The sequence below is a fragment of the Cohnella terricola genome (assembly GCF_007786475.1).
Lineage (GTDB): Bacteria > Bacillota > Bacilli > Paenibacillales > Paenibacillaceae > Cohnella > Cohnella terricola.
In genome coordinates, this window is the sequence record NZ_VNJJ01000023.1 from 1 (window position 1) to 56,058 (window position 56,058).

At 51.5% G+C, this 56,058-nt stretch carries 56 protein-coding genes and 1 pseudogene; 17 read left to right on the forward strand and 40 right to left on the reverse strand.

Annotated elements, in window-relative coordinates; translation table 11 throughout:
* Window positions 1–384 precede the first annotated feature (384 nt).
* A complete protein-coding gene (locus FPZ45_RS23565; protein WP_144707112.1) occupies window positions 385–1,026 on the forward strand; it encodes a metal-dependent hydrolase in 642 nt (213 codons plus the stop codon).
* 47 nt (window positions 1,027–1,073) lie between these two features.
* Here the strand turns inward: FPZ45_RS23565 and FPZ45_RS23570 are convergent, their stop codons facing one another.
* From FPZ45_RS23570 to FPZ45_RS23620, 10 genes are all read right to left on the reverse strand, one after another.
* Window positions 1,074–1,427, reverse strand: a complete 354-nt coding sequence (locus FPZ45_RS23570) for a PH domain-containing protein (protein ID WP_186438539.1) — start codon at window positions 1,425–1,427, stop codon at window positions 1,074–1,076.
* Between the two features lie 90 nt (window positions 1,428–1,517).
* Window positions 1,518–5,957 (reverse strand): DEAD/DEAH box helicase, encoded by a 4,440-nt coding sequence (locus FPZ45_RS23575; protein WP_144707114.1) that lies wholly within the window; start codon window positions 5,955–5,957, stop codon window positions 1,518–1,520.
* 98 nt (window positions 5,958–6,055) lie between these two features.
* Entirely contained in the window at window positions 6,056–6,574 is a 519-nt protein-coding gene (locus FPZ45_RS23580) for a GNAT family N-acetyltransferase (protein ID WP_144707115.1), read from the reverse strand.
* A gap of 73 nt (window positions 6,575–6,647) precedes the next feature.
* Window positions 6,648–7,511 (reverse strand): M15 family metallopeptidase, encoded by an 864-nt coding sequence (locus FPZ45_RS23585; RefSeq protein ID WP_222430808.1) that lies wholly within the window; start codon window positions 7,509–7,511, stop codon window positions 6,648–6,650.
* Window positions 7,512–7,797: 286 nt separating this feature from the next.
* Complete coding sequence (locus FPZ45_RS23595) at window positions 7,798–8,070, reverse strand: YqkE family protein (RefSeq protein WP_144707117.1); 273 nt, start codon at window positions 8,068–8,070, stop codon at window positions 7,798–7,800.
* 27 nt (window positions 8,071–8,097) lie between these two features.
* The gene (locus FPZ45_RS23600) at window positions 8,098–9,015 is read right to left on the reverse strand and encodes a glycerophosphodiester phosphodiesterase (RefSeq protein WP_246120564.1); all 918 of its coding nucleotides are present in this window, start codon (window positions 9,013–9,015) and stop codon (window positions 8,098–8,100) included.
* 184 nt (window positions 9,016–9,199) lie between these two features.
* A complete protein-coding gene (locus FPZ45_RS23605; RefSeq protein WP_246120565.1) occupies window positions 9,200–10,708 on the reverse strand; it encodes a DHA2 family efflux MFS transporter permease subunit in 1,509 nt (502 codons plus the stop codon).
* Window positions 10,701–11,090, reverse strand: a complete 390-nt coding sequence (locus FPZ45_RS23610; protein ID WP_144707118.1) for a MarR family winged helix-turn-helix transcriptional regulator — start codon at window positions 11,088–11,090, stop codon at window positions 10,701–10,703. The genes FPZ45_RS23605 and FPZ45_RS23610 overlap by 8 nt, the downstream gene beginning before the upstream one ends.
* A gap of 277 nt (window positions 11,091–11,367) precedes the next feature.
* Entirely contained in the window at window positions 11,368–11,913 is a 546-nt protein-coding gene (locus FPZ45_RS23615; RefSeq protein ID WP_144707119.1) for an NADPH-dependent FMN reductase, read from the reverse strand.
* 109 nt (window positions 11,914–12,022) lie between these two features.
* Complete coding sequence (locus tag FPZ45_RS23620; RefSeq protein WP_144707120.1) at window positions 12,023–13,969, reverse strand: ATP-dependent DNA helicase; 1,947 nt, start codon at window positions 13,967–13,969, stop codon at window positions 12,023–12,025.
* Window positions 13,970–14,162: 193 nt separating this feature from the next.
* On the opposite strand from FPZ45_RS23620, the gene FPZ45_RS23625 reads away from it, so the two are divergent.
* The 4 genes from FPZ45_RS23625 (at window position 14,163) to pdxR (ending at window position 18,885) form a co-directional block, all read left to right on the forward strand.
* Window positions 14,163–15,770, forward strand: a complete 1,608-nt coding sequence (locus tag FPZ45_RS23625; protein ID WP_246120566.1) for an S-layer homology domain-containing protein — start codon at window positions 14,163–14,165, stop codon at window positions 15,768–15,770.
* Between the two features lie 186 nt (window positions 15,771–15,956).
* On the forward strand, window positions 15,957–16,646 hold the full coding sequence (locus FPZ45_RS23630) for a C40 family peptidase (protein ID WP_144707121.1): 690 nt from the start codon (window positions 15,957–15,959) through the stop codon (window positions 16,644–16,646).
* Window positions 16,647–16,776: 130 nt separating this feature from the next.
* The gene (locus FPZ45_RS23635) at window positions 16,777–17,388 is read left to right on the forward strand and encodes a hypothetical protein (protein WP_144707122.1); all 612 of its coding nucleotides are present in this window, start codon (window positions 16,777–16,779) and stop codon (window positions 17,386–17,388) included.
* Between the two features lie 45 nt (window positions 17,389–17,433).
* The gene (pdxR, locus tag FPZ45_RS23640) at window positions 17,434–18,885 is read left to right on the forward strand and encodes a MocR-like pyridoxine biosynthesis transcription factor PdxR (protein ID WP_144707123.1); all 1,452 of its coding nucleotides are present in this window, start codon (window positions 17,434–17,436) and stop codon (window positions 18,883–18,885) included.
* Between the two features lie 7 nt (window positions 18,886–18,892).
* Here the strand turns inward: pdxR and FPZ45_RS23645 are convergent, their stop codons facing one another.
* A complete protein-coding gene (locus tag FPZ45_RS23645) occupies window positions 18,893–19,102 on the reverse strand; it encodes a hypothetical protein (RefSeq protein ID WP_144707124.1) in 210 nt (69 codons plus the stop codon).
* A 183-nt stretch (window positions 19,103–19,285) separates the two neighbouring features.
* On the opposite strand from FPZ45_RS23645, the gene FPZ45_RS23650 reads away from it, so the two are divergent.
* Complete coding sequence (locus FPZ45_RS23650; RefSeq protein WP_144707125.1) at window positions 19,286–20,197, forward strand: DMT family transporter; 912 nt, start codon at window positions 19,286–19,288, stop codon at window positions 20,195–20,197.
* A 419-nt stretch (window positions 20,198–20,616) separates the two neighbouring features.
* Here the strand turns inward: FPZ45_RS23650 and FPZ45_RS23655 are convergent, their stop codons facing one another.
* A complete protein-coding gene (locus tag FPZ45_RS23655; protein WP_144707126.1) occupies window positions 20,617–21,861 on the reverse strand; it encodes a DUF445 domain-containing protein in 1,245 nt (414 codons plus the stop codon).
* A gap of 99 nt (window positions 21,862–21,960) precedes the next feature.
* Here FPZ45_RS23655 and FPZ45_RS23660 point away from each other — a divergent pair, with 99 nt between their 5' ends.
* Window positions 21,961–22,155: a DUF6199 family natural product biosynthesis protein gene (locus tag FPZ45_RS23660; RefSeq protein ID WP_144707127.1), complete on the forward strand. Its 195-nt coding sequence runs from the start codon at window positions 21,961–21,963 to the stop codon at window positions 22,153–22,155.
* 64 nt (window positions 22,156–22,219) lie between these two features.
* Here the strand turns inward: FPZ45_RS23660 and FPZ45_RS23665 are convergent, their stop codons facing one another.
* On the reverse strand, window positions 22,220–23,671 hold the full coding sequence (locus tag FPZ45_RS23665) for an MDR family MFS transporter (RefSeq protein WP_144707128.1): 1,452 nt from the start codon (window positions 23,669–23,671) through the stop codon (window positions 22,220–22,222).
* 439 nt (window positions 23,672–24,110) lie between these two features.
* Between FPZ45_RS23665 and rsgA the strand changes: the two genes are divergently transcribed.
* The gene (gene rsgA, locus FPZ45_RS23670) at window positions 24,111–25,223 is read left to right on the forward strand and encodes a ribosome small subunit-dependent GTPase A (RefSeq protein WP_144707129.1); all 1,113 of its coding nucleotides are present in this window, start codon (window positions 24,111–24,113) and stop codon (window positions 25,221–25,223) included.
* Between the two features lies 1 nt (window position 25,224).
* Here rsgA and FPZ45_RS23675 read toward each other — a convergent pair whose 3' ends face one another.
* The 7 genes from FPZ45_RS23675 to FPZ45_RS23705 form a co-directional block, all read right to left on the reverse strand.
* Complete coding sequence (locus FPZ45_RS23675; protein WP_144707130.1) at window positions 25,225–25,740, reverse strand: DinB family protein; 516 nt, start codon at window positions 25,738–25,740, stop codon at window positions 25,225–25,227.
* On the reverse strand, window positions 25,737–26,810 hold the full coding sequence (locus FPZ45_RS23680; protein WP_186438540.1) for a M42 family metallopeptidase: 1,074 nt from the start codon (window positions 26,808–26,810) through the stop codon (window positions 25,737–25,739). Before FPZ45_RS23680 ends, FPZ45_RS23675 begins: the two co-directional genes overlap by 4 nt.
* Window positions 26,811–26,859: 49 nt before the next feature.
* The gene (locus FPZ45_RS23685) at window positions 26,860–27,735 is read right to left on the reverse strand and encodes a radical SAM/SPASM domain-containing protein (RefSeq protein WP_144707131.1); all 876 of its coding nucleotides are present in this window, start codon (window positions 27,733–27,735) and stop codon (window positions 26,860–26,862) included.
* A 70-nt stretch (window positions 27,736–27,805) separates the two neighbouring features.
* Window positions 27,806–28,312, reverse strand: a complete 507-nt coding sequence (locus tag FPZ45_RS23690) for a metallophosphoesterase family protein (RefSeq protein WP_144707132.1) — start codon at window positions 28,310–28,312, stop codon at window positions 27,806–27,808.
* 48 nt (window positions 28,313–28,360) lie between these two features.
* The gene (locus FPZ45_RS23695; protein WP_144707133.1) at window positions 28,361–29,152 is read right to left on the reverse strand and encodes a lipid II flippase Amj family protein; all 792 of its coding nucleotides are present in this window, start codon (window positions 29,150–29,152) and stop codon (window positions 28,361–28,363) included.
* A 198-nt stretch (window positions 29,153–29,350) separates the two neighbouring features.
* A complete protein-coding gene (locus FPZ45_RS23700) occupies window positions 29,351–30,346 on the reverse strand; it encodes an LLM class flavin-dependent oxidoreductase (protein ID WP_144707134.1) in 996 nt (331 codons plus the stop codon).
* Between the two features lie 100 nt (window positions 30,347–30,446).
* Window positions 30,447–31,379: a manganese-dependent inorganic pyrophosphatase gene (locus FPZ45_RS23705; protein WP_144707135.1), complete on the reverse strand. Its 933-nt coding sequence runs from the start codon at window positions 31,377–31,379 to the stop codon at window positions 30,447–30,449.
* 422 nt (window positions 31,380–31,801) lie between these two features.
* Here FPZ45_RS23705 and FPZ45_RS23710 point away from each other — a divergent pair, with 422 nt between their 5' ends.
* Complete coding sequence (locus tag FPZ45_RS23710) at window positions 31,802–32,698, forward strand: DNA-3-methyladenine glycosylase family protein (RefSeq protein ID WP_144707136.1); 897 nt, start codon at window positions 31,802–31,804, stop codon at window positions 32,696–32,698.
* A 3-nt stretch (window positions 32,699–32,701) separates the two neighbouring features.
* On the opposite strand, the gene msrB is transcribed toward FPZ45_RS23710, so the two are convergent.
* On the reverse strand, window positions 32,702–33,667 hold the full coding sequence (gene msrB / locus FPZ45_RS23715) for a peptide-methionine (R)-S-oxide reductase MsrB (RefSeq protein WP_144707137.1): 966 nt from the start codon (window positions 33,665–33,667) through the stop codon (window positions 32,702–32,704).
* Window positions 33,668–33,843: 176 nt separating this feature from the next.
* Between msrB and FPZ45_RS23720 the strand changes: the two genes are divergently transcribed.
* Complete coding sequence (locus tag FPZ45_RS23720) at window positions 33,844–34,686, forward strand: alpha/beta hydrolase (protein WP_246120567.1); 843 nt, start codon at window positions 33,844–33,846, stop codon at window positions 34,684–34,686.
* A 615-nt stretch (window positions 34,687–35,301) separates the two neighbouring features.
* Here FPZ45_RS23720 and FPZ45_RS23725 read toward each other — a convergent pair.
* The 3 genes from FPZ45_RS23725 to FPZ45_RS23735 all read right to left on the reverse strand — a co-directional run bounded on the left by FPZ45_RS23725 (window position 35,302) and on the right by FPZ45_RS23735 (window position 38,318).
* Window positions 35,302–36,930, reverse strand: coding sequence for a family 10 glycosylhydrolase (locus tag FPZ45_RS23725; protein WP_246120568.1), 1,629 nt, complete (start codon window positions 36,928–36,930; stop codon window positions 35,302–35,304).
* Between the two features lie 166 nt (window positions 36,931–37,096).
* Window positions 37,097–37,609: a hypothetical protein gene (locus FPZ45_RS23730; RefSeq protein WP_144707138.1), complete on the reverse strand. Its 513-nt coding sequence runs from the start codon at window positions 37,607–37,609 to the stop codon at window positions 37,097–37,099.
* Between the two features lie 217 nt (window positions 37,610–37,826).
* Entirely contained in the window at window positions 37,827–38,318 is a 492-nt protein-coding gene (locus FPZ45_RS23735) for a DinB family protein (RefSeq protein WP_144707139.1), read from the reverse strand.
* 154 nt (window positions 38,319–38,472) lie between these two features.
* On the opposite strand from FPZ45_RS23735, the gene FPZ45_RS23740 reads away from it, so the two are divergent.
* Entirely contained in the window at window positions 38,473–39,066 is a 594-nt protein-coding gene (locus FPZ45_RS23740) for a CGNR zinc finger domain-containing protein (protein ID WP_144707140.1), read from the forward strand.
* Here the strand turns inward: FPZ45_RS23740 and FPZ45_RS23745 are convergent, their stop codons facing one another.
* From FPZ45_RS23745 to FPZ45_RS23795, 12 genes are all read right to left on the reverse strand, one after another.
* Entirely contained in the window at window positions 39,067–39,609 is a 543-nt protein-coding gene (locus FPZ45_RS23745) for a DUF1697 domain-containing protein (protein WP_144707141.1), read from the reverse strand.
* Window positions 39,610–39,627: 18 nt separating this feature from the next.
* Window positions 39,628–40,443, reverse strand: coding sequence for a GNAT family N-acetyltransferase (locus tag FPZ45_RS23750; protein ID WP_144707142.1), 816 nt, complete (start codon window positions 40,441–40,443; stop codon window positions 39,628–39,630).
* 30 nt (window positions 40,444–40,473) lie between these two features.
* Window positions 40,474–40,872 (reverse strand): RDD family protein, encoded by a 399-nt coding sequence (locus FPZ45_RS23755; protein ID WP_144707143.1) that lies wholly within the window; start codon window positions 40,870–40,872, stop codon window positions 40,474–40,476.
* Between the two features lie 268 nt (window positions 40,873–41,140).
* Entirely contained in the window at window positions 41,141–41,452 is a 312-nt protein-coding gene (locus tag FPZ45_RS23760) for a DUF4870 domain-containing protein (RefSeq protein WP_144707144.1), read from the reverse strand.
* A 109-nt stretch (window positions 41,453–41,561) separates the two neighbouring features.
* Window positions 41,562–42,350 (reverse strand): ABC transporter ATP-binding protein, encoded by a 789-nt coding sequence (locus FPZ45_RS23765; protein ID WP_144707166.1) that lies wholly within the window; start codon window positions 42,348–42,350, stop codon window positions 41,562–41,564.
* A 543-nt stretch (window positions 42,351–42,893) separates the two neighbouring features.
* Complete coding sequence (locus FPZ45_RS25465) at window positions 42,894–43,070, reverse strand: hypothetical protein (RefSeq protein WP_186438541.1); 177 nt, start codon at window positions 43,068–43,070, stop codon at window positions 42,894–42,896.
* A gap of 382 nt (window positions 43,071–43,452) precedes the next feature.
* Window positions 43,453–45,402 (reverse strand): heavy metal translocating P-type ATPase, encoded by a 1,950-nt coding sequence (locus FPZ45_RS23770; RefSeq protein ID WP_144707145.1) that lies wholly within the window; start codon window positions 45,400–45,402, stop codon window positions 43,453–43,455.
* Between the two features lie 183 nt (window positions 45,403–45,585).
* Entirely contained in the window at window positions 45,586–46,014 is a 429-nt protein-coding gene (locus tag FPZ45_RS23775; protein WP_144707146.1) for a GNAT family N-acetyltransferase, read from the reverse strand.
* A gap of 28 nt (window positions 46,015–46,042) precedes the next feature.
* The gene (locus FPZ45_RS23780) at window positions 46,043–46,501 is read right to left on the reverse strand and encodes a GNAT family N-acetyltransferase (RefSeq protein WP_144707147.1); all 459 of its coding nucleotides are present in this window, start codon (window positions 46,499–46,501) and stop codon (window positions 46,043–46,045) included.
* A gap of 36 nt (window positions 46,502–46,537) precedes the next feature.
* A complete protein-coding gene (locus FPZ45_RS23785) occupies window positions 46,538–46,936 on the reverse strand; it encodes a hypothetical protein (RefSeq protein ID WP_144707148.1) in 399 nt (132 codons plus the stop codon).
* 55 nt (window positions 46,937–46,991) lie between these two features.
* The gene (locus tag FPZ45_RS23790) at window positions 46,992–47,447 is read right to left on the reverse strand and encodes an NUDIX domain-containing protein (RefSeq protein WP_144707149.1); all 456 of its coding nucleotides are present in this window, start codon (window positions 47,445–47,447) and stop codon (window positions 46,992–46,994) included.
* Window positions 47,448–47,479: 32 nt separating this feature from the next.
* Window positions 47,480–48,037 (reverse strand): GNAT family N-acetyltransferase, encoded by a 558-nt coding sequence (locus FPZ45_RS23795; RefSeq protein ID WP_222430809.1) that lies wholly within the window; start codon window positions 48,035–48,037, stop codon window positions 47,480–47,482.
* Window positions 48,038–48,153: 116 nt separating this feature from the next.
* Here FPZ45_RS23795 and FPZ45_RS23800 point away from each other — a divergent pair, with 116 nt between their 5' ends.
* Window positions 48,154–48,624 (forward strand): hypothetical protein, encoded by a 471-nt coding sequence (locus FPZ45_RS23800; protein WP_144707150.1) that lies wholly within the window; start codon window positions 48,154–48,156, stop codon window positions 48,622–48,624.
* Here FPZ45_RS23800 and FPZ45_RS23805 read toward each other — a convergent pair.
* From FPZ45_RS23805 to FPZ45_RS23815, 3 genes are all read right to left on the reverse strand, one after another.
* Window positions 48,616–48,873 (reverse strand): DUF2164 domain-containing protein, encoded by a 258-nt coding sequence (locus tag FPZ45_RS23805; RefSeq protein ID WP_144707151.1) that lies wholly within the window; start codon window positions 48,871–48,873, stop codon window positions 48,616–48,618. The genes FPZ45_RS23800 and FPZ45_RS23805 overlap by 9 nt on opposite strands.
* Before the next feature lie 21 nt (window positions 48,874–48,894).
* Window positions 48,895–49,746, reverse strand: coding sequence for an ornithine carbamoyltransferase (locus FPZ45_RS23810; RefSeq protein WP_144707152.1), 852 nt, complete (start codon window positions 49,744–49,746; stop codon window positions 48,895–48,897).
* Window positions 49,747–49,830: 84 nt separating this feature from the next.
* The gene (locus FPZ45_RS23815) at window positions 49,831–50,877 is read right to left on the reverse strand and encodes a YeiH family protein (RefSeq protein ID WP_144707153.1); all 1,047 of its coding nucleotides are present in this window, start codon (window positions 50,875–50,877) and stop codon (window positions 49,831–49,833) included.
* Window positions 50,878–51,034: 157 nt separating this feature from the next.
* Here FPZ45_RS23815 and FPZ45_RS23820 point away from each other — a divergent pair, with 157 nt between their 5' ends.
* Window positions 51,035–51,943, forward strand: a complete 909-nt coding sequence (locus FPZ45_RS23820; RefSeq protein ID WP_144707154.1) for a LysR family transcriptional regulator — start codon at window positions 51,035–51,037, stop codon at window positions 51,941–51,943.
* Here FPZ45_RS23820 and FPZ45_RS23825 read toward each other — a convergent pair.
* Window positions 51,943–52,119 (reverse strand): annotated as a pseudogene (locus FPZ45_RS23825) (NUDIX domain-containing protein); the annotation flags it as partial. The gene FPZ45_RS23820 and the pseudogene FPZ45_RS23825 sit on opposite strands and share 1 nt — an antisense overlap.
* Before the next feature lie 93 nt (window positions 52,120–52,212).
* Here FPZ45_RS23825 and FPZ45_RS23830 point away from each other — a divergent pair.
* From FPZ45_RS23830 to FPZ45_RS23845, 4 genes are all read left to right on the forward strand, one after another.
* Window positions 52,213–52,947: a ZIP family metal transporter gene (locus FPZ45_RS23830; protein WP_144707156.1), complete on the forward strand. Its 735-nt coding sequence runs from the start codon at window positions 52,213–52,215 to the stop codon at window positions 52,945–52,947.
* A gap of 128 nt (window positions 52,948–53,075) precedes the next feature.
* On the forward strand, window positions 53,076–53,735 hold the full coding sequence (locus tag FPZ45_RS23835; RefSeq protein ID WP_144707168.1) for a GntR family transcriptional regulator: 660 nt from the start codon (window positions 53,076–53,078) through the stop codon (window positions 53,733–53,735).
* 19 nt (window positions 53,736–53,754) lie between these two features.
* Window positions 53,755–54,822, forward strand: coding sequence for a mannonate dehydratase (gene uxuA, locus FPZ45_RS23840; protein WP_144707157.1), 1,068 nt, complete (start codon window positions 53,755–53,757; stop codon window positions 54,820–54,822).
* Between the two features lie 23 nt (window positions 54,823–54,845).
* Entirely contained in the window at window positions 54,846–55,700 is an 855-nt protein-coding gene (locus FPZ45_RS23845) for an SDR family oxidoreductase (protein ID WP_144707158.1), read from the forward strand.
* The last annotated feature ends 358 nt before the right edge of the window (window positions 55,701–56,058 follow it).

Genomic DNA, 56,058 nt, shown 5'->3' on the forward strand with positions numbered 1-56,058 from the left:
GAGTCATGTTGATATTCCTCCGATGAATGTTGTCTCGACAACCTCATTCTAAGAGAGAACTTTCAACATGGCTTTATTTAATGTTTACCAACAGCCATTTTACACAATTATATGGACTCTACTCGGATTGCCCCAGTACAGGCGCGAGTTGTTCGATTTTTTCGAGTAACTCTTCCGGATTGCCCCAGTGCAGGCGCGAGTTGTTCGTGTTTTCGAGCAAATCCTAGGGTTTTGTCGCGATCAGCAAACGTTTTTAGTCTCAAAGTCGGATGTTCCAAAGCTTGAGTAGCCTGTATAATGTCCTAGCAAACATATGTTTGCGTAACGGGGAGCTTATTGATCGCATAAGCTCATACATCATGGGAACTACAGCGGAGGAAACAAATGAAAGGAACGACTCATCTAGCCATCGGCTGCGCGATCGGCGCGTTGGCTTGCGCGTATTATCCGTTCAGCATGAACAGCGCCGCGCTGTACTTTACGGTCGCGGGCATGTCTGCCCTAAGCGCGGATTTGGACGGGCCAAGCATTCTCAGCGGGAAAATCACGAAGCTCTCGGGTATGCTGCGCAACCTCGCGCTATTAACGGGAATCTTCCTGATGGCAGGCTTGGCCTATCGATACTTTGTTCTAGGCGACTTTGACCGAACCTACGCGACTTGCACGACGGCCGTGCTATTGCTAGGTTTCGTTGCCAAACAGGGAATCATCCGTAATGCCATAGTCAGCTTGATCGGATGCGGCCTTCTTTATTTCGGCTGGACTTCCCAACAAGATTGGCTCATCGGTCTCGGCGCCTTCATCGTATGCGCACCTTGGCTGAAGCATCGCGGAATGACGCATACTGTCTGGGCTCTGATCTTCTGGGGAACGATCGGCTGGGGGCTGGAGCAACAATTGAAGGTTGACGGTATCGCCGCCGTCGCAACGGCCGGATACGCCTCTCACCTGCTCGCCGACACGATGACGCCGAACGGCGTGAAATGGCTGTACCCATTCTATAAGAAGGCGATTAAGCTTCATTAATGGGTAACAGCAAAGGACATCTCCTGATGATGGGAGATGTCCTTCTTTCATTGTACCTGAATTTCCGTCAATTCTTGCGCTCGGTATTTCAACCTGGCGTTCTCCGCCGCTTGGCTTAACAGATCCGATACCGTGATGCTGTCCCTAATATTTCGCAACGTATACGTAGGGGTCGTCGTATCGGTGGAAAAAATCGTAATGTCTCCGAACTTCAGCATTCGCTCGAGCAAATTTCGCTTAAGCGAGATGTCCCGGATTCGGTACAACTGAATTTCTTCGCGCCTTTTCGTTAAAATCCCCCGCTCTACAATCGCTCTGCGTTCCGTAATCTGGTAACGGGTAAAACTAGGGAAACCGTAATTAAAAGGTTTGCCCTCCCACAGCACGTTCTCGTTCAACATCGCAACCTCTCCCCGAAAATGGATGTTCGTTCCTCTATTGTACACGATTCGAAACGCACTGGCTCCCCAATGTTGTCGATCCATGAAAGCTTAGTTCGACCAGAACACGAGTGAATTCATGTCACGCTCCGCGCCCATCTGTAACAACAGCTTGCCGATATCCGTCCCGAATACGGGCTCACCGTTCCAACGGTCGATCTTAACCTTCACCAGCTTGCGGCTTTGAATGACCGCGCGGATCGTGCTTAACAGGAGATCGGCTTGCTCTTGAAGAGTGACAGCATTTGATTCGGATGGTCTCGAATCCATCGCCGACTCCGCGTTTTCTCCCGGAAAACTATACACCCTCTTGCAATTGTTTTCGATCCAGAATACCCAGCGGCTTCCCGTCAGTGCTAGGAAACTTCCCGGCTTGCGGGTGAAAGATTCGCCTCTTGACGGCTGCGGCCAATCGGATAACACGCCGAAGGGATTCGCCGGGTCGGCGGAAGAGAGCACCGTAATCGCGGAATCCGCGGCAAGCGGCGGCTGTCTGACTGCATCACCCAGCTCCCGGGTCGTGAACTGCAAGGACGCCATTCCCCTAATAAACGTACCCCTCGTCAGAACGCCCCACTCTTCCAGCCTTTTCAGCGCCGGATAGAACCGTTCCCACGAATAGGGAGCCGTATTCGCGACCAAATCCTTATTGATCAACCCGTAAACCTTCAACAGATGATGCGTCCATTCCAATACCGGAGATTCCGCGCGACTGTCCGGATCCGTCGATTGCCCGGACGAAACGTCAAGGTTATCCCCCTCACTCAGAAGCGCACCCGTCGCATACCAGCGTCCGAGCCCGGAGCCCGTTCTCGCCCACTGAGCCTGCTTACCGGCCACTTGAACGCGCAACGGGGCAAATTGATCATTGGAGATTGTTCCCTCCCATACGAGGTCCATCAAATCTCCAAGCAGTTCCGACGGAGCCTGTCCCGTTTCCCGGCTTAACCGTGTAAGAAAGCTTGCGCCTCCCGCTTCGATCCGCTTCAGGAGGTCCGGGTGCTTGGACGTTTGCGCGGTCGCATCCTTAATGAACGGCGCATATAAAACCTTGGAATCTGCCAAGAAAAAAGCAATTTTCCCTTCCTTCTCGCCTTCCTCCTTGCGTCCGATCCAGAAGACGTCTCCCGATGCGCACAGCAAATCGAGATCTTCCTTGCGGTAAGGCTTCAAGCGGGTCGGCAGCACGATCGTCTCCCAATGCGACAATGGAAGAAATAAGCCTTGAAGTCTTTCAAGAACGACCCTTAATCCATCGCTTCCTTGCAATTGCGTCCCCTGCCAAGCGTGCTGCATCGTCGCGATTTGACCGCACCATCTTGCCGCGTCAGCGGGCTCGATCCGGTGTCGGGCTTGGCGAATCGATAACCGGACGAGACGGGAAGCCACTTTCACGCTAGTCCACAATCTTTCCTCTTCATTCGCGGCATGCGGCGCCCTCTCGATCATTCCTTTGTTCAACAGCTCTTCGATCGCGAGTTTCGCCGCCGCTAGCGACAAAGAAGGATATCTATCGCATAACTCGTCCTCCGTAAACGAGATCACGCGATCCGCGTATCTTCCGAGCACAAATATGAGCGATTCAGGGGACTCCGGGAACCCCTCATAGATTTCGCGTTCATCGGCCGATATCCACCGGAATTCACCGTCCCCGGCCAAATCCAGGGCGATCGCCTTATTCCGTTCTTGCAGTTGCCGCAGCCACATTAGCGCTTGCTCCCCCGCAAGACGCGAAATCTCGTTCGCCGTCATATCGCCCCTCGTCTTGAGCAAGGAGGCGAGTCCGTCCGCATTGGCCGGCGGCCGGTCGGTTTCTTCGAGTTTGCGCCTCTCCTCCTCGACGACTTCGCGATCGATGGCGTTCCCGAGAGCATTACCGCCAAATAATCGACTCGCCAATTCCTTGCTGATATTCAGCAATTGAAGACGTGTCGTTTCATCCAGCCCATCGCCCTCGTACAGCTTCATATTGACGTAATCCGCGATGAAATTGGCCGCGAACGGCGACGGATAGGGTGTCTCCCGCACAACGACGGCTATTTCTCCCGACACGAGACGATCTAGAAACGTCTTCAATTCGTCGATTCTTAAGTAATCCTGTAAGCATTCCTTCATCGCTTCCCGCAAATACGGAAAATGAGCCGCATATGGGAGCGCGCCACGCAGCAATTCCTCGCTGCGAAGCCGTTTCTGCCATAATGGCGTCCGCGTAAAACTGCGGGACAGCAGTAACCCGTTCTCGGCGATCCGGCGAAAAGCGATGCCTAGCAGAGGAGACCCGGTAATCGCTTCAGTAAGCAACTGTTCGATATTGCTTGGCGTGACTTGATTGAACAATTGCAACCATGAAGCATCCCACTCCGGGAGCACGAATTCGATTCCGTTATCTTTGGCGTTCCCGTACAGCCGGTAGGGAAGCAACTGCTCGAATTGCCTCTCGATGGCGAGCAGCCAGGCACGATTCACCGTTCTACCGCAATGATTATGGATAATGACGTGAGTCTGGTTCATCACGTCGCGATAGTGTTCGATCACGATTCGGTTGTCCGTCGGAAGTCCGCAAGACCGGTGTTGCGAGCGTAGAAGAGCGACAAGTTCCCCTGCGGAAAGACGGTCCATGTTGTAATTCACGCCTAGCCATTCGCAAGCCCGTTCGTTCGATTCGGTCTCTTGAGCCGACTCTTTTTCATGCTCCTCGTCAAGTACAAGCCGTTCGGACAATTCCCGCAGCAACGCACCGATCTTCTCCCCCAACACGAAAGGACGGCTGCCCGCTTCGTTGCGCCAGAATGGGATTTCGCTAAAACGGTTCCCCGCTTCGGATACGTATACCCGGTCGTTGCGAATGTCGCGGATCATCCAAGAGCTTGTCCCTAATTGAAACACATCTCCTACGCGGCTTTCCTGTATGAATTCTTCGTCCAACTCGCCAAGATGGACGCGACTGTCGAGATGATGCACCGGGTAGTTACCGCTTTGCGGAATTGTCCCGACTCCGGTCACCGCGGCCATCGCTGTATTGCTTCGCTTGGACAGCCGGTTCTCCATGCGATCCCAATCCAACAGTGGTTTCGCGAACGGATAGAAACCGGCTAGAACCTGAAGAACGCTCTCCAGAAGCTCTATCGGATAACGGCTGTAACTGTCGCTGCATCGAATCAAACGATGCAAAACCGTTATATCCCAATCATCCATCGCGGTCATAGCGACAATCTGCTGTGAGAGTACGTCCATCGGTGCTAGAGGAATGCGGATCACTTCGATCTCGCGTCGGGCGATCTGCCTGCCCAGCACTGCAAGCTCGGGCAACAACGACTTCTGTCTAGCTAGCAGTATGCCGCGGCTAGCTTCGCCTACGGCATGCCCCGCGCGGCCGATTCGCTGAATGCCGCGCGCGGCTTCCTGCGGAGAATCGATCTGGATAACCAGATCGATATGTCCGACATCGATTCCGAGCTCTAGCGAAGAGGTCGCAACGATGCATCTTAAGCTTCCTTCTTTAAGCAATTGCTCGACTTCCAGCCGACGCTCTCGCGACATACTGCCATGATGCGAGCGAGCTAACTCGTAACCGAAATGATCGTTCAGTCTCAGGCATAACCGTTCGCATAGGCGCCTGCTGTTAACGAACAGCAGCACGGAGCGGCAGCCTTCCATGGCCTGAACAATTCTATCAAGCAAAGGAAGCCATACCGCCTCTCGCGAAGCGGCAGGCACGTTCAGATCCGGCATCGTGATCGACACGTCCATCTGTTTGCTCATGGCACTCTCGACGATCGTCACTGGACGTGGTTGCGACGCTGCGCCTCCATCCTCGTCCATCCCCGCAGCTTCCCAGCCTCCGAGAAACCTAGCGACTCGTTCCAATGGTTTCTGAGTGGCGGATACACCGATTCTCTGAATCGGTTTCGTATTGCGATAGGCTAACCTTTCCAGGGTCAAGCTAAGGTGGGCTCCACGTTTGTCGGCGGCCAGGTCGTGAATTTCGTCGACGATGACATGGTCTACGTTCTCCAATATTTTACGCCCTTTTTCCGACGTCAACAGAAGAAATAAAGATTCCGGAGTCGTGACCAATAGATCCGGTGGTCGACGCAGAATAGCCGCACGTTTGCTCGGGCTTGTGTCGCCGGTTCTCACTTCACAGCGAATGCCCGGCCACTCGCCGCCATTGCCTGCTGCCCTGGCATCCAGTTGTTCGGCGAATCCGAGGGCATGATGATGAATATCGTTATTCAGCGCTTTAAGCGGCGTTATGTACAATATTTTCACGCCTGACGGCAAATCCGAACGGATTTTCTCACGTACTAGCGCGTCGAGGCAAGGCAGCAAAGCCGCGAGCGTCTTGCCAGAACCCGTTGGCGCCGCAATGAGCGTGTGGCGGCCTTCCCCGATCGATTGCCAAGCCTCCCGCTGAACGTCGGTAGGCTTGCCGAACGATTCGGCGAACCATTCGGATATGACCGGATGGAACGGTAATTGCTCTATCATCAGCTCTGCCCCTTTCGCTAGGAGCGCGAACGTCGCGCACGATAATAATAAACAACCCGACCGCTGTCCCATATAAGCTGCGGCCGGGCGTTGTCCTTTTATACTTTTTTCTCGAATTTGCTAAACACGCCGGACGAATTCGTTCCTTCTCCAACCAATTGATAGCCGAGACCGCGGTAGAAATCGTTAAGCACCTGTAAGCTTGCCAGACAATCGAGACGAATGACGCGTTTGCCTAGCTGAGAGGGTACTGCCGTATCCACCCACTCCATCATCTTCCTGCCGATGTTCTGGCCGGCCAACTTGCGGTTGATCGCAAGCCGGTGAAGATAGACCGCGGATTGGTCCACGGACCGTTCTCCCCAAATTTCCCGATCCCATGCGTTGGGCTCTTTAAGAAGCATGACCATGCCTGCGGTTAGATGATTCTGCTTAAAAATGTACACTTCGCCGCGATTAATCGCCTCCGGAGTATTGCACGCATCTTCTCCCCGAAGCAAGCCGTTCCATTGCGTCGAGCCTTTGCTTAGCAACCATTCCGCCGTGTTCACGAGAAGACGCATGATCTCCGTCGTATCTCCCGAATCCGCCTGTTCTACACTTGTGAAAATAGACATATAGCGCCTCCTGATCTGGTATAGAGAATAAATATATCATACCCGCGTTGCAGAAGGATAAACCGAACTCCGTCTATTCTACGTCGAAGTCGAAATATATGTCGGGGTACGGTTCGTTCTTGAGTGTATAGTGCCACCACTCTTTATTATAAGGCTTAAACCCATACTTCACCATAACGTTCTTCAGAATATTGCGGTTATCGGTCTGCTCAGCGGTAATTTGTTTCGTGCCATGGCTGGAAATCTCCCCGAAAAAGTCGAAAGGGCTTCCCATATCGACAGGATCGCCTGTCTTTCGGTGCACGATCGTAAGATCGACCGTGCTTCCCCGCGAATGACCTGATCTCGAAGCGACATAACCGAGCTTGAACACCTTCGTCTTGTCTACATCCGGATAAAATTCGTTTTTCATTTTCGTATCTCTCGCATCTTTCGCCCAAGCGGTAAAATGGCTGACCGCTTTCTTTGGCCGATAGCCGTCGTAGATCAGAAAAGCATATCCCTGTTCGTCAAGCTCTTCGCTCGCTTTTCTTAAAGCTTCCGCCGCCTGTGCGGTTAGGATCGGAACCGGTGCGTTATATCCTGCGATCCTCTCTCCTACGAAGTTATAATCGGAATAATACCGAATCTCAAATAAAGCTTTTGGGATGGCTTCATCCACGTACACGAACCCTTCAGGCAAATTCCGCTTTTTCTCGATCCCATCTTGTTCGACTGGTTTGTCTTGTACGGCAGGCTCGTCCGATGGAATAGCCGGCGGTTCCGACTGTCGGGCCGGCTGTTCGGCTGGTAGCTCGTTTTGAGGGGATGTCGTCTGTTCAGGAGACACAACGGGCACTGCCGTGGGTTCGGCCTGCCGGTATTCGCACGAGGACAGCGCGAGCAGAATGCAAATGAGCAGCGACGTCATTATCGCCATATACTTGCGGGCAGACATCGTCAAAATGATCTCCTTTCGCCCGATCAAGGCTGTCATGCGGTATAATCAAACTAAACTGTTAGAAAAATTGGGAGAATACAGATGTCGGATACGCAGCGAATCGATTGCATGAAGTGTCGTCACTATTATGTCACATGGGACCCGAATTTTCCGAAAGGCTGCCGAGCTTTCGGATTCAAATCACATACGATGCCAAGCATTGCCGTTCGTTCTTCTTCCGGCAAAGCGTGCTTGAACTTTGAAAGCAAGACCGGAAATGGCCAAACCCTTAAGTGACATCAGCCTATTTAAATTGCTTCCAGTCCATGGTCGTATTGTTCAATAAATATTCGAAGTCTTGCTCTTTGCGCTTCCGTTCGGTTTCCCGAGCGGCTTCCGCTTCCTTGCGCTTCGTCTCTTGACGTTGCGCTTCCTCCTGCTTCAAAGTCTCGGCCTGCCGTTTAAGCTTCTCTAAAGTCTCCAAACCCAGCCGATCCTTTAGCGTGACGGGACGGTCTCCGTTATCGGTCGACTTACGGGCATCCGCTTTGACTGGTTGATGGTGGCGCTTTGCCATATGATCGGATCCCTCCTCGATACTCTTTCAGCTATCTAAGCTGTCTAATTCTTCAATGACTTCCTTGAATCGATCCGGGAAGTCGGTGTGCACGCCGTCTACTCCCCATTTGGCCGCATTCTCCATATTGACCTGGTAGTTTACCGTATAAGGATAGATGAGTAAACCCGCGTGTTTGACCTTTAACACGTAATTTTCGTTGATTCTCAGGAAGTTAACGCCGATCCCATTCGCATAGCCGCTAATATCGGCCAGTTGCTGCTCGGATATATGAGCCGGCCTATTGTACCATAACAATTGGAACAGCGGCACATTCTTGTCCCAACTTCTGATCTTCACCAGACTGTCCTTACTGAACGACTGGATCGCGATATAATCCTTTAATCCGAACTCCTCGACCAACGCCCATGTTTTCTCTTCAAGGTCCGAATAGTCTTCCGGGTCCTTGATTTCGAGCATGTACCGCGTGTCCGTGCCGAATGTCTCGAATATCTCGCGCAAGGTCGGTACTTTCTCGCGCGTATACTCTTCTCTGGCATAGATAGGATGCTTTCTGTTAAACCACGTTCCTGCGTCGAGCGACTTGACCTCTTCAAGCGTCAAATCCTTGATATTCCCGGAGCCGTTCGTCGTTCGATTCACGGTCTTGTCATGCATCGCGACGAGTTCTCCATCCTTCGTCTCCTGAACGTCGATCTCGATATAATCCGCATTCATCCGGATCCCTAATCGATAAGAAGACAGCGTACTCTCCGGCGCGTAACCCGACGCGCCGCGATGAGCAACGGTCACGATATGCGATTCCGGAAAGTAAAGGCTCGGAAAATCGATGCGGTTCCCGGTTAGAAAGTAGACCAGTCCTGCCGCAAAGATCAACAAGATCAAATGAAGCGAATAAAAATACCATCCGGATATTTGTACCGGTTTTCGCAGCTTTTTGAACATATAAGCCTCCCGATGTACGCTCATGAGGTTCGCGTTTCGCGCTCGCTCTTCGGCTTATCCTGATACTACCACTTTTGGTGCCTGAACTCCTATCCCCAATCGTCGAATTTGCGACATTTTTTTGCTAAACCGAAAACGGAGTCAATCTTCTCATGAAGATTGACCCCGTCATAGCTTGATCCGTTTATTTGGCCTGCTTTTGCAATTGCGGCTGAGTCTGGTCTGTGACTCCCGCCTCAGTGGCCGGCTTGACTTTTTTGATGAAGAAAGCAAGCACCAACGCCGCAACGGTCATCCAAGTCGCAATCTCGAAAGCATGGTTAATCCCAAAGATCGTGCCTTGTTGGATCGCTTCCTTCATGCCTGTTTCATCAGTTTGGGCGATCTGGCCACCGATCACGAGCTCCTTAACGCGGCTAGCAGCCGAGTTGGTCATAATCGTGACGAGGAAAGCCGTACCTAGAGCGCCGGCGACGTTACGAAGCGTCTGCGACATGGCGGAGCCGTGAGCGTTCAAGCGTGCCGGCAACTGGTTCATGCCGGCAGTCTGAATCGGCATCATCAGCATGGACATACCGAACATCCGCAGCGTATACATGAAGATCATATGCGTGTAGGTCGTATCGGCCGTCAATTGGCTGAATTCGTAAGTCGTAACCGTCGTGATCGCCAGACCGATCACGGACAGCCAGCGCGCGCCTATTTTATCGAAAATGATTCCCGTAATCGGGGACATGATCCCCATCAGGATAGCGCCAGGCAGCAGCAACAAGCCTGCGTCCATCGGCGAAAAACCACGAATTTTCTGTAGATAAATTGGAAGCAGGATCATTCCGGAGAACATGGACATCGTAATAATAACGTTAATGACCGTCGTGAGCGAATACATATTGTACTTGAACACGCGGAACTCCAGGATCGGTTTATCGATCGTCAGCTCTCTCCACAAGAACAACGCAAGAGCGATTACGCCCACGACAAGGCTCGCAATGACTCGCGTGCTGTTCCATCCATCATGGCCAGCGTCGCTGAATCCATACAGTAAGCCGCCGAATCCCAAAGTCGATAAAACGACACCGAACACGTCAAACTTAGGCTTGGAAACTTGGGTCACGTTCTTCATTGCGAACGCGCCATAGATAAGTGCGAATAAAGAGAGGGGCAATACGATATAGAATAGAACTCTCCAATCGTAATGCTCTACGACCCAACCGGACAGCGTCGGGCCGACTGCAGGTGCGAAGATCATCGCCAGCCCCATCATCCCCATCGCTTTCCCGCGTTCGTGAACCGGGAAGATCGTCAGAAAAATAAAGGACATGAGCGGCATCAGAATTCCCGCCCCTGCCGCTTGAATAAGCCGGCCGGTCAAAAGCAGCTCGAAGTTTGGCGAAACCGCGCAGAGAATCGTCCCTAAACTAAACAATCCGACGGCAGTAATAAATAATTGCCTTGTCGAAAAACGATCGATCAAATACGCGCTCACGGGAATCAATACCCCGTTAACGAGCAAATACCCGTTAGACAGCCACTGAATCGTGTTCGCGCCGATATCCAGATCCTCCATCATTATGGGCAGGGCAACGTTCAGCAGCGTTTGCGCCAGAAGCGCGACGAACGCGCCGATCAGCAGCGCGGCGACGATTGGCCCTCTTCTTAAGGGAGCCGTCGCAGTGCTCATGGTATTACTCATGGTTTTTCTCCTCTTCCTCTCTCTGTCTCTGTATGATGTTTACGATATGCTTGTGTATCCGGTGCATATGCGCTTCGTCTTCCGGCGAAATATGCTTTAGTATACCCATCAACTGCACCTCGCGCATATTCGACGTTTCGCGGCGCAGTTTTTCCCCCGCCGAAGTCAGCGTAAGGCTGATCGAACGCCGGTTCGTGGCCGGACGTTCGCGCGTCAGCCAACCGGCTTTGACCATTCTTTGCACGATGCCGCTTGTCGTGCTCGTCACGGAAAAGATTTTGTCGGAAAGCTCGTTCAAGCCGATACCGGGATTCTCTGCCACAAGCTTCAACACGAAATATTGAATCGGCGTTATGCCCAGCAATTGGGTCGTTTGAATCATGGACTGATGGAAAGCCTGATTGACTTCGCGGAAGGACGTAAATATGTTTTGGATTCTTTCTTGGTCTTGCAGCGGACTCCCTCCTCTCTCCTCCCGATATTATTCGCAGCAGAATATTTCGCATACGAAATAAAATACTCTTATTTCAGTTCTATGTCAATGTTTACATATGTAAAATCGAAAAACTTATTCGTTTTCTAGAACGGAAAGCCGAAGACGCCGAAAAGCCAGCCCGGGGGCTGGCTTTTCGATTATTCCTGCGTACCCATCCGATCCGTCAATGCGCAAACTCGACGAACCTATCGACGACGCGATCGATAAACCGCAACGTCGATTCGTCGACGAGGCGGTTCGTCGTTTCGTCGAACTTCAATGCGGCGGAGCTAATGTAAATTTCGTTTCCCGCGGGCGGCAGAAGTTTTGCTTGGATGCCCGGACTGGCCAATATTTCGCGAAGATGCATTTGTGCCCGAATCGTACCCATCATTCCCGGAGAAACTCCGGCCGTCAGAACCGGTTTGCCGATCAGCACTTTATCGACGCGCGACAGCCAATCGATCGCATTTTTCAACACGCCGGGCACAGACCAATTATATTCCGGCGTAATGATCAGAACCCCGTCCGCCGAAGCAACCTTGTCCATAAAAGCTCTAACGGTATGCGGCGGGTTCAATTCGATATCCTGATCGAAAAACGGTAAGGATCGAATGTCCGCGAATTCCAGATCCCATTTGTTAATGTAGCGTTCCTTCATCGTGTTGGCCAGTTGCATGTTATAGGAACCCTGTCTAAGACTTCCGATAAGTACGGCGATTTTTAACATTCGATCACACCCCCCTTTATTTGGATATCGGATGCTCCATTTCCCTATATTAGCATCGACTGCGGGATATTAACAATTCCATTTAGCCATACTCGGCGATTATATTCTCCTATACTGCCTTCAGTTCGACGCCTTCAGGCAGCAGATTTCGCACAAGTTCCCGCAGCTGTTGGTCCGCTTGGAGCTCCCCGCCCAGTATCGCGATCGTTCCCGAATCGTTCCGGGTACGAATCAAACGCCCGATCCCCTGCTTCAATCTCAGAAGCATGTAGGGCAAGTCCACTTCCTCGTAAGGCGACGCGGCGTCTTGTCTTTTGGCGGCGAATACGGGATCGTCCGGGGGAAAAGGAAGAGACCATACGATTACGTTAGACAGCGAAGGTCCGGGAATGTCCAATCCTTCCCATAATGAAACCGCGCAGAGTACGCTCGTCTCATCCCGTTCGAAATCCGCGATCAAATGGCTGATCTCCCGGTCTCCTTCGAACCCGAAATTAAACTCATTACAAATGGAATGCCCGCTAATCGACTGTTTGAACTGCCGAAGCTGATCCGCGGATGGGAAAAGAATCAAGGCTCTGCCGCCCGATCTCGAGAGCAATCGGACCGTCGCTTCCAGCTTTTCTTCGAATGAAGCCCCATTTGTCCATGCTGGTGCCGCTACCTCCATCCTTCCCGAATAATCGTAAGGGGAATTGACGCTGAAAGACAAATATCGTTCTATCCCGAGGGTGCTTGCCACATAATCAAACGATCCGTTCACGGACAACGTTGCCGATGAGAAGACGACAGGTATGCGCATGCCGAATACGCTCTCCTTTAACACTTCCTTAACCGCCTTAGGCATAATGACAAGCGTAAGGCCGGTCGGACTGTCCGTCGCCCAACAGATTAAGGAGTTCGAGCTTTGAAACAGGCTTAGCGCTTTCTGCATCGTCTCCAAATGCTCTTCCACGATGCGAAGCTGGTAGCCGTCCAGATTAAACAACTCGCTCTCGAAGACAAGCTCCTCTTCGATGGCATCGATCACACTGCGGAATCGGGCGACCTCTTGAACAAGATCATCATTCAATTCGATTCGCCGGCGATCCGAACCTGGGGTCGGGAAGCTTTGGCGTTCCAATCGCGCGAACAGCGCCTCGCTGCGATCGATCGCTTCGTCGATCAGCACGGCCAGCGACTCGCGTATCTCGTTCTTGAGAAGACGGGTAACGAGTTGCTCGAAATGATCGTGTTTGATTCGGTAAGTCAGCGCCTTCTGCGCTGCCGACTCAAGCAAGTGTCCTTCGTCGAAAACGACCGCGCAATGATCCGGCAGAAGAGGCAATTGTCCTTCCCGCTTCCTGCCCTCGTATGTCCAGACATGCTCCATATAGAAATCGTGCGAACAAATAATTAGATCCGCAGCCTGCCGGTAGTGCTCGCGGGACAATGTCTGCCCGCAGCGGTGCCGCTTCTCGCAAACGAAGCAGTCCTGGAACGGATCCCAGTTGATTCTGCTCCATTGTTCGTCGTTCAGATGCGGGTACTGCTTGCGATCCCCATAGGCGTAGAACGATTGCATGCCTGCCTGCCGGTGGACGAAGTCAGGCAAGTTTTCATACAGGTCTTTGTATATTTCCGTATCTTCGTAGTCTGTTCTTGCGTTATCCAGCTTGGCCAGACACAAATAACGGTCTTGGGATTTGCCCAATCTGGCGTCGATCGCGAGCTCCAAATGCCGGGCCAGCTTGGCGATATCCCCTTCTGGCTTCACCAGCTGTTCGATTAACGATTCGTCCGCGCAAGCGATAATCGCGGGTTTGCGATGATAACGGGCGTAGCAAATGGCATAAAGCAAATAGACGAGCGTTTTACCCGTGCCGACTCCCGCTTCCGCGAAGATCGTTTGCTTCTCCGCGAATGCCCGCTCTAATTGGAACGCCATATAGATTTGTTCGTCGCGAACCTCGAAACCAGCCTCGGGAAGAACGTCGTAGAAGACGTCCGCGACCCACTCTCCCGCTTGTTGCATGAACGGCTTGGAATGCTCGAATTCAAATGGATACCGATTCAATAGAACGATGCCTCCACAACATGTAGTCGAGACATTATCACATGATCGTCTTGCAAAAGCAAAGCGATTTTTCGATTACCAATAATTGAAGATAGGTATCGCTTAGGAGATTGATTAGGATAGAGTGAGACAACTCTATTATTTACGATGAAAGTGAGACGATATACTCATGCGATGCATGCAGCCGATAAGCGTGAGAAAACGACTTCTTACGGTCACTCTGCTTATTTTGGCCTTAATTATATCTATGAGTGACGCGGGACACCGGGCTGACGCCGCCCCCGTTTATCCTTTTGATGACGTGACTCCGAATTTCGCTTCCGAAGCCATTCTCCATCTCTCCCAACTCCATATCATCGGGGGAACCGGACAACGCCGATTCGAGCCGCTTAAAGCGACGACAAGAGCCGAGTTCGTCGCAATGTTGGATCGTTTATTCGGACTGTCGCCGGTTGCGGGAGCCGTTCCTGCCTTTAAGGACGTACCCAGAGAATCATGGTTTTACCCTTGGGCGCAAGCCGGCGTCGCAACGGGAATCGCCCAAGGCACGACATCCCGGACATTCGAACCGAATCGGAAAATTACTCGCCAGGAAGCAGCCGTCCTCATGACGCGCGCTTTGAAGCAAGAACCGGCTTCGTCAGCACATCCGCGATACAAAGACGAGGATAGCATTGCGTCCTGGGCCATGCCGTACGTAAAGCGGCTAAGTGAGCTAGCTTTAATAGAGGGAGATACCAGCGGCAACTTTCGCCCGGATGCCCCCCTCACTCGTCAAGAAGCCGCGGTGATCTTGGATAGGGTGCTTACAAGGGACGATTGGGCTTCCCAGATTCGTTCAACCCCGGCAGCCAAAATCCAATTAGGTTGGCAATACGATCAGACGACTGCGCAGTTCGAGAAACAAGTCGAATCGTCAGCCGTCAATACCTTGTCTCCTCGATGGTTTTTTCTCGAAAAATCAAGCTCCCTAACCGATCTAGGCGATCGTTCTCTCGTTTCTTGGGCGCATAATCGGGGCAAAAAAGTGTGGGCCATGATTGGAAACCACTCCGATCAAACGTTAACCCATCAAATGCTATCATCTTCCGAGCAAAGGAAAACTTTTATTACGAATCTATTAAATGCGGTGCAGAAATACGGAGTAGACGGCTTAAATCTCGATTTCGAGAATGTCGCCCCCGGGGATCGCAGCGGGTTGACGCAATTCGTATCGGAGCTGTCCATCGCGCTGCATGCTAAGGGAACGACGCTATCGGTGAACGTGTCTCCCGATCTGGGGACGGATTGGACGGATGCTTTCGACTATGCCGCTCTCGGCAAATACGCGGATTACATCGTGCTTATGGGTTATGACGAGCATTGGGACGGGTCTCCGATCGCCGGTTCGGTCTCCTCTCAGATTTGGCTGCAATCCGGTTTGCAGAAGCTTCTACTTCGCGTGCCCGCAAATAAAACGATTCTTGCTCTTCCTTTCTACACACGCGACTGGTATGCGAACGCGTTTGGTATGCAATCGATAGAATTGAGCCTTATACAGCAAAATTCCGTCCTTCAGTCGAGGGTATCGAAGATGGCATGGAACGATGCTTTAAGCCAATATGAAGCCGAATATGTCGCGAGCGGTGTTCGGCATCGGATCTGGGTCGAGGACGGACGGTCGATTGCGAGCAAAATCCGAATGGCAGAAAATTATGCGATCGCAGGCTACGCTTACTGGTATATCGGCGGAGAAAGCCGGGATATATGGGACAGCGTGCGTAATGAACTAAAGTTCGATTCGTATCGCTTCTCATCCTGAGCACTTGTCAAGACATACAACATGTAAAAAAACTAATCGAATTCTCATAATCCTCAATGCAGCTTACGGTGATACGAGTTTGGCCTGCCACAAGCAAATGATGGTTCGTTCGAGTGTGTTAAGGTGGATTTAGGCAGTCGTACCGCTCCGCTAAACCAATCATTTTTCATAGGAGGCGTTATATCGATGATCAATCCTACAAAAAGAATGGGCAAAGCGATGATAGGAACCGCATTAAGCATGTCGATCGCGTTCTCCGCGGGCGCTATGCTCGTCGCGAACGGTTCGGCATACGCCGCAACTTCGAATGCGACAATAACTGCGTATGGCGCGAGCTCGTCGCAATCCATCGCAGACAATATTACTGCTATCGGCAAAAAATATCTCGGCGTCCCTTATCAATTCGGCGCCAAATCGAACCAAACCGCGACATTCGACTGTTCTTCCTTTACGCAATACGTGTTCGGAAAGAACGGAATTAGTCTTCCCCGTTCATCCAAACAACAATCCAAAGTCGGCACGTACGTATCGAAAGACCAACTGCAGCCCGGAGACCTCGTATTCTCGGATACGAACCATGACGGAATCATCAATCATGTCAGCATCTATATCGGCAATAATCAACTGCTTCATACGTACAGAGTCGGAATCGGCGTCACGATCTCGAACTTCAAAGGAAGCGCATGGGATCGCGGTTACGTGACGGCTCGCCGAGTCCTTCCGACGGACGGGACGGCAAGCGCCGCGCCTGCGCAATCGGATCAACAACCTGCTTCCGAAACGAAGCAACCGGATTACTACGCTCCGGTTCAGAGATCGGACAATTCCCCATACTACTCTCACCGAAATCATTGGCACGGATATAAGAATAGATAATAACCTCCTCATCCATCGCGAACAAATCCGCTTTCGGTTATCGGCCGAAAGCGGATTTGTTCGTGTTCATATGCTATAATCGACTAGATTCGAAGCCATATTACAATAGGCGCAATTGGAGGTATTTCCGGTGCCTAATAACGAACCTGGATTTCGGCTCGCCTACGCGATCTCCTTCCTGTTCCATCCTTTTGTCGTCGTTATGCCGTTGTTTCTTATTGTTTCTCTTCAATTCGCTTCCAATGCGATCGAGGCCATCATCTGGTGGCTGCTGATCGTTGCTGGTGTTTCCGCAGCTCCGTTCGCATTCATCCGGCGGGGCGTAGTCAAGGGCAAGCTCGCGGATCACGATATCAGCAAACGAGAACAACGCCTCGTTCCGTTTCTTTACACGATCGGTTGCATGGCGATTTCATTGGCGCTTCTGCTTGCGTTGCGCGTTCCGGTGGAGCTGCTGGCCACGTTTACGGGAATGATCAGCGCAGTCGCACTGGCCTTGCTTGTTACGCAGCTCGCGCGTTGGAAAATCAGCCTGCATCTGATCGGAATCTCAGGCGCCGTACTAACTCTCGGATTGCTGGTGTCCGCATGGTATTTCTCGTTGACCCCTCTTATTGCGCTTGTCGGATGGGCCAGGTGGCGGGTAAAAGCACATACACCGACACAAGCAGCCGCAGGCGTCTTTCTGGCATCGGTCGTCACGATTGCCGTTTGCATTTTGTATGGACTCGGCGGATCTTAATTTGCAAACGATACATATACAAGCTCAGGAGGCTGTCTCCTCTTCATGAATTGGAAACCCGACAAGTCATCGCACGACCCCATCTACCTTCAGATCGCCGACCATTTCGAGGGAAAAATGCGGGACGGAGAGTATCCTTCCGGCAGTTGCTTGCCCTCCGAACGCAAACTGGCTGCCACCCTTGACGTTAATCGAAGCACCGTCGTAACCGCATACGACCATCTGGCTTCCCTTGGTTTAGTCGCCAGGGTTAAAGGTTTCGGCACCGTTGCGACCGACCGGCAAACCTTCGATGGCACGGCTAAACGCATACCGAATTGGGAACAGTATGCCAAGAGCGGATTTCTGCACCGTAACGACCCGATCACGCGCCATATTCACGCGATTCTCGGGTCGGACCAATCTAATATCAATTTTGCGATCGGGGAGTTAAGCCCCGATCTATTCCCCGTTGCACTGATGCAGCAAGCTCATAGCCGGATCGAAATGAGTCAATACCTAGGATATGAACACATTCAAGGGAATATCGGTCTTAGGGATAGCATCGCAGGTCATTTGCGAACGCATCGCGGGATCGCATCCTCCGCTTCGTCGATTCTTGTGACCTCGGGCGCTCAGCAAGCGATCCAATTAATCATCCAGGGCTTGCTCAAACCCGGCGACGGAGTCGCGATCGAAGATCCCTCCTACTGCTTCTCCATGCCGATCTTCCATTCCGCAGGGCTAAGAACATACCGGCTTTCCGTGGAGCAGGACGGCGTCGACCCCGAGCAGATTGTAAGCTTGTATAAACGCCACCGGATCAAGATGGTTTTCTTGAACCCGATTTATCATAATCCAACTGGAACGACGATGAGCGCTGAACGACGGAAGCGGCTTCTCGACATCTCCACGAAATTCGGAATCGCCATCGTGGAGGATGATCCTTACAGCTTGACCGGCTTCGGCCAAGCGCCCGAAGGAACGCTGAAATCGATGGATCGGGACGGATCCGTTCTCTATGTCAGCTCCTTATCGAAGATCGTGTCGTCGGGACTCCGCATCGGTTGGATCGCGGGGCCACATTCCGTAATTCAGCGCTTAACGGATGCCAAACAACAGCTTGATTTCGGACATTCGAACATTCCGCAATGGATCGCGGCGCAGTTGTTGTCCTCCGGCGAATTAGACAACCATCTCCGGAAGCTTAGAACCGGGCTGCAGCACAAACTCGAACAGACAATATCGTCTCTCCGTACAGAATTCGGCGACAGAATCAAGTTCCGCGTACCTAGCGGCGGCATTCATCTGTGGTGCGAGTTGGACGGCGAATGGGACGAATTGCAGTTGTTTAATCAGGCGATCGACCTCGGCGTCGTGATCACGCCCGGCAGTACGCTCGGTTCGCATCGGAACCGAATTCGCCTGACCTATAGCAGAGTCGACGATCGGGAGATCGCTCCGGGTATCCGTAAACTCGCCGAAGCGTATCGGTACGCTCTTGGCTTCGATCGATGACGTTCCGCTAGCTGCGCAAGACTGCCACAAAAATGGCGAGTGCGGCGATAATGACGACACCGTAGATCGCGAGCAATCTTCCGAGCTTGCGCCCCGTATTGGCGAAATATGATCCGTTGGCGTCCTTGTTTCCGAGCGACGTTCCGACTCTTATCGTCAATACGGCGGCTGCAACCATCACGATCAAAATAATAAGCAGCATGATATTTGTATTCATCGTCTTCACGCCCTTCCTATAAGCCCATTTTAACCGTTTTGTCCCCTCCTGTGACCATCCACTCTCCGCGTATCCGTCCCATCCACTGATCTGAAAACAAATTCAGTGTGTTTCCTGTTGATCTTTACCCCGCCGGGCATTACAATAGCTTAATTGCTCATGTGAACAGGAAGGGATCGTCTCGTGAAATCAACTTCGCCTCCAGTGCCTCTTCTCATTCCCCTGATCGTCGGAATGATCGCCATATCCTTCGCACCGATACTCGTTCGGTATTCCGACGCTCCCGTTTCCGTGCAAGGGATGTACCGCATGCTATTCACGGTATTGATCATGCTCCCGTTCGGAACCCGTCAACTGAAATCGCTCAGTTCCGTATCGCGGAAAGATTGGGGATTGCTCGCGCTGGCCGGCTTTTTTCTCGCTTTGCATTTTCTGCTGTGGATGGAGTCGCTTAACTTTACGTCGATTGCAAGCTCCACGATCATTCTATCGCTCGAACCCGTCTTCGTTATGATCGGTGCCTTCTTCGCATTTAAGGATCGGATCGGCAAGCTGTCTCTGATTGGGCTTCTCACCGCTTTGATTGGAGCGTTTATCGTCGGATCCGGCGATATCGGACTTTCCGGAGAAGCATTCAAAGGCGACGTTCTATCGCTTCTAGGCACTTTGGCGATCGTTGCGAACATGCTGATCGCCAAGGTGATTCTGACCCGCGTTCCATCATTCGTGTACAGCTTAACGGTGTTCGCAGTCGCTTTCGTTTGTTTTGCGATTTATAATGTTGCAACGGATTCTACTTTTATTCATTACCCTCCGCGCGAATGGTTGATCTTCGTTCTGCTTGCGATCGTTCCGACGGTATTCGGGCATATGATCTTTAATTGGTTGCTGCAATACGTCAAAGCGACGACGATCTCCATCACGGTATTCGCGGAGCCGGTTGGCGCCAGCCTGCTGGGCATGCTGCTCTTCCGCGAAATGGTGTCCGCATTTCAACTCGTCGGCGGCGCGTTTATTATCGCCGGACTTCTGCTCTACATGAGAGCCGAGTATTCCGCTCCTTCCGCCGCAAATCCGAAAACCGAAGCCGCATAGAGGTAAAAGCGCAGCACAAGCCCGCCGGGATTCCCCGGCGGGCTTGTTTGCTTCATGAGTTACTCGAAATAATCGAACTACTCTGGCCCAGCAGCCTCTATGCACGGGAGTTACTCGAATTAATCGAACTATTCTGGCCCAGCGGCGTCTATACATGGGAGTTACTCGAATTAATCGAACTATTCTAGCCCAGTGGCGTCTATACGAGGGAGTTGCTCGAAATAATCTAACTGCTCTGGCCAATTATCGGACATTGTGTAAATGTACTCTATTTGGATATTTCATACGGCGATCACGGACTTGCTGCGCTGGCCAGACTCGCTTCGGTTACGGGTGTCCATTTCTCCCGCGTATTCAAGCAATTGGCCTGCACGACACCGCGCGCCTACAAAATGAATCGCTAACCTCAACCGCTTCGACTAGCTCAACAATTGTATGCTTGTCAACACCAGGCCGATGAGGAAGCCGCACAACGCCCCGTTCACCCGAATCCATTGAAGATCGCCGCCGATCTTCTCTTCGAGCATGCGAACGAGCTCTTTGTCGTTCATTCGGTCGATATTGTCCTTAATCAACAATCCAATGCGATAGTGGTTCGTTTCCACGAGATCAGCGACGGCGGACAAAATCTTCCGTTCAGCGGCATCGGTCGTCTCCTGCTCGGCCTGCAGCTTGCGGATAACGAAACGAAGCGCGATGACGACCTTCTTGCCGCCCCCGTCGATTTCCTTGTCCAACGCCGCGATCAAGGATTCGCGAATCGATTCCAGCCGTTGCAAGAGGAACCTTTCACTGTCCGGATGGGCCGCTTTAGCTTCCAGCCAGATCTTCCCACGTTCTAACATCGCTTCGTCTTGAGCGACGTGCCGCAGCCGCTGGCGGAGTTCAGCAATCAACCTCTCCCTGTTCGGATTCCCGGGTTCCATCAAATCGCGAATTCCCGATAGCAGAAGCTGCTGAATCATCGGTCCCAGCTTGTCCTCGTTCATAAATCCGGCGAATGCCTGAACGGCAAATCCCATGAAACCTCCAACCTTCGCCTCGGACAGTTTCTGAAGCGCCATCGCACCAAGCATACGCCCGGTTTCCGGTTTGTCAACCCAAGCGCTTCCTTCCCGGAGCGCATAATCTAGAGCCTGCTCGTCGATACGCTCCTGTATGGCGGCGTTTAATGCTTTCTCTGCGATCGGCCGAGCATCCGATTCACGAATCATCGTGACGACGGCAGCCTGAACATGGGGCACCAGGGCCCCAAGGGGCAGCTTGACCAGCAGCTTCTGAAGGAAACGCAAGACGCCTGTCCGATTAGACCGTTTGCTAGCGGCTTTGGTGATGGCGGACCCGACAATTCTCATCAATTGGAATTTCTTAAGTTTGCTCGTAATACTCTCCTTGTTCAACAATTCATTCTCCAACGCGGAGATCAGCGACTTGGCGATCTTATCCCTATTCTTGAGCAAGAGCGACGTATGCGGGATGGGAATACCAATCGGATGGCGGAAAAGGGCCGTGACGGCAAACCAATCGGCGAACCCGCCGACAAGACCCGCTTCGAAACCGCCTTTCAATAGCGTCACCGCTGGATGATCCGGCAGAAACAGCGTCGTAATGAAGCCCGCACCCATCCCTATCAAAGACAATGCGGCGATATACCTAGTTCTCATTAATAATGACCTCGTTATGAAATAATCTGCTGTATTTATACAGTATAACCGAAACAGTTCGATAAACTAAGCGTAATAATAGCTAAGGAGCTGATGACGATGTTCTTCTTCGCTTTCCTATTTATCGTGATCTCCATCTTGAATATTATCTTCCCCAAGATCGGTTGGTACCTCAAGTACGGGTGGGCGGTAAAAGGCGATGTCGAACCTAGCGATGCCTATCTGCTGATGAGCCGGGTAATGGGCGTAATTATCCTGATTATATTCCTGTTTGTCTTTCTACCGAATATGTAATCCGATCGGTCTTCACAATGGAAAAAAACCGCGCTGCTTAGGCGCGGTTTTCTTGTACGGACGGTTAAGCTTCGGGAGCTTTCGCCTTCTTGACGAAGAGCGCCAGCACTAAAGCGACAATCGCGAAAATCATCCCGACTCGGAAAGAATTGTGAACTCCGGCATTCAATGCCAAGGAAGCTAGGTTCTCAGCGGTCGGGTCCGCGGCGCCGGCCATGTAGCTTTTCATGCCTGACGACATGATGCTGATGAAGAACGCGACGCCGATCGCGCCGGATACTTGCTGCAGCGTATTAAGAATCGCTGTGCCATGCGGATAAAGAGTTTTCGGCAATTGATTCAAGCCGTTCGTCTGTGCGGGCATCATGATCATGGAGATGGCGACCATCATAATGCAATGGTACAGAATTAACGTGCCGCTGCTCGTCTCCAGATTGATCTGGGTAAACAGCCACATGACGACAATCAGGATGATCGTGCCCGGAATAACCAGAACGCGAGGCCCTAATTTATCGAACAGCTTCCCTGTGATCGGGGAGAGAAATCCGTTAAGCACACCGCCAGGAAGCAAAATCAGTCCCGCGGCGAACGCCGTCATGAGCAAACCTTGCTGCAGGAAGATTGGCAGAAGCATCAATGTGGAAAATAACGACATCATGACGATAATAAGCAACACGGTGCTAAGAGAGAACATCGGCGACAAGAAGGCCCGCAAATTAAGGATTGGAGTACGGGATACCAGCTGCCTCCAAATAAACAAAAGCAAGGAAATCCCGCCGATAATCAGCGTCAAATATACTTTCGGGACCGTCCAATCGCCTTCGCCCGCGCTGCTGAAGCCGTACACGATACCGCCGAATCCGATTGTCGATAAGATAACGGACAACATGTCTACTTTAGGCTTCGTAACCTGGGAGACGTTCTTCAGGTAGATCGCTGCGATAATAACCGAGATGACGGCGAATGGGAACACAAGGTAAAATAACCAGCGCCATTCGAGCGATTCCAGAATCAAACCGGACAGCGTCGGCCCGATCGCGGGAGCGAACATGATAACAAGCCCGATACTTCCCATCGCCGCGCCGCGTTTCTCTGGCGGATACAGAATCAGGATCGTGTTCATCATGACTGGAAGCATCAATCCGGTGCCTAACGCCTGGATGATTCGTCCGATTAGCAGCACGGTGAACTCGGGAGCAACCGCGCAGACTAGCGTTCCGGCGGAGAATAGGACCATGGCGCCTATGAACATTTGTCTTGTTGTGAACCATTGCACGAGCAGGGCCGATATCGGAATTAATATGCCGACGACCAACATGTAGCTGGTCGAGAGCCATTGAATGGTCGTATACGACACGTTCAGATCGATCGTAAGATCATAGAAAGCAATGTTAAGCAACGTTTCATTCAAAATGGAAAAGAACGCGCCGATGACGAGCGTAATCAAGATCGGCAGGCGCTTGACGTTTTCCAATTCTTTGTACTGCTGTCCCGCAGCAGAATCAGCGGTATTCACTTTTGATTTCCTCCATATCCATTTATCTAATAAGCTCTCCAATTTTCTCACTATAACATTCGGCGTTCAATTGATCAATTCGACTATAACGATTTTTTCCCACTTCCCCATTCTTGACAAGGAGAGAAAAATGCCCATATAATAGCACCATATCAACTCAAGGAGGCTGAGGAATATGAAAAACTTATTGAATGTATCGATTGTTTCGGCGGGTTCACAATCTCATATGTCCCGGTCTCTGCGGAGTGTTTGCGTGATTAGACGGTTTGTTTAAGCTATCGATTAGAATTTAGCTTATACGATATCGATTATACGCGCCGTTAGAGACCTCTGGTTTCTAACGGTTTTTTTGCGCGCACAATCAGTCGTGCGCCATGAGCCGCAGGGGCCTCCCTGCGGTTTTTTCATCTTATCCCATCAAATGCGAGGAGTTAAACGAATGAATAATATGGATAACCATACGCTGCAAGATTACGGTTGGAATGAATACTGGGAGCAGGTTTTCTCTTTACAACCACCCACTATTCGTCAATTGTCACCCGCGAGAGTCGTCGCCCAATTTTCCCATAGCTACCGTGTCAAGACGGATGCCGGGGAATATAGCGCTGGCGTGAGCGGCAAATTCGAGTTCTATGCGACAAAGCGCGGCGATTACCCCGCCGTCGGCGATTGGGTCGCCGTCGAGACGCTGCCCAATGAACGGCGAGCCGTCATCCACGCGGTTCTGCCCCGTCGAACAGCGATGGTGCGCAAAGCTGCCGGAAATACGTTGGATGAGCAGATCGTCGGCGCTAACCTGGACGACTTGTTTATCGTGAACTCGCTAAACCAGGATTTTAATCTCCGTAAAATCGAACGTTACCTCATCGCCGCATGGGAGAGCGGGGCTAGACCTGTCGTCCTGTTGACCAAAGCCGATCTGTGCGAGCAACCGGAGCGCTTCGCCGCGGAAGTGGAGCAGATCGCACCGGGCGTCCCCGTGCATTTCGTCAGCGCGCTCAAGGAACAAGGAATCGAAGCGCTTGAGCCTTACTTGCAAGCAGGCCGTACGATTGGCGTCACGGGTTCGTCCGGAGTAGGCAAGTCGACGCTGCTCAACCGGCTCGCGGGTGAACCGCTGCAGCAGACTCAGCATATTCGGGAAGAAGATGCCCGTGGCCGACATACGACAACGCATCGCGAACTGTTCCTGCTGAAAAGCGGGGTACTCGTCATGGATACGCCCGGCATGCGGGAGCTTCAACTGTGGGATTCGAATGAAGGCTGGCATCATGCTTTCGCCGACATCGAACAATTGTCGCTTCAGTGCAAATATCGCGACTGCAAGCATGAATCCGATCCCGGCTGCGCAGTCCACGAAGCGCTTCTCGCCGGTACGCTCGATGCGAAAAGGCTCGCCAACTATAAGAAAACGGCCAGGGAGCTGTCCCACCTCGCGCGCAAAGAAATGACAGCCGCAAGCAAGGCGGTCAAAAAAACAAATCGGCCGAAATCGGGCAAAGCCCTCTCTCGACCGAACAAACGGGTATATATGTACGATGGCGATGAATAATTTAAGCCAAATATTTATCCTTAATGATTCGGAGGTGATGAAGTTCATGGCCGGCGTTAATGTAAGCAAGCGCCCTGGCGCTGACCGGATTGCCGCTGGCCGTTCCCATCCTATCCCACGCCGCGTCTGGCAAGCCGCGAAGCAGCGTTAACGTAGCTCGTCTAACGGAGATGTAATCCTCGATCAATTCGGCAAGAGAATACGCATTAAAATCGACTCCGGCCATGTATGCGTCCTGATCGAAGCCGGGAAGCGGCGTTTGATCGCCTCTGGCGATTCTGAGCAGTCGGTAGCTCATGACGCGCTCGGTATCGCTGATGTGGCCGATCGCTTCCTTCAAGCTCCATTTGCCGGGGGCATAGCGATTGCTGCCCTTGGATTCTGGGATATCGGATAGAAATTCGGAAGTCTCCTTCAAATTGTTCGCGAGAATATCGATGATATTCCCGTCCGGAACGATGTTGATGTAAGTTCCGAAATGTCCTCCAAATTCATCTTGCGCAGGTCGATTGTTCATTGCATAACCTCTCCCTTGTCCATGATATAAGCGATAAGCAATGCGGCAGTATTCACAACAGCATCCGCGTGCGTACGTTCCATGCCGTGCGACGCATGCACGCCCGGGCCGATCAGCGCCGCTCGGATGTTGCTTCCGCCGCGAAGCGCCGCCGAAGCGTCCGAACCGTAGTGCGGGTATATATCGACAGCGAAAGGGATATTCTCCCTTCTCGCCAGATCGATCAGCCTGGAGGTCATTTGATAATCGTATGGACCCGATGAATCTTTGGCGCAAATAGAAACGTCTCGCTCTGTCGTAGACAGGTCGTCTCCGATGGCGCCCATGTCGACGGCAACGAGTTCGGTAATATCAGATGGGATATATGAACTGCCATGGCCGACTTCCTCGTACGTCGACAAAATCAACTTCACATTGCGCGTCGGCGTTACGCCTTCGCGCTTCAGCCATTCCAAAACTCCGAACAACGCGGCGACGCTTGCTTTGTCGTCAAGGTGGCGGGACTTGATCCACCCGTTAGGAACCATTCTCGTCCGGGGGTCCCAAGATATGAAGTCGCCGGGCGCGATGCCGAGCTTTTCCGTCTCCTCTTTCGACGTTGTCGCCTCGTCGATGCGAATTTCCATGTTGGCTTCTTCCCTTTTTAGATCGCGCATCTCCGTGTAGACGTGAACGGAAGGCTGGGTTGATAATACGGTTCCTTCATAGGTTCTGCCGTCACGGGTGTGAATCAGGCAATATTCGCCTTCCACGGTTTGCATCGCGTATCCGCCGACTGGCGTGAAGCGCAACGCACCGCTAGGCTTAACGGAACGCACCATCGCTCCAAGCGTATCCACGTGTGCGGTAAGGGCGATCGTGCCCTCCGCCTTTCCTTCCCCGCCCGGAACCGAAATGATCGCGTTGCCCTTCGGCGTCATTTCGAGCTCGAACCCCAATTTTGCCGTCTCGGCGCGAACCAGCTTCATGATGTCCATGCAAAATCCGCTTGGGCTTGGCGTCGACAATAAAGACCCAAGCATATCCATTATATATGCCCGATCGAGCTTCGGCTGTAGGGCTATTGTCATAAAGTCCCACTCCTGTTTGTGTAAAATACCGCCTAATTACCTATTCGGATCAACTATTGAATCTTTGCCGATAGCCGCATTTTCTGCACAGCTCTTCGACGACTTCCCGCCGTGAAAATCCGTCGTATAGCTTGGTCGCCCGTTCGCCTTCGATAATCTCGGAGAACGGACTCCGATTAATATTCCCCAGATTGATGACGCCTTCTCCGTCGAGGCAGCAAGGGATGACCGTTCCGTCGACAAGCACGCCAGCCTGGTTGCGCAGCGCGTGACAGAACCCTTTGCTTAAGTCTTCCTCTTCTTTCAGATCCGGCCATTTGAATTCTTCTTCGTGATTCAGATAGATCCGATCGGCGATCTTGATCCCCTGACCTCGCACGAACATTTCTTCGATACGGTAATCGAGGCCGAAAAAGTTCTCGATCTGTTCCAGAATCTCGCGGTTGCGGTCTCGGGCGACATTAATCTCATTGTCCGAAGTCAGATTCCATAAGCGAAGAGAGATCAGCACACCCGTCGCCGCCGCTTCCTTGGCGAATTCAAGTACGCTGAACACGTATCCTTCCTTATCGACCGATCCCTCATGGCCGTCGAAGCTGTGCAATGAGAAGTTCATTTGTCTGAGCGCAGGTTTTCCGAGCAGCTTATGCCTGTTCTTGTTTAGCAAAGTGCCGTTCGTCGTGAGATTGACTTTGAAGCCCTTTTCGTGGCTGATGTCCAGAAGCTCGTCGATCTTAGGATGCAACAGCGGCTCACCTTTGACGTGAAAATAAATATATTCGGCATGGCCGTGGATTTGATCCAGCGTATGCTTGAAGGCATCCACCTTGATGAAGTTCGCTTGCCGCTTCGTCGGCGGACAGAAGCTGCAAGCGAGATTGCAGATGCTCGTAATTTCGATGTAAAATTTCTTGAATTTCCTCAATGTTCCTTGCTCCATTCTGTCTGGCCATTAAAATGATGCTCCCATTATAACATAAGCCGCAGCGCCGCTTTTACGATTTGTTCGCATACCGAACGTGCCCGGCTTTGATTTCCTTCCCGTCAATCGCGAATACGCCGAACGAGTACAGCGGCTGCCTTCTCTTATCCGTCGGAGAACCCGGATTAAAAACAAGCAAACCCCCGCTGCGCTTAAGCACGGGGATATGGGAATGACCGTAGACGAGCACGTCAATCGTCGTTCCATGGAACGCTTCGATCGCGTACGCTTCCGTAGACGAGCGTTTAGCTGCGCCGTGACCATGCACGACTCCAATTCGGAAGCCGCCTATCTCTAACAGAATTTGGTTCGCAAAGCGGCGCGACAACTCTTCTCCATCGTTATTCCCGATCACGCCGTGTACGGGAGCGTAAGTGGCCAACTCTTCGTACACTGACATTTTCGTCCAGTCTCCCGCATGGATGATCGCATCTGCGCCTTTCAGCTCGCGACGCAATCTCTCGGGAAGTTTCTTGCCCATTCTCGGCATGTGCGTATCGGATACGACAATGATCTTCATTCGTATCGGCCCCGTTTCATGATCATCTTATCCTTCCATTATATCCGATCAGATCAGCTTCACGATAAAGCCGATAAAATAAGATGCGGGGATCAGAACGAGCTGGGCCAGCATTGTGCCGAAAAAGCGAGTGGTCATCATCAGCACATATATTTTGCCAAGCTGATGGCGTTGCCCCGCGTCATTCAGCGCCTTGTCTGTAATCAGTCCAAGTTGCGGGTCGATAAAGACCGTCAGCAGAATCGTGGCAATGCCGTTAATGATGCCCGATGCTTGAGAAGCAGTCGTACTATACTCGGGAAGTAAATGCGCTGCATACAGAGAAGATAGAACCCCGACCGTGTAGAAAGAGGTGACGACCATATTCAGCAAAATGAATTTCTTCGAGATGCCGAGATAGCGATATTGGCTGATCCGAAACCTCGGGGCTTTCAAATAATGCTTCGTGTTGCGAAGTTGGCCGAGCGTGACGCTGGAGATCATTTTCGGAATCGAACCAGCCACCTCCAGCCTGTTGATGATTCTGCCGAAGATGCTGACGAAACTCGGAAAAAGGGCGATCGCAATCAGAGTACCTACAGAGGAGGCCAGCAGAATGATCCGCATATAGTGCAACAGGTCGAAGGAAATATGTCTTTTTGCAAAGTCGACAAACTTGGCGGTTAACGGCGCTTGCACAAGATTCGCCGTTCGGGATACGAGCACGATGATCCCCGTAAGCGATAAGGCGACGGCGATCTTGTTCAGCCTGACGCCAGCCAATCGTATGGAGTACGATAACGTTTCGGCGGCATGAATAATCATTGTCATGACGAATACGACCAACAATTGCTGTTCCATCTACGCTTCACTCCGTGTCCCATATCTTCATACCAAAATTATACATCTGTTTCTTTTGGCGTGAAAGTCTCTATTCATTTCCCCTCTCTATTGATTGCAACATTTACTGGGATCGTCGTCGTATGAAAACAGCCCTCGTTCCATTCGGAACGGGGCTTGTCGGTATTTGACGTTTGCGCATGGCCTGTTTCCGCTCTCCTAGATGTCGAAAGCTTCAGCGATATAACGAAAGGATCGCACCCGTTTCTCGAAATCGTGAATGTGCGAGACGATCATGAGCTCGTCAAGGTGCATGCGGTCCGCGTAGCGCTTCAGCGCTTCCTTGACCTGCCCAGGAGTGCCGATGAAGCGGCGGGTTCTCATCTGTTCGATCGCCTGCAGCTCGGCGGCCGTGTAAGGATATTCCGACGCCGTCTTAACTGATGGCATGAATCCCAGCTCTCGCCCGGTGAGCAGACTGAGGAAGAAAAGCTCGTTACTTCTGGCCAGCTCCCGCGCTTCCTCTTCTGTATCTGCACAGATGGCCATTACGGCGGCAAGCGCCTTAGGCTCGCTGCAGTACGACGAGGGCTGGAAATAAGCATGATAGTGCTGGAGCGCTTCATCTCCCGTTGCGCCAAAAAATTGCGCGAACGCGTAAGGCGTTCCGAGCTGGGCCGCGATACTCGCCGTTCCTTCGCTTGAGCCGAGCAGCCATAGCTCAGGCATTTCGTCTGTCTGCGGAAACGCGCGAAGACCAGGGAACCGATGCTTGGCTGGATTGATATCGCGCAAATAGTGATAGAGGTCGACGATCTGCTGCGGATAGAAGTCGTTGTCCATCCGCTTATGTTCCTGCAAAGCAAGCGTCGCAATCTGTGCTCCGCCTGGCGCGCGCCCTAGACCGACGTCGATCCGTCCGGGATGGAGCGCTTCCAACAACTTGAAATTCTCCGCGACTTTGTAAGCGCTGTAATGCGGAAGCATAATACCGCCGGATCCGACCCGTATCGAACTCGTATGGGCTGCGATATGCGCGATCAGAATCTCCGGACTGGAGGATGCGAGAGCCTCGCTTCCGTGGTGCTCCGACACCCAGAAGCGATGATAACCCATTCGCTCCGTCTCTTGGGCCAAAGAGACCGTCTCGTCCAACGTCATCTTCACGGATCTTCCTTCGTTCACATGCGAATGTTCGAGTACGCTTAATTTCATAAGTCTTCTTAAGCCTCCATGCCTTAGCTGCGCAGCAATTCATGATTTCCGATTATTGTAACACAAAAAGCCCGCGAATATCGCGGGCTTCGTCTTTTACTTAGCGTTTGTTGAAAATGTCCGTCAGTACCGGAACGATCTGCGATTTCCGGGAAACGACGCCTTTCATGACCGCTCTGTTGTTCTCGATCTTAACATTGTACGCTTCTGCCACAGCATCCGCGGCGCGGCCGATCACCAGACCGATCGAATCGTTGTTCAGAATGTCCGTCACGACGAACAGGAACAGATCCAGACCCTTCTCGTTCACGATATTCGTCAAAGCATCTTCCAGTTCGGCTTGCTTGGACAGAACGTCATTCACGTCCACCGCATTCACTTGGGCGATCTCCACTTTGGATTTGCCCATTTGGAATTCCTTGGCGTCCAGGGAGATCAATTGCGCGATTGTTTTGTCGCTCAGGTCGGCTCCGGCTTTCAGCATATCCAGTCCGTAGCTATCCGCATCGACGCCAGCGATTGCCGCGAGTTCTTTGGCAGCAGCCACGTCTTGCGCCGTGCAAGTCGGGGATTTGAACAGCAAGGAATCCGAGATGATGGCGGAAAGCATTAAGCCAGCAATGTTCGCGGGAACGGTTTTCCCGTTTTCCTTGTACAGCTTATTTAGAATCGTAGCCGTACAGCCGACCGGCTCAGCACGATAATAAAGCGGCGCGCTTGTCTCGAAGTTCGCGATGCGGTGATGGTCGATGACTTCTAGTACGGTAACTTGGTCGATATCGGAAGCGCTTTGCTGGCGTTCGTTATGGTCGACGAGAATAACGCCTTTCGCTTCGCCTGCAACCGTCTCTACGAGACGCGGCGCTTCAAAACCGAACTTATCCAGTGCGAATTGGGTTTCGCCGCTCACTTCGCCGAGACGAACCGCTTCGACGTCTTCTCCGAGCTGTTTTTTCAAATCCGCGTAAGCAATGGCAGAACAAATCGTATCCGTATCCGGATTTTTGTGACCGAAAATCAATACTTTGCTCATTTTCTTGCTCCTCATCTATGATATTGGCGAGAAAAGTATACCTCAAAAACCTAGTCCGAATCAAGGTTATCCAAGTTCATTCCGATAGGCTTACTACAATTTGTTGAAGTCTTCGAATAGAATCGCAAGATTACGAAAGTTTAACGCGGTCTGGATGTGTTAAAGTACGACTATATCGGAATTCGCCCGTATCGACTTTTGTAACGGACATGAGAGCCGTTATCGACGCATTTTCCCGCCTTACGGAGATGTAACGGACAATAAAGCCTCTATTTCTATGCTAGACCTAGTTTTCTATACAAATCGTATTGGATAATGGCATCTATGTCCGTTAAAATATTCTAAACCTTACTTTCGCCGTAATAGAGGCGCCTACGTCCGTTAGATTTCCCGGAAATGAAAGAACAAGGAGAGTCCTGCAAATGAACGCTACAATTCGAATACCCGTCCCTGCCGAATTCAATTTTGCCGTCAATCTCGACTATTTATCCAGATCGCCGGACGAAAGCTTATACCGAATACGCGGCGGTAAACTCTATAAAACGATTCCCGTCGGCACCCTCACGCCCCTATTCGAAGTCTGCGGGGACGAGCCGGGCTGCCTTCTGGTAAGCTCTCTTGACGAGGGCCAATGGGATGCCTCAACCAAAGAAGCCGTCATCCGATACGTTAGGGATTGGTTCGACCTGGATAACGACCTTGAACCCTTCTATACGATGTCTCGGGAAGATCCTATTCTAAGCGATGTCGTGCCACGATTGTATGGCCTCCGCAATATGGGAATCCCCGATTTGTTCGAAGCGTTATGCTGGGGCATTATCGGGCAGCAGATCAATCTGGCTTTCGCGTATACGCTCAAGCGACGTTTCGTGGAAGCGTTCGGGCGGCAAGTCGGCCGCGGTGACGTCGACTGCTGGCTTTTCCCCGATCCGGAGCAGGTCGCGGAGTTAACGGTCGAAGACATCACAGCGTTAAAGATGACGACGAAAAAAGCCGAATACTTAATCGGCGTCGCTCGCCTGATCGCGGAGGGTCAGCTCAGCAAAGAGCTTCTGCTGGAATCCAGCAGCTTCCGGGAAGCCGAGAAAAAGCTCGTCGCGATTCGCGGAATCGGCCCCTGGACGGCGAACTACGTGCTGATGAGATGCCTGCGCTATCCGAACGCGTTCCCGATTGACGACGTCGGTCTTCATAACGCGATTAAATCAGTTCTTCATATGGAACAAAAGCCAACCCCGGCTCGTATTAAAGAGCTGGCGGTTGGCTGGAAAAACTGGGAAGCATATTCGACCTTCTACTTATGGCGAGTGTTGTACTGAGACTTAAAGCTCGGACAAATATCTGCCGTAGCCTTCCTCTTCTAACCGATCTTTCGGAATAAAGCGGAGCGACGCCGAATTGATACAATACCTCAATCCTCCGGGCTTCGGCCCGTCGTCGAACACGTGCCCGAGATGGGAGTCGGCCTCCCGGCTTCTGACCTCGATGCGGTGCATGCCGTGGGAGTAGTCCTGATGCTCCATGATGCTGCCTCCGTGAAGCGGCTGGGAGAAGCTCGGCCACCCGCAGCCGGCGTCGAACTGGTCGCGAGAGCTGAACAGCGGCTCGCCGGATACGATGTCCACGTAAAGCCCCGGCTCTGCGTTATCATAAAATTCGTTGCGGAACGGGGGTTCTGTCGCATTATTTTGCGTGACTTCGAACTGCATCGGCGTCAGCTTCTTCCGGAGCTCCTCTTTGTCCTTCGGCGTATTCCAATGTTGCTGAAGGAACGAGTCCCTGCCCGAGCCGTGGCGATAATACTTATATCTTAACGGATTTTTCAAGTGGTAATCCTGATGGTATTCCTCTGCTGGATAGAATACGCTCGCCGGTTCGATCTCAACCACGATCTGTTTGCTGAACCGACCGCTCTGTTCCAGAGCTTCTTTCGAAGCGATTGCTTCCTCGCGTTGCTGCTCGTCGTGGTAGAAGATCGCCGGACGATAAGACGAACCGCGGTCATGGAACTGGCCTCCCGCATCGGTCGGATCGACGGACTTCCAGTAGATATCTAGCAGCTTGCTATAAGGAAAGATCTCCGGATCGTACGTAATTTGAACGGCTTCGGTGTGTCCTGTCGTATCCGAGCATACTTCCTCGTACGTTGGATTCTCGGTCGTTCCTCCCGTGTAGCCCGAGACGATGCCGTGAATGCCCGGCAGTTCTTCGAACGGAGTGACCATGCACCAGAAACATCCTCCCGCGAATGTCGCTTTGCGCCAAGATTCCGAATGGGTATTATTCATGAGCGTTTCCTCCCCGCTTGCGTAATTGCAATGCTTGTGCTTCTATTGTAAACAAAAATAGCTCACGATTCCAATATCGGCGCATACGTGTCAGGAAATATCGACCATCGACGAGCAATCGTTTATGATGGTAACAGAAGCATCACAACGGCCCTATATGAAGGAGGATACCTGATATGGGTTTTAACGCCTTGGAATGGATCTGCAAGGATCAAACCCGAATGCATGGCTGCGAATGGACCCCGGATGAGAGGGTAACCGTTCCGGCCGTCATCTGTCTAGTTCACGGAATGGGCGAACATATGGGACGATACGCACATGTGGCGGACATGATGACCGCGGAAGGATACGCCGTCTTCGGCTTCGACCAAAGAGGCCATGGACGAACTGAGGGCAAAAGAGGCCATACACCGAATTACGAGTCTCTGCTTGAAGGCGTGGACATCATGCTCGCGGAAGCGAAACGCAAATACCCAGGCATCCCGCTTTTCCTGTTCGGACATAGCATGGGCGGCAACGTGACGCTGAATTATTTGCTGCGCAGGCATCCGGACATTCGTGGCGCCATCGTGACAGGGCCTTGGCTTAAACTCGCCTTCAAGCCCCCCTCCTTGCAGGCGATCGTGGGTAGAATCGTCGAGAAAATATACCCCGGCTACACGAACCGTCGACCGCTTGCCGCAGAGAGCCTTACAACCGATCCGACCATGATACAGCGTTACATCTCCGACCCGCTCGGACACGGGCAAATTACCGCCCGATTCTTCTTCGGTGTTCAACAAGCGGGAATCTGGGCGCTGGAGAATGCTCGAGAATTAAAAGTTCCGCTTCTGCTCATGCACGGAGGAGACGACAAAGTCACCTCGCTTCAAGCAAGCAAACAGTTTGCCGAACGAGCGGGGGCCTTGGTTACCTGGCGCGAATGGCCAGACTTCAAGCACGAGCTCCATAACGAAACGCGGCGCGAAGAAGTGTTCGACGTCATCCGCGACTGGCTCGCCGAGCGGCTGAATCGCTAAATATCGGTCGAAATCCTGTCCGCTTGTTCCACACCGGGCCAACTACGAGGAGTTACTCGAAATAATCGAACTACTCTCGCCACACCGAGGCGATCCGGGAGAGTTACTCGAAAAAATCGAACAACTCGTGCCGCACTGGGATAATCCGGGAGAGTTACTCGAAAATAATCGTACTACTCACGCTACACCGGGACAATCTGGGAGAGTTACTCGATAAAATCGAACAACTCGTGCCGCACTGGGACAATCCGGGAGAGAGATACTCGAAATAATCGAACTACTCGCGCCACACCGGGACAATCGGGGAGAGTTGCTCGAAATAATCGAACTACTCTCGCCACACCGGGACAATCTGGGAGAGTTGCTCGAAATAATCGAACTACTCTCGCCACACCGGGACAATCTGGGAGAGTTGCTCGAAATAATCGAACTACTCTCGCCGCACTGGGACAATCCGGGAGAGTTACTCGAAATAATCGAACTACTCTCGCCACACCGAGACAATCTGGGAGAGTTACTCGAAATAATCGAACACAACACGCGCTGCATACTCTATAACGTCGTGAATAAGGGGCTGTCCCATAAGATCACTTATGAGACAGCCCCCTATTCGTATTACGGACGTGCGGTTTGGTAATAGCTCTGTAGAAGAGGTACAAGACCGAGCGGATTCTTTCTCAAGTCCTTGGCGCTGAAGAAAATGTCTCCTTTGACCTCAGGCACGTTCCGATTGTAATTCAATTGGTCGATGATCTCCTGAGCGGCGTTCCAACCGGCTTCCTTCGTTCCAAGCTTGTAAGGCGCGTGTCCGACGAGAAGCTCGACGTTCGTTCCCCTGACTTCATTCGCCCACCAATCAACCAGCTTGTCATATTGCGCCACTTTGAACGACAAGCTCCAATAGATCTGCGGTGCGACGTAGTCGATCCATTCCTGCTTGATCCACGTTCTAACATCGGCATACATATTGTCATAGGTGGTGACGCCTGCTTTCGTATCCGAGCCGGTCGGATCGACGGACTGGTTGCGCCATACGCCGAACGGGCTGATACCGAAGCGTACAAACGGTTTCGCCCGATGAATCGATTCGCCGAGCGACTTGACGAATTGATTGATGTTGTCGCGCCGCCAATCGGCTTTGTTGCCGATTCCGTTCGAATTATTCGCCATATAAGTCGCGTCGTCTGCGAATACGCCATCCGACGGATAGAAGTAGTCGTCGAGATGAACGCCGTCGATCGCGTAGCCGTTAACGACTTCCATAATCGTGTCGATAATATGCTGTCTGGCTTCCGGAATGCCCGGATTGATATACGTCTTGCTGCCCGACTTCACGATCCAATCCGGATGAGTAATCGCGACGTGATTGGGAGCGAGCCCGTCCGTCTTTGCATCAACCGTCGCCCGGAACGGGTTAAACCAGGCATGGAATTCCATCCCGCGCTTGTGTGTTTCCTCGATCATGAACGCGAGCGGATCGTAGTCCGGCTCGGCTCCTTGCTTGCCTTGCAAATATTTCGACCAAGGCACAAGTGCAGAAGGATAGAAACTGTCCGCAGACGGCCTCACCTGCACGAATACGGCGTTCATTCCCATGCCTTGCAGATCGTCGAGCATTTGTATGTAATCTTGTTTCTGTTGTTCGGATTTTCCATATGATTTGTCGGAAGGCCAGTCAAGATTGTATACGGTCGATACCCATGCGCCCCTGAGCGATCCGTCCGTACTGCTACCCGGATTCTGCGGGTTTTCCCGTGGGTTTTCCTGCGGATTTTCCTCCGATCCTCCCTGCGATTGCAGCATGATCGTCTGCGAGGATTGATACCAGGTCACGAGCAAATTCAACTGATTGCTGACGAACCGCAGCGGCACCATCGTACGACCGCCGATTGCCTGCACGCTCGTCTCCAAGTCGACACGTTGCCCGCCAACGAGCGCGTAATTCTGTCCGATCGTCATGCTTAGGAGGCGTCCTTCATGGCGGATCGTCACTGTTTTGTCGCTTTGCGACCAGTTAACGTTAGCGCCCAGATTCTTGCTGATGACACTCAGCGGCACCATCGTTACGTTCAGTTTGGGAATAATGTAGGGCGGCACGTCCGTTTCTATTTTTTTCCCGTCTAAATAAATGCCGATCTTAGGCTGCGTAGCCGCATGCGCCGAATTGTTCAACAATGGAATAAGCAAACAGAAACACAACGCGACAAACCAAAACCGTTTTCCCCGATACATCATCAAACTCATGCTGAAATCCTCCGAAAAATGTAAACTCATGCCGAATAAAGAACACGGTATATCCATTAGACGAGAGAATCTCTCAGGAGTTGCAGTCGAATCTAGCGAGTTTCTTAGATTATTTTAAATAGAAAAACGTCCCCGCAAAGGGGGACGTTCTCTCCCGTAAGATCCGTTATGGAATAAACTGCTGCACAATCTTCGTGATCACGCCGTTCTCTATCGTCAGGTGATACGGATAATCTCTGAGATCCATTCCGCCGTTGTCCGCGAGCAAGGCAAGAAATCGATCAAGGCTGATCCGCTCGTTCCACTGGGTATCCGCTTCAGCAATATTTCCCGTGCGGTTATAGATTTGCATGAACACCTTCACATCCGGCGATACGGCCAACTTCTCGGTCGCGGTGTCATCGTTCACGATATAATATCCGTCTGGAGCTTCGGTCAGATCAGCATCCGGCTCGTGCTCCCGGAACGCCTCGTTCGCCTGTTCCCCTTCGTACCACTCTATGAAATCCGCATCGAGATAGATTCCGCCGTTCTCGTGATAGATTTGGCCGATATACGCGACGTGCGTGTTCGGATCCGCGGGAACGGGCGTATATTCGCCAATGTTCGCACGAATGAATCCGAAAGACATGATCCCGAATAACACGGCAACGAAGCTGACAAGCATTTTGTTGACCATAACCGCATTCTCTCCTTCAGGGGCCCGTAACAGCAGCCTTCACTTTCCTTTAGCCATTAGACGTCTGAACTAAACGGAAAGTTACATGTCCGCGTCATGAAAATTAAAATTTTCTCATCCGGTTTAATCCCTCTATGTCAAGGTATTGCGGGGATTTGAATTTATTCAGGGAATCCAGGGCTGCATTCATTAAAATTCTCTAGGGATTGTACCCCCGCTATTCGAACGAACGCCGCGAAGGCCACGAACCTTGAAGCTTACGCAATAAAATGATCTGACCGGTATGGTAGGCATCGTGCGCGACGAGATCCGTCATCCAAATTCCAATCGGAGTCTGAGGAATCTTCTCGTCGAGCCGCTCTTCCTCCATCTCTTCCAGCTTGGCGCGAATTCCAAGATGAACCTCTTTGAGCCTCGACAACGTTCGCTCCCACTCCTCGTCGGTTGCTCCACCGATCGAGAATGTATCATCGTTGGTGATTCCCGTCGGATACTCGGTCTCTTCCCCGGTTAAGCGCTTCAGGAATCTTTCCTTGTAGAAAATGAGATGGGATACGTTCTCCCAAATCGAATTCGCGGGCTCCCCCTGCGGTTTCCAGAGCGCTTGTTCTTTCGTAATCCCGCTAAGCGAGTCCGTTAACGGAGGATACCACGCTTCTTTCTCGTAGGCGCTGTCCCATCCGTGCAACAACAAATGTTTACGGCTCATCTCGTTTTCCTCCTCATTGATATGTAACTATTATAATACATTTCACTGGTTACACGGACAATGTAACATGGTGCGCTTGACGAAGTCAAGTAACTAGCAAGATCTACTTTTAAGTGTTACAATCTTAGAAGGAAATGAGCGGAGGTTCGGTAAAATGTTATGGGACGACTTCATGAATAGTTTGCATCGCGATTGGCGGGGCGACGGCAAAGTAGACGATCAGCTCGAGAATCCAGAGTGGATCCACGAGTGGATGCAGAGGCACCGGCTGCGAGCCGATCGCCTTCCCGACGCTGAGCAAATAGCCTCGCTAAAAAAACTCAGAGAACGTCTATATCGAATGTCGAAAGCGTTCGTAGACAAGCTCATGCCCGAAGACGCGGATATGGATGCCCTTAATGAACGAATGGCGCTTGGGCAAGTCATCCGCCGTCTTGAGATCGCGGGGGAAGGCCGGTACATCTTAGGGCTGGTAGCGGTCGATGAAGGGTGGACAGCGATAGAAGCGGAAATCTCCTCTTCTTTCTCGCAGATGCTAGCAGAGGGCGAGCCTTCGCGAATCCGATTCTGCGATAATCCGAATTGCCTGTGGGTTTACTACGACGATACCCGCAATCGATCCAAACGGTATTGCGACGATAAAATGTGCGGTAATCTGATGAAAGTTCGCCGTTTCCGCGCACGCAAAAAAGCCGAGGCCGCGGCTGCCGTTAGCTCCCGCGAATCCTCGGACGATTCAGAACGCTGATCATTGCTCGGACATGCCGAGCAACTTGTTGACAGTCTCCCAGTTTCTCGTCGTGGCGACCGTTTTTAACTTCTTTTCCATAAAATTGTTGGAGAACTTGCTCTCTCCGTAGCTCTTATGGATAAGGACATACACCTCGCGTCCATCGATGATAAACTCGTCGATCTCGTTTCGAAGAGCAAGGCAGCTTGCGACAGATTCTTCGGACGGAATCGTTTGGAGAAAAGTGACGTAGAGGGAATCGGTTTCCGGCCTCCCGTCCAGCTCATAGGGGTTCCTCCGAACGACGTCCGTCAATTGTTCCGCGGTTCGCAGAACGACCGGAACCTGAAATCCGAACGCCTCTGCGATCCCCCGTTCGATCTGATCGGCAAGCGCCGCATCGTCCGTCTCCCCGCTCTCGAACAGTACGTTCCCGCTTTGGATATACGTTCGCACGTTTAACAGATTCAAGTGCTCGAATACGGACTTGAGAGCGTCCATCTTGATTTTCTTCTGCCCGGCGACGTTGATTCCTCGCAGCAGGGCTATGTAAGTTTGCACTCGCGTTTGCCCCCCGTTTTAATTCTCAATAGCCGTCCAAGACGCCCTGACGTAGCCAATTCGCATTCCGGCGCGTTCCATATTGCGCTGACTCTGCGAGAGAAAAGCGCACTGGCTTACGACGAGACGGCATCCGTTGCTTGCGGCATCCGCGATCCTTCTCCGCAGCAGTGCTTGTTGAAGTCCCCGGTTGCGGAACTCAGAGAGCGTCGCAGCGAACGTAAGCGATGCGACTTCTCCCTTCATATGCATGACGCCGACCGCTGCCGGCATATGGTCCCATTCCGCGACAAAGAACTTCCAACCGGGGCGTCCATACAGCACTTGGTTATTCGCGGCAACTGGCGGAATACCGTTGTCCGGTAGGCCCGTCCCTCTGCAATGAATAGCTGCGTACAGCTCGAATTCGTCTGCACGCAGTTCCCGGATTTGAATTGCAGTCTCATGTGAAGTGTCCCCCGGAGGAGCTTCCGCATACATGGAGGCATGGAATCCCGATTGATAGAATCCTAGCTCCGATAACCGCTTCATAAGCCGCTGATCGGCAAGCGAAGGCACGATCTCGAATTGCGGGCTTCTAGCTCTGGAACGATAGAAATCGACGATCTCTTCGAGAAGGTCTGCATCTTCTCCGCGTAAGCCTTTTACCGTATTGAACGAAGCCCAAGGCATCGTTCCGCTATAAAAGCATACGGCGTTGCCGAAACGCCCGATATCCACTTGTTCGGGGTTACCGGGCCTCTCCCGAATGGCTTCCATTCGATCCGTCATATATTCGGTCTCGGAACGCGCGATCGCTTCGATCAACGCTAGTGAAGCTCTTCCATCAAACATAAAGCCCTCCCGAAGAAGAGTACCGAACGATTAATCATGCACGACTTCGGTGCCCGCGATCAGATCGTGAATCGATCGTTTATCCTCGCGCAGACCGACCATGAACGCGCTGACGATCACCGCGATGCCGCACGTAATGCCGTACACCAGACCACCGACGAAGTGCCGCATCAGCATCGTCCCGATACCCGGCGGCTCACCGTCAAGCTTGACGATTCGGATACCGCATATTTTCTTACCGACCGTATACCCGCCCCAGATGACCGGTACAAGTATAGAATAGAGCATTGAAAGGAAGTTCGAGATCCGCTCCTCCCCAAACCCATTTCCCGTAATCAGCATCAAGATCAACGCCACAGGCAACCCGATAATCAAGCCGTCGAGCAGTATCGCTCCGAGCCGAATCCAGAACCCTGCGTTCATAAACATCCTCCTCTTGAACCGGCAAAATTTAATAAGCCTATATCAGTCTTATTCGACTTGCCCGCCGTTCTAGAATCATGACTCCTATTGCGTACGTCCAGAAGCAATTGCCCTCCGCGAAGATGGCGAAAGCCCGCCGTGTCGGGCGAGCTTTTCCGTCGGATAAACCCAAGCGTCTAGCAACCTTCCGGAAATGACGCTGTTATCATTGCGCAGAATCGTAAGCCAGTCAACAACGGTCGCAAGAAAATGGTTGTCCAGGCGATGTCCCTGCCTACTTCAAAATCTGATATTTCCCAATCAACGGCAACGGTTTCTCCTGGCCGTTAGCCGCTGCCATAATTCCGATTATGACAAGTCCCAATACGAACAGATTCGCAAACGGAACCAGGATCCAGCCGATGATCGGTATGATCCCTAATACGATGTTCGAAGCAAGCGCCAGTAGAAATAGATTTAATCCTTGTTTTGCATGGTATTGAGCAAACGCCGATTCTTTCGCCGCCAATAATGGTACGAAGAACAAAATATAAGCAAGAATGGCCATTCCTTTGTTTTGTTGAATATCCGTTTCGGTGGAATTCATTTGACAGCACCTCTTCAATTGGATTTACCATGTTTTACAATAATCTATAAATTAGTATGCCGCTAGTTACTATAGTCGTATTTTTCAATTTTCGACTCGCTCCGCGATCTTATTCGGGTTGTGGAATAGACAGCCACGCACGATCACTTTTCCAATCGACCTGTACGCCGGTCTCGAAGAACGAAGACAACGTTTCGCTGGTCAACACTTCGCGCGATGGACCTTGCGCGAAAATTTCTCCGCGCCGGATCAATAGGGATCGACTGAACACGGGAAGAATCTCTTCGATATGATGCGTCACGAACAGCATCGTCGGGGCATTCGGGCTTTGAGCGAGCTCGCTAATGCTAGCTAGCAGGCTTTCCCTCGACAGAAAATCCAGCCCGTTCGTCGCTTCGTCCAGAATCAACAATTCGGGGGACGCCATCAGCGCCCTCGCGATCAGCACCTTCTGCTTCTCACCTTGCGAGCAGGATTGATAAGGCCGATCGTAGAGATGAAAACAGGAAAGCCGTTTCATCAGAGTGGCGGCCTTCTCGAAATCTTCCTCTGTCGGTTTCTCGTACAGGCCGATCGAGGCGTGTTTGCCGCTGATGACAACGTGTTGCGTCTTATCCGTCGCGTATAGCTTTTCTTGGAGCGACGTGCTGACCCAGCCGATTTTTTTGCGCAGTTCCCTAAGATCTACGCTCCCGAACTCTTCTCCCAGAACTTCGACTTTTCCTTTGCTCGGCCATATATACCCGTTTACGATATTGAGAATCGTCGTTTTACCAGAGCCGTTCAAGCCAAGCAAAGCCCAGTGCTCACCCTTGGCGACGCTCCAATCAATGTGCTCGAGAATCGTCTTTCCGTCGCGTTTCCAACTTACATCTTCGAGTGCGATAGCATGATTCATCGTCATTCTATTCTCTCCTCCGCTTAATGCTCTCTGAACATTACATCTTATCATCAGATGTTTAAGAAAATCATACCACGTCAAATGACGAGCATACAATCATCTTACAAAAAAACATAACATCCACGACCAAAATATGCTCGCCACACGGTACTATGACACACAAACCAAACTCCAATGACCAATTAAGCCCGCCACACGGTACTATTTCTCACGAAGCGTCCTCTGCTGACCGCGATATGTGTATGATTTTTCGTATATATTCCCAGGTTCTGTGCCCAAAATTACGATTTATATCTGAATTTTCGAATACAATCGGTGGATTTGAGGTGTGGAGCACGCAATGTGTATGATTTTTCGTATATACTCCCAAGGTTCGAGCCCAAAATTACGATTTGTATCTGAAATTTCGAATATAATCGGTGGATTGGTGATGCCCGACCGTCATCAGGCATTTCACACGCGCATATTAACGTATTAAAAAACGGCGAAGCGCAGCAACGAATCGTAAAATTCGCTGCAGGTCTCGCCGCAACAGGACATCTATTCTCTGGCTTTCCACGCAATCCCTTGCACACCGAATTCCCGCGTTGAACGGCGATCCTTCCATGTGGCTGTACGACTCACGCGCGCTCGCTCAGCGTTGCTCATCGCAGCGAATAGACAGAGCGCTCCGATCGCAATTAATATAACGGTCATTGCCGGTAGAAGAATACTCATCGTCGATCCCCTTAACGATCATGATAATCATTATCACTATTATAACCGATTTCGGAAATCAAGTAAACAGAGGCACCTGAGATCAATAACATCTACTCGACGCACCACGTTAACGTTCAGGTTTACTACGATAAAGATGTTTAACATCGCTGTTCTCATTATTCTCTCTGTTTAACTGCGCAAAAGCGATGTTCTTGATCGTTATTCGCCGAATATTTGGATCTTTGGCCAAGTCGTGTCTTCGACAACGATGTTTTGCATCGTAAATGGTTTACTTTTCGAACCAAGCACCGTTATTAGCGATGTTCTCTATCGTTATCGGTTCCCAACGTAAAAATAAAGGGAAGCGCACAGGCGCTCCCCCTTCATAATTAAGTCTCTATTAAAAGATCTCACGTTGCCGAAGAAGCCTTAATCCGTTGAGAATGACGAGGATCGTACTTCCCTCGTGGCCCACGACGCCTAACGGGAGCGCGATTCCCTCGATGAAATTCGCGGCAATGAGCAGCAAGATTACGCTCAGCGCGAACGCAATATTTTGCTTGATGATCGTTCTCGAACGCTTGCCTAGCACGATCGCGTCGGCAATTCGGCCGGTATCGTCGTTCATCAGCACGAGATCTGCCGTCTCCAGAGCGGCGTCACTTCCGGCCGCGCCCATCGCTATGCCGACGCTAGCCGTCGCCAATGCCGGAGCATCGTTCACACCGTCGCCTACCATCGCAATTTTGCCGTAGCGCTGCTTCAGTTCTTTCACCTTCTCGACTTTATCTTCCGGCAGCAAGCCAGCGTAAACATGGTCAATGCCGAGTTCTTGCCCGATCGCGCGAGCGGTACGTTCCTGATCCCCCGTCAGCATGGCAATCTCCATGCCGATCCGCTTCAATCTTGCGATTGCTAGTTTCGCTTCCGGGCGAACCTGATCGCGTAACGCGAAGACGCCAACCGCCCCCTGCTCATTCATTAAGATCGAAACGGTTTTCCCTTCTCGTTCCAATCGTTCAATCATGGTTGTCAAACTTTCCGTCCGGTTCTGCTCGCTAAGCAGAGCGGGTTTACCGACTTTCCACTGCTCCCCATCCACCTTGGCTTGTATTCCCCATCCCGTAAGTGCGGTGAAGTCCGTCGGGCGATGGTAGGATATTTCCCGCTCCCGCGCAGCCAACACGATCGCTTTGGCCAGCGGATGCCCCGACAAGCTCTCCATGGACGCGGCGATACGCAGAACCTCGCTTTCTTCATAACCGGGGAGCGGCATGATGTCGGTCACGACCGGTCTACCTTGCGTCAAGGTTCCCGTTTTATCGAATGCGATCGCTTTGACGCCTGCGAGATTCTCCAGATGGGCGCCTCCTTTGAACAGGATCCCTTTTCTCGCGCCGTTGGAGATCGCCGACAGCATGGCGGGCATGATGGAAGCGACTAGCGCGCATGGGGATGCGACGACCAGGAATACCATGGCCTTGTAAAAAGCCTGCTCCCATTCGTAATGCAGCAGCAACGGTGGTACGAAGATCAGCAGCAGGGAAATCAAAATGATCGCGCGCGCGTAGAGACGCTCGAAACGCTCCATGAACTTCTGAGAAGCCGGCTTCTCGCTTTGCGCTTCTTGAACAAGACGAATAATCTTGGCGAACAGCGTCGACTCGCTTTCTTGAGTCACTTCGATGAACAGCACGCCTTCTCCGTTAAGTGTACCTGCGTATACGGAATCGCCCATCGTTTTGTCAACCGGAACCGACTCTCCCGTAATGGAAGCTTGGTTAACGGCCGAAGCTCCTTCAGTAACAACGCCGTCGGACGGGATACGTTCCCCTGGTTTTACAAGTACGATATCTCCTTCTTTCAACGCTTCGATCGGCACGATCGTCTCGACGCCGTCCTTGATCAGAATGCCCGACTCCGGTTTCTGGTCCATCAAGGATGAGATGTCCCGGCTGCTCCGGTCCATCGTATACGTCTCGAGCGCGCCGCTGAGAGAGAAGATAAAGATCAGGACCGCGCCTTCCGTCCAGTAACCTATGCTCGCCGCGCCGATGGCGGCAACGATCATCAGAAGATTGACGTCCAAATCCCGCTCGAGAATGAGCGTACTTAAACCTTCCTTTGCTTTAACGAACCCGCCGATGGCGAATGCGGCGACGTAAAGAGCGATGGCCCAAGGATGAGATGCGTTCTCCAGCATATATGCGATCGCGATTATCAAACCGCTCGCGAGCGCCGCAATTCCTTCCCCGTATCGCTTCAAAAGTTCCATTTTCCCGGCTGCTCCGTCTTGCCGAATCTGTTGTTGTTCGGTGCTTTCGTTTACCTGCTGAATGGCATGGTTCATTGTTGAACACCCTTTCCATTGAGAATGACTCCCATTATTATCACCCTTAAAATGACACATGCTGCTCCGTCTGGGAGCAGCATGTTAAGCAAGAGAAAACTCTCGTCATATTTATTAACTTGTGGTGAGGAGCTTTATTTATAATCATTATAATCTAATAATCGATAAAAATAAAGGGAGAAATTATTCTTCCGGCTCAACCGTATAAATACACTTAAACCGTTCAACACCCGGATAAATCTCGCCAAGGCTTTCGATCTCGAATCCGATGCTCCTGTAGAAATTAACGGATTCCTCATCGGTTTCAGCGACGATAATGGCAGGACTCTTGATCTCGATCGTTTCCAGAATCAGGCCGCGTCCATAACCTAACCCCCGGTGGTTCGGGGCCACAGCGATATGCTCGATGTTCAATTGGCCTTCCGAGTCCATTCGAAATCCGGCAACGCCGATCAGCTCGCCCTCCTCTTCATGCCCGTACAGCTCCAATCCCGGATCCGCCTTATAGGCCTCAATCGCAGCCTCGAGCTTCTCAGGATCCGGGTATACGCAATATTCCAAAACCTCTTTAACTTCCGCGTCGTCCAAACGCTCTTTCAAATCAATTAACATTGAGTACGCACTTCCATTTCTCGCAGCATTACATCTCTATTCTTAGTCTTACCATATCTATTGCCCGCAGTCCATCCTCATAAAGTTCTTCCTCGTAATGGCGTTCGAAAAAGCCGATGTCGACGCCGACCATTCTGAACCCGCAGCTTTGATATAGTTTCAATTGCTTGAAGCTCGAATTGGCCGTGCCGATTTCAATCGTCTTGGCACCCAAAACCTTCGCTTCATCGATCGCCCTCAATACTAATGATCGTCCGATTCCTATTCCCTGATATAGTTCGTTTACGGTGATGTTCACGATCTCTACCGTGCAGGGATGCGTTCGAATCAGCACGAATTCCCCGACGAGCTCGCCATTGCGATGAGCTACGTAACAATAACCCCTTTGCAGGTACTCATCCACCAACTTCTTGGACGGGTCCGCTAACAAAAGAAGATCGTAAGGAATATCGTCGTTCTCGTCCAAAAGCCTAATGCTAAGATTCATTGTTCCATGCCTCATTCGTGGTATGAACGGCAGCCTCTAATCGATATCCGCGATTTTCCATTCCTCGTTCGCGCCGTCCATCTTAATAAACACATATTGCAAATTCGTTGCTCCGTACTCCTCGAACACTTCTTCAGTCGGCACGACCGCTAACGAATAGTTGCTGTACTTGCCGATCTTGAACTCGCCGGTAAGCCGGACGGTCTGAATCTTATACTTCGGCATTCCGTTTATCGGACTGTCTGGAACGAACAATTTCATATAAGATTCAAGATCGTCATCCGAAATATACTTGATCCGAGAGTTGATGAGGCCGATGATCGCTTTCTCATCGCCATGATACGAATCCTCGTCCAGATACCTCGACGACGTTGTTTTTTCGCCGCATCCTTGAAGGAGCAGCATAGCTACAAATATGACCAACAAGGCTCTCATTCCAGGTCACGTCCTTATTAAAAGATAGCAACATTCGTCGGATGTTCCGTTTCTCTTAATTCGTATCTCCGATGTAACAAGGTTTATATGATCCCTGCGCGAGTTTCTCGATGAGTGCCGCAGGATAAATTCTAATGTCGGATAGCTTGGAAATTTCGATCCATTCGACATCGACCTGGGCGTTGTCCGGATTCGTTCCTTTGCCTACGGCTTCGCCGGGCTCGATCATGCACTCGAAATAAAACTCGACCTGATGATAATCGTGATCCCACTCGGCGAACTGGTGATTCTTCCCGATATATTCCCGGACAAAAACCAAGTCCTGCACATTAACCCTGCAGCCGATTTCTTCGATGCACTCCCTCACAACGGCATCCTTCAGTTCTTCCCCTTTTTCTTGTCCCCCGCCCGGAAAAAGATAAAAAAAGCCGTCGTTGTCTTTATTCTTCGTAAGAAGAACGCGGCCGTCCTGGATAATGAGCGCTTTCGCGGAGTTTCTGATCGGTCTCATAGGTTTGCTTCTCCTTTATAGGTTTTGCGACTCTATTCCATATCTTCATTCAGAAGAGTCATATGGATGTGGTCTTCCCACTTTCCGTTAATCTTCAAATACTTCTTCGCCAATCCCTCGGGCTGGAACCCCGCCTTCTCTGCAATGCGCAGGGATGCCGCGTTGCGCGGCATGATGTTCGCTTCCAGGCGGTGCAGTCCCAGCTGCTGGAATGCGATTCCCGCCACTTTCTCCAGAGCCTCGCTCATATACCCTTTGTTCAGTTCGCGGGCATCCAGCTTGTAGCCGACATGGCACGAGAGAAATACACCTCTCACGATATTGCTCAACGATACGGAGCCGATAATCCTTTCCGGATCCGACTGTTTGGATATCCAAACCTTGAACAATATCCCCTGATCGATGCATTCACGGTCGAACCGTAACATTTCCCGCTGTGCATCAAGCGAATAGAAATCCGGCGATCTGAGCGGCTCCCATGGCTGCAGGAACTCTTTGTTCCGGGTGACGTAATCGAGCACCTGAGACGCCCCGTCCTCGCCTAGCGTCCGCAATATTAATCGATGGGTAACGTAATCATCCTGAATCATAAAACTGGGCCTCCTGTCATCTACGAACATATACGCCTAATAGGCCTGTTTTGTTCCTCTCGAGCGGAGCTTATGTGCGTATGCGAAGTTGGACATAAATAAGGCGAGGTGATCCCATGTTCCATGCCAAGCTGGTTATGCTCCTTGTGATCTTGTTGGCGCCAGCCGTTAACGACGTTCCCGAAAAAGAGTCTCGTTCGGTCGTATCGGTGTTTAGCGTTAAACAAGAAAAAGTCGTTCTCGCCACGCGTTTAACTCCCGACGTGCAACAGAACGTCATCCAAGCGCTTGAAGACTCTCCTTCCCATTACGGAGGATATACGCTCGAACCTCGATCCGGATGGATCGCTCACGTGCCGTTCGCTTCGCCCATTGCCATTCCCGATTCGATCTACTCCGATCGGATTAAGGAAGTCTATGTTTACCTGGAGCCTAATCAAAACGCAAAAGCGCTGGTCTTCTACGTCTCCTCCGGTAAGTTCACGATTGTCGTTCTCAAACCGGACGCGGAGTCCATGATGAGGAAAATGAACCTTCGGGCTGAATCGCTCGAGGAATCGGCTCCGTCGGAACAACTCCTACCTTGAAGTCATCGTCGGCTTCTCGAGCGTATAGAGTTCATCGTCCAACTGATTCATTTTATCCATGATCAGTTTCCTAGAATCTTCGATCGCCTGATTATAGATGTAAGGGCCGAGCTCTTTGATCATAAAGTCGATGAATTGACCCGCCCCAAGCTCGCCTATCGATTCCGACCGTTCCTCTTCGAAGTAGGCTTGAACGCTTCCGACAAGATCCGCTTTTTGTTCTTTGGACAGTTTGATCGTTAGTTGCATTCGTTTTCCCTCAAATCGTCATCAAATTTGAATTCCTAGGCTGCTTAGAATAACCGCTTGCTGTACGTAAATCAAATTTCTTTTAAAAGAATACCCGACGAAGAACTCGGAATCGATCACTTCCCGGCTCACTTCTTCGCCTCTAAAAAACGGCGGGCATGAGTTCAGCAACGATCCCGGATTGGCCATTCGCATTCTCTCCAACGTGATTTGATAGCGATGAATGTACTCGTTATTGCATAAGACCGTCGGCAGAGAATCCGTTAATACAACGTCGACGCCTTTAAGTGCTGTCTCCAGATCCGTCGAAAACGAATAATTCCGATGATCGTCATCGAGACGGTTATCCTCCGTACAAATGTGCTTCAACCGTAAATCGAGGACTCGCGCCGCTTCGACCCATGACCGGGCGATATTGCCCGCCGGTCCCACGAAAGCGTAAACCAGATCTCTATAGTCCTGCCTCAGTTCGCTTAAAGAAAATAAATCGGAGAGGATTTCGCAAGGATGATTCGCCGAAGTCATGGCATTGATGACCGGAATCGCGGAGAAGCTCGCCAATTCTCTCAGCTTCGATAAATCTGGGTGTCTAACAACGATTCCGTCAGCCCACTTTTCTAGATACCGTATGACGTCTTGCGGCGCTTCTCGCTTGTCCAACGTTTCGGGAGGAAATAAAATGCATCTGCCGCCGAGCTCCCCGATCCCTTTTTCAAAAGTGATTCTCGTGCGAAGGCTCGCCTCCGGAAAAAACAGGACGAAATCTTTTCCGCTAAGCGGCTTTCCGCAGCCCCCGCTTTTTAATCGTCTTGCCATATCGAACAGTTCCAGGATCCGCTGCTCGGATAAGCCCTCTATATCCAACAAGTGCATCTATCGGCCCTCCCCTCTGCATCATTTTACCAAATTAAATGGATGCATGAAGCAAGTATCGCCTAGTCTGCATGATTTATCGAATTACGAGAGATTGAACAACCGCACAAGCGCATACCCTAAACCCGACAACAGCACCGAACCGATCGATCCGGCGGCGAACGTTCTCATACCGAACCTCTTGAACGCAGCCAAGTCGACGTTCAGGCCTAAACCGGCCATCGCCATCGCTAGCAGCATATAAGCAAGGACGACGACGTCCCCGGCGACCGCGTCCGAAACGACGCCTGACGAGTGAATGCCGCTAACAATCAGGAATCCGAGAATAAACCAAGGGATTGGCACCGACTTCCACGACGAACCGCTTCGGTCTTCGCGTGAGCGGCGTTCCGAGCGGTTTGCCCAAACTCCGATGACGATCGCGACCGGAACGAGCAAGGCGACGCGAGTTAACTTGATCACAACCGCCATATCGACGGCTTCGCTGCCGACGGGCGCAGCCGCGGCGATGACGTGGGCAATCTCGTGCAGCGTCGCGCCGGAGAAGATTCCGAAACTATGAGGCGATAAGCCCAACACCGGATAAAGTATCGTGTAGATCAACGTAAAGATCGTTCCCAGAATCGCTACCGTCGCAGCCCCGATCGCGGTTTCCTCGTCGTTCGCTTTAATTTGCGGAGCAATTGCGACGACAGCCGCCGCGCCGCAGATCGCGGTTCCGCATGCCGTTAAGATGCCCAGACGTTTCTCGACCTTAAACAGGCGTGCAAAACCGTAAACTGCCGACAACGTAAACGCGATGACGATTACGGCGATGAGGAAAACCTTCGGCCCCGCTTGCGCGATATCCGTCCAATCCAGACGCATGCCAAGCAAAATAATGCCGAATCGAAGCAGTTTTTTGCTGGCAAAGTTCGTCCCCACCGCAATCTGCGACGATACGCCATGACCGGCCCTCCATAAGATTCCAATCAGAATCGCGATAACTAGCTGCCCCATCACGCTTATGATCGGCAATTCGGATAAATATTTAGACGCCAATGCGATCAATAACGTTAAACCTATGCCGGTAGCAAAGCCTACATGGTGTTGCCGTTTGTTTTCGATGATGTACGTTTCCGCTTGAACCATGATGAAAACCACTCCCCTGCCCAGTTGACCCGATGTGTGGCGAACTTTTTTCTTGAGTCTCACTATAAAAGGCTTTCCTTCGGAAGGGAAATACGGATATGCTATTTGTATCATTAAAAAAACTAATGATTAAACTTAAGAACAGGGAATGAACGCCATGATCGTAGACATCTTAAAAGTATTCGTCGCCGTCGTCGAGCAGAGAAACTTCTCCCGCGCCGGGGAGATTTTGAATTTATCCCAGCCGAGCGTCAGTCTGCATATCCGGAATTTGGAATTCGAATATGGGGCGAAGCTTCTCTATCGCTCGCCAAAACTCGTCAAAACAACCGCCGCGGGCGACGTGCTCTATGCTTATGCCAAGCGGATTCTATCCCTTCACGACGAAGCCAAGGAGCAAATCCATCTGCTTGAAGACGTGGTGGCCGGATTGCTGAAGATCGGAGCAAGCTTGACGATCGGAGAATACCTATTGCCCCGGTTCTTGGCGTCGTTCGTCAAGCAGCACCCGCAAGTAGACGTACAGATTACGATCGGTAATACGGAGGAGATTGCGCAAGGCGTTCGTCACAATGAGCTGGATTTGGGGCTGGTGGAAGGAAGCGTGGCTCTGTCGGAATTTGAAACGAGCCCTTTTATGAAAGACGACTTGATCTTGGTCGCGCACCCCGATCACCTTTTGTCGACTCAACGTTCCGTGAAACCGGACATGCTGCAAAACCAGACATGGATTCTAAGGGAAACGGGATCGGGCACGCGTGCATTCAACGAGGATTTTCTGAGGAATGAAGGGCTGGAAATGAATCGCTCTTACATCTTTAACAGCAGCCAAGGCGTGAAGGAAGCCGTCGCGTCGGGACTCGGCATCGCGATCTTGTCCAATTGGGTCGTACGCAAAGAATTGAGCAATGGCGAAATCAGCAAAATCCCGCTTAGAGGCAAACGGTTCACCCGCGACTTCTCGATCATCTATAGCAAACAAACCTCTCTTACGATGGCGATGAAAGCATTCATGCAAAAGCTGAAGTCGGATTCTGAATCGACGATCATTAATCCTAATGGTTAAACTGCCAGCAAACGGATCGGTTCGATATCTAAGCCGGACTCTTCTTTAACTTCTTTGACGGCGACTTCTTTGGGCGATAGCCCAATATCCGCCCATCCCCCCGGCAAAGCCCAAGCTCCATCGATCTTTTCCTTGACCAGCAATATTTTGTTCTCCTTAAACACGACTCCGCGGATAATTGTAGCAAAAACCGGAGCTTAATGAAGAGGAAAGTTCTCGCAAAGCCTTCATATGCTAATGAAATAGCATGTCCGCATCGGGAGGCTTGTATGAGTTCAATCATTCTAATGAGCACTTTGGCGACAGCGTTATGTACGGCTATAGGCGCTCTGCCCGCGCTGCTGTTCACCCGTGTAACGCATCGCGGCAAGGATGTACTGCTCGCGTTCACGGCCGGAATCATGGTATCCGCGTCAACTTATGGGTTAATCCCCTCAGCCTTGAAGCTATCGAACTTATTCGTTCTCTCCACGGGAATTCTGCTAGGTACATTCATTCTCACCATCATGGAAAAGTTCGTCCCCCATGAAGACCCCGGACACTCCGGTCGGTCGTCTTCAGATGTCGGAAGCTCGGCTCTGTTTCTAGCCGCGATGGCGCTTCATAATTTGCCCGAGGGCCTGTCTGTAGGCGTAAGCTACGGGAGCTCCAACCAAGACTTGGGGGCTGTTGTCGCATTGAGTATCGGACTGCAAAATATTCCCGAAGGATTTCTCATTGCCCTGTTTCTGATTTCTCGAGAGATCCGAAAGTGGCTGGCGATACTGCTGGCGGCGTTCACGGGATTGATTGAACTGTTGTTCTGCTGGGTCGGTTACGTTTTTGCGGGGAGCTTCGCGGGCGTTGTCCCTTACGGGCTTGCCTTCGCGGCCGGAGCGATGCTATTCGTGGTCTACAAAGAGTTGATTCCGGAAAGCCATGGCGATGGGAACGAAAGGTTTGCTACATTCTCCTTCATTCTCGGATTGCTCACGATGATCGGTATGACAGAGCTGTTAAGATAGCGGCGGCTCTAATAGAAGTGTGTTTTAAAAGCGTTTACAATTTTGCTACCATACTACCATACAAGTATGGTAGTATGGTCGTATCAAATTTAATTTTCGGGGGTGATATCATTCGTCGTTCGAATACAATGCAGATCAGTTCCGCTCGGGATGTCGTGTATCAAACGCTAAAAGACAAAATCATCGGTATCGAGCTCCCCCCGGGTACCAGTATTTCGGAGAACGAGATTTCTCTGCAATTCAATACGAGCAGGACGCCCGTTAGAGAAAGCTTCGTCCGGCTATCGCAAGAGGGTCTGCTCGATATTTACCCTCAACGCGGAACGGTCGTGTCGCTGATCGACTTGGAATTAGTGGAAGAGGCGCGATTCATCCGCGAACAGTTGGAGTGCGCGATTATTCGTTTGGCTTGCGACAGCTTCCCTCCCGAGCAACTGAAAGCGCTTCGCCGTAATCTGCTGCTGCAACAAGCTTGTATCGAGGATCAAGACTACAAGAAGATGTTCGAGCTTGACGAAAACTTCCATCTGTTGATCTTCGAAGGCTGCAGGAAGCTGAATACTTGGGCAGTTATCCAACAGATCAACGTCCACTTGAACCGAACCCGAATGTTGCGGCTCGTAGCGGATTACAACTGGCACAATCTATTTAAACAGCATCAACTGATGGCTGACGCTATCGAGAAGAAGGATGCCGTTCTCGCGGAGAGGCTGATGAACGAGCATCTGCACCTTACGATTACCGACCAGGCGCTGCTGAAACAAAAGTATCCTCATTACTTCAAATAATCAGAGGAGCGAGAGACAGATGAAAATGGTATTCCGATGGTTCGGGGAAAACAACGATACCGTTACCTTGGAGCAGATTAAACAAATTCCCGGAGTCGAAGGAATCGTATGGGCGCTACACGACATTCCCGCCGGCGAAGAATGGCCGCTCGATAAAATCATGGAGGTCAAAGCGAAAGCCGAGCAAGCCGGATTCCATATTCAAGTTGTGGAAAGCGTCAACATCCATGAGGATATCAAGCTCGGGCTGCCAAGCAGAGACTTGTACATCGACAATTATAAGAAAACGATCGCCAGCCTGGCGAAAGCCGGCGTCAAGGTGATCTGCTACAACTTCATGCCCGTATTCGATTGGACGAGAACCGAGCTGCGCAAGCCGTTAGAAGACGGTTCGACCGCCCTTTTCTTCGAGCAAAGCCGAACTGCCAATCTCGACTTGTTCGAGATGGTGAAACGGATCAACGAAAATCCCGATTTATCGATGCCGGGCTGGGAACCTGAACGTCTGGAACGTGTGACGGAACTGTTCGAGGCTTATCGCAACGTGACCGAAGAACATCTGTGGGACAACCTTAAATACTTCCTCGATGAGATCATTCCGACGGCCGCCGCGAACGATATTCGAATGGCGATTCATCCGGACGATCCGCCGTGGTCGATCTTCGGTCTTCCGCGCATTATGACAGGCCAGGAGAATCTTCGCCGATTCTTAAAGCTTCACGATAGCCCGTATAACGGTATCACGCTGTGCAGCGGTTCGCTCGGCGCCAACCCGAACAACGATATCATAGCGATGGTTCACGAATTCGCGGACCGTATTCCTTTCGCGCACATTCGCAATGTTCGTGTGTACGAAAACGGCGACTTCATCGAGACCTCGCACCGGACGCAAGACGGGACGGTCGATATCTCGGGCATCGTGCAGGCGTTCCATCAGAACAACTTTACCGGATTCTGCCGCCCCGATCACGGACGGCACCTCTGGAACGAACAGTCCCGGCCGGGATACGGTTTGTATGACCGCGCGCTCGGCATTATGTACTTATGGGGTTTATGGGATGCGTACAGCAAGAACAAAAATTCTTAGAGAGTAAAGGCGGTAGAATTGCGATGTCCGAACTAATGCTCCACCCTTCGCTTAAAGGCAAAGTCGTCGTCATTACGGGCGGCGCCGGCGTATTATGCCGGGTAATGGCGATGGAACTTGCCCGCCAAGGCTCCCGCATCGCCATCCTGAACCGCACCGAGGCCAAAGGGTTGGAAGTCGCGGCAGAAATTCAAGCTGCCGGCGGCGAAGCCATTGCGGTCGCCTGCGATGTCACAGATACGGCCAGCGTCAGCCATGCAGCGGAGATTGTCATGAAGCAGCTTGGCTCTTGCGATATCTTGATTAACGGCGCGGGCGGCAATCACCCCAGCGCGAACACGACGAATGAAATCTTTCGACCGGAAGACGAGAACAATCCGGACATTACGACGTTCTTCGGATTGAGCGTAGACGGATTCCGCCATGTGTTCGACCTTAACTTTGTCGGAAGCTTGATTCCGACGCAGCTGTTCGTGAAGCAAATGCTCGGCAAGGAAGGCGCGACGGTAATCAACATATCCTCGATGAGCGCACCTTCGCCTATGACAAAGGTGCCCGCCTATAGCGCGGCCAAGGCTGCGATCGAGAATTTCACGCAATGGCTGGCCGTTCATCTCGCCGAGAGCGGCATTCGCGTCAACGCGATCGCTCCGGGGTTCTTCTTGACGAAGCAGAACGAGAAACTGCTGCTCAAAGAAGACGGCTCGCTCACCGACCGGTCTAATAAAATCATTATGCACACGCCGATGCGCCGTTTCGGTAAACCCGAGGATCTTCTTGGCACGTTGCTCTGGCTGGTGGATGCCCGTATGTCCGGCTTCGTCACCGGGACGACCGTTCCCGTTGACGGCGGTTTTCTCGCTTACGCGGGAGTCTAATCGCAGGAGCTGCCCCGTTAGGTTCGACTGACGACCTCGGGGCAGCTTTTTTATGATTTGTTGTCCACGATTTAGTTAGGTTTCGCCGGATTACAGGCGCGTTTCCCCCATTTCGCACGATTTAGTTAGGTTTCGCCGGACTACAGGCGCGTTTCCCCCATTTCGCACGATTTAGTTAGGTTTCGCCGGACTACAGGCGCGTTTCCCCCATTTCGCACGATTTAGTTAGGTTTCGCCCAAGCGTGTTGATTAACCAAAAAAAGTAGAAAAAAGGCCGCCCATTCGGTAAAGTGTTTGTACCCCTACAAACACCGAAATGAGGCGGCCTTCTTGAAAAAGTCTACTCCATTATGGAGAA

Coding starts and splice junctions, on each gene's coding strand:
- FPZ45_RS23565 (WP_144707112.1), top strand. CDS start 385: ATGAAAGGAACGACTCATCTAGCCATCGGCTGCGCGATCGGCGCGTTG.
- FPZ45_RS23570 (WP_186438539.1), bottom strand. CDS start 1,427: ATGTTGAACGAGAACGTGCTGTGGGAGGGCAAACCTTTTAATTACGGT.
- FPZ45_RS23575 (WP_144707114.1), bottom strand. CDS start 5,957: ATGATAGAGCAATTACCGTTCCATCCGGTCATATCCGAATGGTTCGCC.
- FPZ45_RS23580 (WP_144707115.1), bottom strand. CDS start 6,574: ATGTCTATTTTCACAAGTGTAGAACAGGCGGATTCGGGAGATACGACG.
- FPZ45_RS23585 (WP_222430808.1), bottom strand. CDS start 7,511: ATGTCTGCCCGCAAGTATATGGCGATAATGACGTCGCTGCTCATTTGC.
- FPZ45_RS23595 (WP_144707117.1), bottom strand. CDS start 8,070: ATGGCAAAGCGCCACCATCAACCAGTCAAAGCGGATGCCCGTAAGTCG.
- FPZ45_RS23600 (WP_246120564.1), bottom strand. CDS start 9,015: ATGTTCAAAAAGCTGCGAAAACCGGTACAAATATCCGGATGGTATTTT.
- FPZ45_RS23605 (WP_246120565.1), bottom strand. CDS start 10,708: ATGAGTAATACCATGAGCACTGCGACGGCTCCCTTAAGAAGAGGGCCA.
- FPZ45_RS23610 (WP_144707118.1), bottom strand. CDS start 11,090: ATGATTCAAACGACCCAATTGCTGGGCATAACGCCGATTCAATATTTC.
- FPZ45_RS23615 (WP_144707119.1), bottom strand. CDS start 11,913: ATGTTAAAAATCGCCGTACTTATCGGAAGTCTTAGACAGGGTTCCTAT.
- FPZ45_RS23630 (WP_144707121.1), top strand. CDS start 15,957: ATGATCAATCCTACAAAAAGAATGGGCAAAGCGATGATAGGAACCGCA.
- pdxR (WP_144707123.1), top strand. CDS start 17,434: ATGAATTGGAAACCCGACAAGTCATCGCACGACCCCATCTACCTTCAG.
- FPZ45_RS23645 (WP_144707124.1), bottom strand. CDS start 19,102: ATGAATACAAATATCATGCTGCTTATTATTTTGATCGTGATGGTTGCA.
- FPZ45_RS23655 (WP_144707126.1), bottom strand. CDS start 21,861: ATGAGAACTAGGTATATCGCCGCATTGTCTTTGATAGGGATGGGTGCG.
- FPZ45_RS23660 (WP_144707127.1), top strand. CDS start 21,961: ATGTTCTTCTTCGCTTTCCTATTTATCGTGATCTCCATCTTGAATATT.
- rsgA (WP_144707129.1), top strand. CDS start 24,111: ATGAATAATATGGATAACCATACGCTGCAAGATTACGGTTGGAATGAA.
- FPZ45_RS23675 (WP_144707130.1), bottom strand. CDS start 25,740: ATGAACAATCGACCTGCGCAAGATGAATTTGGAGGACATTTCGGAACT.
- FPZ45_RS23680 (WP_186438540.1), bottom strand. CDS start 26,810: ATGACAATAGCCCTACAGCCGAAGCTCGATCGGGCATATATAATGGAT.
- FPZ45_RS23690 (WP_144707132.1), bottom strand. CDS start 28,312: ATGAAGATCATTGTCGTATCCGATACGCACATGCCGAGAATGGGCAAG.
- FPZ45_RS23695 (WP_144707133.1), bottom strand. CDS start 29,152: ATGGAACAGCAATTGTTGGTCGTATTCGTCATGACAATGATTATTCAT.
- FPZ45_RS23700 (WP_144707134.1), bottom strand. CDS start 30,346: ATGAAATTAAGCGTACTCGAACATTCGCATGTGAACGAAGGAAGATCC.
- FPZ45_RS23705 (WP_144707135.1), bottom strand. CDS start 31,379: ATGAGCAAAGTATTGATTTTCGGTCACAAAAATCCGGATACGGATACG.
- FPZ45_RS23710 (WP_144707136.1), top strand. CDS start 31,802: ATGAACGCTACAATTCGAATACCCGTCCCTGCCGAATTCAATTTTGCC.
- msrB (WP_144707137.1), bottom strand. CDS start 33,667: ATGAATAATACCCATTCGGAATCTTGGCGCAAAGCGACATTCGCGGGA.
- FPZ45_RS23720 (WP_246120567.1), top strand. CDS start 33,844: ATGGGTTTTAACGCCTTGGAATGGATCTGCAAGGATCAAACCCGAATG.
- FPZ45_RS23725 (WP_246120568.1), bottom strand. CDS start 36,930: ATGAGTTTGATGATGTATCGGGGAAAACGGTTTTGGTTTGTCGCGTTG.
- FPZ45_RS23730 (WP_144707138.1), bottom strand. CDS start 37,609: ATGGTCAACAAAATGCTTGTCAGCTTCGTTGCCGTGTTATTCGGGATC.
- FPZ45_RS23735 (WP_144707139.1), bottom strand. CDS start 38,318: ATGAGCCGTAAACATTTGTTGTTGCACGGATGGGACAGCGCCTACGAG.
- FPZ45_RS23740 (WP_144707140.1), top strand. CDS start 38,473: ATGTTATGGGACGACTTCATGAATAGTTTGCATCGCGATTGGCGGGGC.
- FPZ45_RS23750 (WP_144707142.1), bottom strand. CDS start 40,443: ATGTTTGATGGAAGAGCTTCACTAGCGTTGATCGAAGCGATCGCGCGT.
- FPZ45_RS23755 (WP_144707143.1), bottom strand. CDS start 40,872: ATGTTTATGAACGCAGGGTTCTGGATTCGGCTCGGAGCGATACTGCTC.
- FPZ45_RS23760 (WP_144707144.1), bottom strand. CDS start 41,452: ATGAATTCCACCGAAACGGATATTCAACAAAACAAAGGAATGGCCATT.
- FPZ45_RS23765 (WP_144707166.1), bottom strand. CDS start 42,350: ATGAATCATGCTATCGCACTCGAAGATGTAAGTTGGAAACGCGACGGA.
- FPZ45_RS25465 (WP_186438541.1), bottom strand. CDS start 43,070: ATGAGTATTCTTCTACCGGCAATGACCGTTATATTAATTGCGATCGGA.
- FPZ45_RS23770 (WP_144707145.1), bottom strand. CDS start 45,402: ATGAACCATGCCATTCAGCAGGTAAACGAAAGCACCGAACAACAACAG.
- FPZ45_RS23775 (WP_144707146.1), bottom strand. CDS start 46,014: ATGTTAATTGATTTGAAAGAGCGTTTGGACGACGCGGAAGTTAAAGAG.
- FPZ45_RS23780 (WP_144707147.1), bottom strand. CDS start 46,501: ATGAATCTTAGCATTAGGCTTTTGGACGAGAACGACGATATTCCTTAC.
- FPZ45_RS23785 (WP_144707148.1), bottom strand. CDS start 46,936: ATGAGAGCCTTGTTGGTCATATTTGTAGCTATGCTGCTCCTTCAAGGA.
- FPZ45_RS23790 (WP_144707149.1), bottom strand. CDS start 47,447: ATGAGACCGATCAGAAACTCCGCGAAAGCGCTCATTATCCAGGACGGC.
- FPZ45_RS23795 (WP_222430809.1), bottom strand. CDS start 48,037: ATGATTCAGGATGATTACGTTACCCATCGATTAATATTGCGGACGCTA.
- FPZ45_RS23800 (WP_144707150.1), top strand. CDS start 48,154: ATGTTCCATGCCAAGCTGGTTATGCTCCTTGTGATCTTGTTGGCGCCA.
- FPZ45_RS23805 (WP_144707151.1), bottom strand. CDS start 48,873: ATGCAACTAACGATCAAACTGTCCAAAGAACAAAAAGCGGATCTTGTC.
- FPZ45_RS23810 (WP_144707152.1), bottom strand. CDS start 49,746: ATGCACTTGTTGGATATAGAGGGCTTATCCGAGCAGCGGATCCTGGAA.
- FPZ45_RS23815 (WP_144707153.1), bottom strand. CDS start 50,877: ATGGTTCAAGCGGAAACGTACATCATCGAAAACAAACGGCAACACCAT.
- FPZ45_RS23820 (WP_144707154.1), top strand. CDS start 51,035: ATGATCGTAGACATCTTAAAAGTATTCGTCGCCGTCGTCGAGCAGAGA.
- FPZ45_RS23830 (WP_144707156.1), top strand. CDS start 52,213: ATGAGTTCAATCATTCTAATGAGCACTTTGGCGACAGCGTTATGTACG.
- FPZ45_RS23835 (WP_144707168.1), top strand. CDS start 53,076: ATGCAGATCAGTTCCGCTCGGGATGTCGTGTATCAAACGCTAAAAGAC.
- uxuA (WP_144707157.1), top strand. CDS start 53,755: ATGAAAATGGTATTCCGATGGTTCGGGGAAAACAACGATACCGTTACC.
- FPZ45_RS23845 (WP_144707158.1), top strand. CDS start 54,846: ATGTCCGAACTAATGCTCCACCCTTCGCTTAAAGGCAAAGTCGTCGTC.